The sequence below is a fragment of the Blastococcus sp. SYSU DS0533 genome (genome assembly GCF_054050775.1).
The window spans coordinates 1-56,191 of sequence record NZ_JBJGZZ010000008.1; the positions used below are offsets into that span (position 1 = coordinate 1).

Here is a 56,191-nt window from a genome sequence, read left to right on the forward strand (position 1 = left end):
CCGAGAGCTGACACTCTCGATATCAATCAACCAAAGGAATCCCAGCCAGAACACGAAGCCCTGGCACGGGGTATTACTTGGCACTGACTTTCGGCACGCTGTTGAGTTCTCAAGGAGCGGACGCGCAGGAACTCGACCCTTCCGGGCTTCGTCCCTGGCTGGATGTCCAACTCTACGCCGGTTGCCGGTGCACCCGCTACCCGCAGGCCCCGGTCCGGCGGCCCTCCCGGGCCGCGCGGCGCAAAGAGAAAGTTACGTGGCTGCGCGGGCGGTGTCAAACCCGTGCTCGGTGACGCCCGACACGCTGCCGTAACACCGCCGTCGTCGGGCGTTCACCCGCCCCGTAGGTCTCAGGCGCCCCGCCGGACGCCTGCGATCGAGCGGCGCCCTCGGCGGAGGACGAGCCAGCCGCCGGGCAGCCAGGCGTCCGCCCCCGGCCGGGTCTCGCCGTCGGTGACCCGCTCGTTGTTCAGGTACGCCCCACCCTCCTTGACCGTGCGCCGGGCCTCGGACAGCGAGCTCACGAGGCCGGTCAGGTGCAGCAGCTGTGCCACGGTGGGGAGCTCGCCGTCGACCGTGATGCTGCCGGCCTCCTGGAGGGCCGCCGCGAGCGTCGCCTCGTCGAGGGAGCGCAGGTCCTCACGGCCGAAGAGCGCTCGCCCGGCGGCCTCGGCCTGGCGGAGCTGCTCGGGCCCGTGCACCAGCCGGGTGAGCTCCTCGGCGAGCGCGCGCTGCGCCGTCCGTGCCGCCGGCCGCTCGAGGCTCTCGGCCACCAGCGCCGACACCTCCTCGGCCGGGCGCTCCGAGTAGAGCGGCAACCACGCCCGGGCGTCGGCGTCATCGGCGTTGAGCCAGAACTGGAAGAAGGCGTACGGGGACGTGAGCGCCGGGTCCAACCAGACGGCTCCACCCTCGGACTTCCCGAACTTGGCTCCGTCGGACTTGGTCACCAGCGGCGTCGAGAGCGCGTGCACCCGCGCACCCTCGGTGCGGCGGACCAGGTCGATCCCCGCGGTGAGGTTGCCCCACTGGTCGGAGCCACCGGTCTGCAGCGTGACGCCGTGCCGGCGGTGCAGCTCGCGGTAGTCGTTGGCCTGCAGGATCTGGTAGCTGAACTCCGTGTAGCTGATGCCCGCCTCGGAGTTGAGCCGGGCGGACACCGCCTCCTTGGCCAGCATCTGGCTGACCCGGAAGTGCTTGCCGAGCTCGCGGAGGAAGTCGATCGCCGAGACCGGCGCCGTCCAGTCCAGGTTGTCGACGTAGATCGGCGCGCGCGTCCCGTCCGCCTCCGCCGGCACCTCGAGGAAGGGCGCGACCTGCTCGCGGATCCGCTGCACCCAGGCGGCGACGGTGTCCCGGTCGTTTAGCTGGCGCTCGGCCGAGGGGCGCGGGTCGCCGATCAGCCCGGTGGCACCGCCGACGAGGACGACGGGCTGGTGACCGGCCCGCTGCAGCGCCCGCAGCACCATGAACTGCAGCAGGTGCCCGACGTGGAGGCTCTGCGCCGTCGGGTCGAAGCCGGCGTAGTAGGCGACCGGCCCCTCGGCGAGGTGGGCGCGCAGCGCGGCCTCGTCGGTGCTCTGGGCGATCAGCCCGCGGCGGTGCAGCTCGTCGATCACTCCGTGGGCGGAAGGCGTGGTCACGGGGGTCCATCCTGCCCGGCCCGGCCGCGGCGCGGTCTGCCACCCGGGCGGAAGGTGCTGACCGACGAGGCACCGGTCTCCCAGAACCGCCAGGGGAGCTCGGTGGCCACGCTGATCCCAACGCGGGGCCCGGCAGACACGCCGGCCGGCGGAGCTCCCCGGTGCAGCCGCACCGGGGAGGAGCCGTCGAGGAGGTCGGTGCCGAGGTCGGCGCGCCCGATGGCGAGGGCCTGGGTCAGGCGGGCCGGCCCGCCGGCCAGGTCGCGCGGGGTGCGCGCTGCGGGCCGGCGGGCCCGGGCCAGCTCCTCCCCCAGGACGACCTCGCCGGCCCGCAGCAGGACCGCCGACCCCTCGCCCTCGTGCCCCACGACGACGTTGGCGCACCAGTGCACCCCGTAGGAGAAGTACACGTACAACCGTCCGGGCGGGCCGAACATGATGGCCGCGCGCGGCGTGGGCCCCCGGTGGGAGTGGGCCGCCGGGTCGACGCCCGACCCGGAGTAGGCCTCCACCTCGGTGAGCCGCAACGCGACGGTGCCCTCCGGCCGCTCGGTGACGACCCAGCACCCCAGGAGCGACGGCGCCACCTCGTCCACCGGGCGGAGCAGCTCCTCCGCCCGGATTAGCGGCCCCGTCCCGGGCGGCGGCACGCTCAGAGGGCCGCCGCCACGGGTGAGGAGACGGCCCACTGGGCGTGCTGCCGCGCCGCCTCGGCGAGCTGCGTCAGCTGGCCGGCGACCCGCTCCGGCGCCGTCCCACCGCGGGCCGACCGCGCGGCCAGCGCGCCCGGCACCGACAGCACCGACCGCACGTCGGGGGTGAGCCGCTCGTCGATGCCGGCGAGCTGGTCGTCGTCCAGCTGCTCGAGCTCGAGCCCGGCCTCCTCGCAGAAGGCCACCATCGCGCCGGAGATCTCGTGCGCCGACCGGAACGGGACGCCCTGCCGGACCAGCCACTCGGCCACGTCGGTGGCCAGGGCGAAGCCCTGCGGCGCGGCTGCCTCCAGCACCTCGGGGCGCAGGGTCAGCGTCGCCACCATCCCGGTGACCGCGGGCAGCAGGAGCAGCAGCTGCTCCATGGAGTCGAAGACCGGCTCCTTGTCCTCCTGCAGGTCGCGGTCGTAGGCGAGCGGCAGTCCCTTGAGCATGGTCAGCAGGCCGGTCAGGTTGCCGACGAACCGGCCGGACTTCCCGCGGGCCAGCTCGGCGATGTCGGGGTTCTTCTTCTGCGGCATGATCGACGACCCGGTGGCCCAGGCGTCGTCCAGGCGCGCCCAGCCGAACTCGGTCGACGTCCAGAGCACGACCTCCTCCCCCAGGCGGGAGAGGTGGACGCCGATGAGCGCCGCCGCGAAGCAGAACTCGGCGGCGAAGTCCCGGTCGCTGACCCCGTCGATCGAGTTGTCCGACGCGCGGTCGAAGCCGAGCTCGGCGGCGACGGCGTCCGGGTCCAGCGGCAGCGAGGAGCCGGCCAGCGCGCCCGAGCCGTAGGGGCTGACCGCCGTCCGCCGGTCCCAGTCCTGGAGCCGGTCGACGTCGCGGGCGAAGGCGTGCGCGTGTGCCAGCAGCTGGTGGGCGAACAGGACCGGCTGGGCGTGCTGCAGGTGGGTCATGCCGGGCGCGGCGACGTCCTGGTACCGCTCGGCGAGGCCGACCAGCGCGTACTCCAGCGACGACAGCTCGCCGACCAGCGCGCGCACCGTGTGCCGCAGGTACAGCCGCAGGTCGGTGGCGATCTGGTCGTTGCGGCTGCGGCCGGCACGCAGCTTGCCGCCGAGGGCACCCAACTTCTCGGTCAGCCCCCGCTCGAGCGCCTCGTGCACGTCCTCGTCGGACTCAACCGCGACGAAGGTGCCGGCGGCGACCTCGTCCGACAGCTCGCGCAGCGCGCCGAGCATCTGGTCGAGCTCGTCGTCGGCGAGCAGCCCGGCGCGGTGCAGCACGCGGGCGTGCGCGCGGGAGCCGGCGAGGTCGAAGGGTGCGAGCTTCCAGTCGAAGTGGGTGGACCTGGACAACGCGGTGAGGGCGTCCGATGGGCCACCACCGAAGCGGCCGCCCCAGAGCCGGGTGTGCGGGGCGGGGGCGGTCGGGTCGGTCACGGGGCGGTTCCTCCGGAGGGGTCGTCGGCCAGGTCGCTGTGCAGCTCGGGGTAGACGGCGGGGGTGCGGGCGGCCATGCCCCGCAGCCGCTCCGCGAGCGCGGGGCCGCCGTCGGGTTCGCGGGACACCACCAGGAGAGTGTCGTCGCCCGCGATCGTGCCGAGCACGTCGGGGAGGCCGACCTTGTCCAGGGCCGAGGCCAGGAACTGCGCCGCCCCGGGCGGGGTGCGCAGCACCGCGAGGTTGGCGCTGCCCTCGGCCGCGGTGAGCAGGTCGGCCAGCAGGCGGGTCAGCCTGGCGGGCGCGGCCTGCGCCGGGCGCAGCGGAGCGTTCTCCGGCGGCAGCACGTAGGAGGCCGGCGCGCCGTCGGAGCCCCGCAGCTTCGCCGCGCCGAGCTCCTCCAGGTCCCGGGAGAGGGTGGCCTGGGTGACCTCGATGCCCGACTCGGCCAGCAGCACGGCCAGCTGGGTCTGCGAGGTGATCGCCCGGGCCTCGATCAGCTTTCGGATGCGGGCCTGGCGCGCCGAGCGGTTGAGGGCAGAGGTCATGCGCGCTCCAGCAGCCAGACCAGGAGGGCCTTCTGCGCGTGCAGCCGGTTCTCCGCCTCGTCCCAGACCGCGCTCTGCGGCCCGTCGATCACCTCCGCGGCGATCTCCTTGCCGCGGTAGGCCGGCAGGCAGTGCAGGACGACGGCGTCGTCAGCGGCGCGGGCGAGCGCCGACTCGTCCACCGCGTAGGGCAGGAACGGGGCGGCGCGGGTGTCGTGCTCGTCCTCCTGCCCCATCGACACCCAGGTGTCGGTGACCAGGACGTCGGCCCCGTCGGCGGCGGCCGCGGCGTCGGGCGTCCACGCCACCGAACCGCCGGTCTCCGCGGCGATCCGCGCCGCCCGGTCCAGCACCGCGGGGTCGGGCCGGAAGGAGTCGGGCGAGCCGATCCGCACGTGCATGCCCGCCGACGCACCCCCGAGCAGGTAGGAGTGCGCCATGTTGTTGGCGCCGTCACCGAGGTAGGTCATCGACCGCCCGGCCAACGAGCCCTTGCGCTCGACGACCGTCTGCAGGTCGGCCAGGATCTGGCAGGGGTGGTAGGCGTCGGTCAGCGCGTTGACCACGGGCACCCGGCTGACCGCCGCCATCGCCTCGACGCGGTCCTGGCCGAAGGTGCGCCACACGATGGCGGCGGCCTGCCGGTCCAGCACGCGGGTGGTGTCCTCGATCGGCTCCCCGCGGCCGAGCTGGCTGCTGCCGGCGTCGATGACCAGCGGGTAGCCGCCGAGCTCGGCGACCCCCACGGAGAACGACACCCGGGTGCGGGTGGACGGCTTGTCGAACAACACGGCGACCGCCTGCGGCACCCCGTTGGCGGCGCGCAGCGGGGTGGGCGCCTCGCCGGTGTGCCGGGAAGCCTTGAGGGAGGCGGCGAGGGCGAGCACCTCGGCCTGCTCGGCCGGGGTGAGGTCGTCGTCCTTGAGGAAGTGCCGGATCACTGGAGCGTCTCCAGAGCGGTGTCGAGGGCGGCGGGCAGCGCGGCCACGAAGGCGTCCACCTGCGCGTCGGTGAGGACCAGCGGCGGGGCGAGCCGGAGCACGCCGGGGGCGACCGCGTTGGTCAGGAAGCCGGCCGTCCGCAGGTTCGCCTCCAGGGCGGCGGCGACGTCGGCGGTGAGGACGACGCCGAGCAGCGCCCCCCTCCCCCGCACTCCGTTGATGCCGGTGTGGCCGAGCGCCTCGATGCCGGCGGTGAAGCGGTGCTCGAGCTCCTTGGCGCGCTCCAGCAGCCCCTCGTCGCGGATGGTGTCGAGCACGGCGAGCGCGGCGGCGGCGGCGATCGGGTTGCCGCCGAAGGTGGAGCCGTGCGAACCGGCGGTGAGCAGCTCCGCGGCCTCGCCGAAGGCGAGCATCGCGCCGATCGGCAGCCCCCCGCCGAGCGCCTTGGCGAGGGTGATCACGTCGGGGTGCAGCCCGTCGGCCTGGTGGGCGAACCACGAGCCGGTGCGGCCGATCCCGGTCTGCACCTCGTCGACGGCGAACAGCGCGCCCACGTCGGCCGCGGCGGCGGCCGCCGCCGGGAGGTAGCCGGCCGGCGCGGGCAGCACGCCGCCCTCCCCCAGCATCGGCTCGAGCAGCACCATGGCCGTCTCGTCCGACACCGCCGCGCGCAGGGCGTCGGGATCGCCGTAGGGGACGTAGGAGACCCCACCGGGCAGCGGCGCGAAGGCGGCGGCCTTGGAAGGCTGGCCGGTGAGCGCGAGCGCGCCCATCGTCCGGCCGTGGAAGGCGCCCTCGGCGGTGACCACCCCGGTGCGGCCGGTGAGCCGGCTGACCTTGAACGCCGCCTCGTTCGCCTCGGCGCCCGAGTTGCAGAAGAAGACCCGGCCCGGCCGCCCGGCCAGCTCCAGCAATCGCTCGGCGAGCAGGATGCCCGGCTCGTGCATGGCCAGGTTGGAGACGTGGCCGAGCTTCGCCGCCTGGGTGGTGATCGCCTCGACCACCCTGGGGTGCGCGTGCCCGAGGATCGTCGTCGCGATGCCGCCGAGCAGGTCGGTGTACTCCCGCCCGTCGACGTCGGTGACCGCCGCCCCGGAGCCGGAGTCGAGCGCGACCGGCGGCGCCTTGTAGTTGTTCATCATGACGGCCGACCAGCGGCGGGCCAGCTCCTCCGTGCGCGTGGTCATGCCGTGCCCTCCTTCTGGTCCCTCGCCGGGACGACCATCGTCCCGGTGCCCTCGGTGGTGAACGTCTCCAGGAGCAGGGCGTGCGGGGTGCGGCCGTCGACGACCGTGGCCCGCCTCACCCCACCCTCGACCGCCCGCAGGCACGCGGCCATCTTGGGGATCATCCCGGCGTCGAGCGTCGGCAGGATCTCGGCCAGCTCCCGGGCGTCGATCTGCTGCACCAGCGATCCGCGGTCGGGCCAGTCGGCGTAGAGGCCCTCCACGTCGGTCAGCACGACCAGCTTCACCGCGCCCAGCGCCGCGGCCAGCGCGGCGGCGGCGGTGTCGGCGTTGACGTTGTGCACGACGCCGTCGGCGTCGGGGGCCACGCTCGCCACGACCGGGATGTGCCCGGCCTCCAGCAGCGCGGTGACCGGGGTGGTGTCGACGGCCGCGATGTCGCCGACCAGGCCGATGTCGACCGGCTCGCCGTCGACGACCGCCGTCGTCCGGCGGGCGGTGAACAGCCCGCCGTCCTCGCCCGAGAGGTGCACTGCCATGGGGCCGTGCTGGTTGATCAGCCCGACGATGTCGGGGCCGACCTGGCCGGTGAGCACCATGCGGACGACGTCGATCGTCTCGGGCGTGGTCACGCGCAGCCCCCCGCGGAACTCGCTGCGGATGCCCAGCCGCCCGAGCATCTCGGTGATCTGCGGGCCGCCGCCGTGCACGACGACGGGCAGGATCCCGCAGGTCCGGAGGAACACCATGTCGTCGGCGAACGCGCGCCGGCAGTCGTCGTCGACCATGGCGTGCCCGCCGTACTTGATGACGACGACCTTGCCGTGGAACTCCTTGAGCCACGGCAGCGCGCCGGTGAGGACGGCGACCTTGGCGGCGTCGCCCTCGGGGTCGTGCCTGCGCATGACGCGGCTGGTCCCGACCCGGCGGGGCAGCTTGGGTGGCGGCGCCGGCTCGTCGATGCGGACGTCGGGCGGGGTGGGGTCCTGCTGGCTCATGTGGAGTAGGCCGAGTTCTCGTGGACGTAGGCGATGGACAGGTCGTTGGTCCAGATCGTGGCCTGCTCGCTGCCGGCGCCCAGGTCGACGTCGATGGTGATCTGCCGGCCGGTGAGGTCGACCCCTTCGCGAGGGTCGCCGATCGAGCCGCCCCGGCAGACGGTGACGCCGTTGATCGTGACGTCGACCCGGTCTGCCTCGAACGCGGCGTCGGTGGTGCCGATCGCGGCGAGCACCCGGCCCCAGTTGGGGTCGTTGCCGAAGAGCGCCGTCTTGAGCAGGTTGTTGCGTGCGCAGGCCCGGCCGGCGGTGAGGGCGTCCTCGACGCTGGCGGCGTTCCGGACGGTGATCGCGATGTCCTTGGTCGAGCCCTCGGCGTCGGCCAGCAGTTGCATGGCCAGGTCCGTCGCGGCGGCCGTGAGCGCCGCGGTGAGCTCCTCCTCGGTCGGCGTGGCCCCTGATGCGCCGTTGGCCAGCACGACGACGGTGTCGTTCGTCGACAGGCAGCCGTCGGAGTCGACCCGCTCGAAGCTCACCGCGGTCGCCGCCTTCAGCGCCCGTTGGAGGACGTCGGGGTCGGCGGCGGCGTCGGTGGTGAGGACGACCAGCATCGTGGCGAGGCTCGGCGCGAGCATGCCGGCGCCCTTGGCCATCCCGCCGACGGTGAAGCCCTCGCGCTGCTGCGCGGTCGTCTTGGGCACGCTGTCGGTGGTCATGATCGCCCGCGCGGCGTCGGCGCCGCCGTCGTCGGAGAGCGCCTCGGCCGCGGCGGTGACGCCGGCGGTGAGCTTCTCCATGGGCAGCCGCACGCCGATGAGGCCCGTGCTCGCCACGACGACGTCGATCGCCCCGAGACCCAGCTCGGCGGCGGCGTGCTCGGCGGTGGCGTGGGTGTCCTGGAAGCCCTCGGGCCCGGTGCAGGCGTTGGCGCCGCCGGAGTTGAGGACGACGGCGCGGGCCCGCTGCCCGGCCAGCACCTGGCGGCTCCACTGCACCGGCGCCGCCGGGAAGCGGTTGGTGGTGAAGACGGCGGCCGCGGCGTCGTCGGGTCCGGTGTTGAGGACGACGGCGACGTCGGGGTCGCCGCTGGACTTCAGGCCGGCGGCCACGCCCGCGGCGGCGAAGCCCTTCGGTGCCGTGCAGGTCATGGCGCTACTCCTACGACCGGGAGGCCGGTGGTCTCGGGGAGGCCCAGGGCGAGGTTGGCGCACTGGATCGCCGCTCCCCCGGTGCCCTTGGTGAGGTTGTCGACGGCGGCGACGACGACGAGCCGGCGGGCGTCCGGGTCGACGGCGACCTGCAGCGCGACGGTGTTCGCGCCGAGCACCTGGGCCGTCGTGGGCCACTGGCCCTCGGGGAGCAGGTGCAGGAAGGGCTCGTCGGCATAGGCCCGCTCGTACGCGGCCCGGGCGGCCTCGGCGTCGACCCCGGGCCGCAGCGGCGCCGAGCAGGTGGCGAGGATGCCGCGGCTCATCGGCACCAGGGTCGGGGTGAAGCTGACCCCCACCGGCGCACCGGCCGCCTGCGACAGCCCCTGCACCATCTCCGGCGTGTGCCGGTGCACGCCCCCGACGCCGTAGGCGCTCGCCGCCCCCATGACCTCGCTGCCCAGCAGGTGGGCCTTCGGCGACTTGCCCGCCCCGCTGGTTCCGCTGGCGGCGACCACCACGACGTCGGGCTCGACCAGGCCGGCGGCGAGCGCCGGGGCCATCGCGAGGGTGACCGAGGTCGGGTAGCAGCCGGGGACGGCGACCCGGGTGGCCCCGGCCAGCTCCCCCCGCTGACCGGGCAGCTCGGGCAGGCCGTAGGGCCAGGTGCCCGCGTGCACGCCGCCGTACCAGCGCGCCCACGCGGCCGGGTCGTTCAACCGGTGGTCGGCGCCGCAGTCGATGACCAGGGTCTCGGCCGGCAGCTGGTCGGCGATCGCCGCGGACTCCCCGTGCGGCAGCGCCAGGACGACGACGTCGTAACCGGCCAGGCTGGCCGCGTCGCTGGGCCGGACGGTCATGTCGGCGAACGGGAGCAGGTGGGGCTGGAGCTCACCCAGGCGTCGGCCGGCGCTCGCGTTGGCGTGCACCCCGGCCAGCCGGAGGTTCGGGTGCCCGGCGAGCAGCCGGCACACCTCTCCCCCCGCGTACCCGGTGGCGCCGGTGACCCCGACCGTCCACGTCTGTTCCGCGCTCATGATGCATAACCATACATCACCACGCATGAACGTTCATGCGGGTTCCCCGGCGTCAGACGGTGGCACCGACGTCGTCGAGCGCCCCCAGCACCGCCGGCCAGGCGGCGGTGCGCGGATCGACCACCGCGAAGTGGCCGGCCGGCACCGTGGTGAGCACCGCGGCCGGGTGGCGCCGGGCGTAGGACTCGGCGACCTCCAGCGGGACGATGCGGTCGCCCGTCCCGTGCACGATGCGCACCCGGCCCCGCGGCGCGGGCAGCCGGACGGGGTCCAGCTCGGGCCGCGCCACGGCGTCGTCCCCCAGGAAGGAGACGACCGCATCGCCGTCCAGGCCCAGCCCCTGGGCCCGCTGCAGGTCCGCGACCGGCGCGAGCGCCACGACGCCGACCGGGGTGTCGGGGGGCTCGACCGTGGCGGCAGCCACCAGCGCGAGGTGCCCGCCGGCGGAGTGCCCGGTGAGCACGAGGCGCCGGCCGGGCGGACCGGGGAGCTCCGCGGCCCGGGCCGCCCAGCGCACCGCCGCTTCCACGTCGTCCACGGTGAGCTCGGGGCGGCCGGGCACGCGCCGGTACTCGGGGGTCACCGTCGTCCACCCGGCAGCGGCCAGCGCCTCGGTCATCGGACGCAGGTGCACGCGGTCGTACGCCGGCCGCCAGAACCCGCCGTGGAGCACCACCAGCAGCGGCCGGTCGCCCGCGGCCGACCGGCCGAAGCGGACGTCGGCCACGTGGTCCGGGCCCGGCCCGTAGACCAGAACCGCATCGGGCGCGGAGGCCGGCCGGGTGAGGACCGACCGGTCCTCGCCTCCGGCGCTTCCCCGGCCGCCCGAACTGGTCATGCGGTAGTACTACCGGAACGCGTCACCGGATCCGGGAGGGGCGGCGCCATGGCGATCGAGGACGGGGTCCGGCCGCTCGAGGAGGGCGTGCAGACCGACTTCAGCGAGCGGATGAGCTACGGGGGCTACCTCGGGCTGGACACCCTGCTGTCGGTGCAGCGCCCGATCAGCGATCACCACGACGAGCCGCTGTTCATCATCCAGCACCAGACCACCGAGCTGTGGCTCAAGCTGGCGCTGCACGAGCTGCGGGCGGTCCGCGCGAACTTCGACCGCGACGACGTCCAGCACGCACGCAAGGGGCTGGCCCGGGTCAAGCACATCCTGCGCACCATCACCGAGCAGTGGTCGGTCCTCGCGACCCTGACCCCCAGCGAGTACGCCGAGTTCCGCGGCGTGCTGGGCAACTCCTCGGGCTTCCAGTCCTACCAGTACCGAGCCGTGGAGTTCCTGCTCGGCAACAAGAACGAACGCATGCTGGCGGTCTTCGCCGCCGACCCGACCGCTCAGGAACTGCTCACCGAGCTGCTGGACTCGCCGACGGTCTACGACGCCTTCCTGCGGTTCCTGGCCCGCCGGGGGCACCCCGTGCCGGAGGAGGTGCTGCACCGCGACGTCCGGAAGGCGTGGGTCGAGACCCCGGCGCTGCTGCCGGTGTACCGCACGATCTACGGCGACACCGACGCGCACTGGGCGGAGTACGCCACCTGCGAGGACCTGGTGGACCTGGAGGACGGCGTCCAGCTCTGGCGGTTCCGGCACCTGCGCACGGTCCAGCGCACCATCGGGTTCGCCACCGGCACCGGGGGCAGCTCGGGCGTGGACTTCCTCCGGCGCGCCCTGGACCTGACCTTCTTCCCCGAGCTGTACACGGTCCGGTCCGGGATCGGTGCCTGACCCCGTGACCGCTGCCCCGATGAATCGCGAGCCATCGCCGGAGGTGCTCGACCTGCTCCCGCCGGGGGTCGCCGAGCGGGCGGCCGAGCTCGACCGGCTCGACCCGCTGGCCGATCTCCGGGATGAATACGTCCTGCCCGAGGGCGTCGTCGCCTACCTGGACGGGAACTCGCTCGGGCGTCCGCTGAAGGTGACCCGGGACCGGCTCACCCGCTTCGTCGACGGCGAGTGGGGTGAACGGCTCATCCGCGCCTGGGACGAGCACTGGATGGACCGCCCCACGGCCCTGGGAGATGCCATCGGCCGGGTCGTGCTCGGCGCGGCGCCGGGGCAGACGGTCGTCGGCGACTCGACCACCGTCATGCTCTACAAGCTGCTCCGGGCGGCGCTGGACGCCCGGCCCGACCGGGCGGAGATCGTCGCCGACACCGAGAACTTCCCGACCGACCGGTTCGTCCTCGACCGGGTCGCCGCGGAGACCGGCCGCACCGTCCGCTGGATCGAGCCCGACCCGGCGACGGGCGTGCAGCCGGCGGAGGTGACCGGGCTGCTGAGCGACCGGACAGCGCTGGTGCTGCTCAGCCACGTCGCCTACAAGTCCGCCTACATCGCCGACCTGCCGGCGATCACGGCGGCCGCCCAGGGGGCCGGGGCGCTGGTGCTGTGGGACCTCTGCCACTCCGCGGGCGCGGTCGACGTGCGGCTGGACGCCGACGAGGTCGACCTGGCCGTGGGCTGCAGCTACAAGTTCCTGAACGGCGGCCCGGGCGCGCCGGCCTTCGGCTACGTCGCCCGGCGGTTGCAGGGTGAGCTGGTGCAGCCGATCACCGGGTGGATGGGCGCCGCCGACCCGTTCGCGATGGGGCCGGACTACGTGCCGGCGACCGGCATCCGCCGGTTCCTCAGCGGCACGCCGCCGATCCTCGGCATGATCCCGGTCGAGGACATGCTGGCGCTGATCAAGCGGGCGGGGATGCCGGCCGTCCGGGCCAAGTCGGTCCAGCTGACGGGGTTCGCGATCGCCGTCGCCGACGAGGTCCTGTCCCCCCTGGGGGTGAGCGTCGCCTCGCCGCGGGACGCCGATCGCCGGGGTGCGCACGTGACGCTGGAGCACGACGCTATGCAGACGGTCGTGGCAGAGCTGTGGCGGCGGGGCATCATCCCGGACTTCCGGCACCCGCGGGGACTGCGGGTGGGCCTGTCACCGCTGAGCACGAGCTTCACCGAGCTCGCGACCGCCCTGGCGCACGTGCGGCGGCTCCTCGGCGCCCCGGCCGGCTGAGGCGGGTCAGGCCACCGGGTCGCCGTCGCCGTAGGGGCGCAGGCGGAGCTGGCGCGCGGCGTCCTCCGGGGTCAGCGAGCCGACGACGTCGAGGTCGTCGGCGCCCACGCGCAGGAACCGGCCCGACCACTGGTCCAGCTCGCCGGCCGCGATCGCCGCGACCAGCTCGACCACCTGCTCGGGCGGTGTCCAGTCGGTGTAGCCCTGCCACATGCGCATCGACCGGGTCATCGGGGTGTCCACGACGCCCGGTGACAGGTCGAAGGCACGCACGTCGGTGCCCTCCAGGGCGCCGGCGAGTGCCTCGGTCATCCGCATGAGGCCGGTCTTGGCCACCGAGTAGGCGGAGTACTCCGGCCGCGCCCGCACGCTCATCCCGCTGGCGATGTTCACGACCCGCCCGCGGTTGCGCAGCACCATCCACGGCACGACGGTCCGCGCCAGCAGGAAGCCACCCTTGATGTGGCTGGCGACGACGTCCCACCACTGGTCGGGGTCTGCCTCCCAGAGCGGCACCTCGAGCTCGTCGATCAGCCCGGCGTTGCTGACCAGCAGGTCGACCGGGCCCAGCTCCTCGCGGACCCGGCCCACGGCCTCCTCCACCGACGCCCGATCCGTGACGTCGGCGGCCACGGCGAGGGTCCGGGCACCGGTGGCCTCGGCGACCTCGGCCATCGCCGCGCGCAGCCGCTCCTCACCGCGGGCCAGCCCGGCCACGGCCATGCCCCGCGCGGCCAGGCCCTCGACCAGGTGCCGCCCGATGCCCGTCGACGCGCCGGTGACCAGCGCCACCGCACCCGACAGGGCGGCCTCGTCCCGGGGAGGACGGGTTCCTTCGTCAGCCACGGAGCTGCGCACCGTTGGCGAGGGCCGCGGCGGCCACCGCGTCGTCGAAGGCCGCCCGGGCCTCCTCGCTGGTGAGCGTCCGGTCCGGCGCGCGGAAGGTGAGCGAGTACGCCAGCGACTTCTGCCCGTCCGGCACCGAGCTCCCGGTGTAGACGTCGAACAGCCGCAGGTCCTCCAGCAGCTCACCCGCCCCGCCGCGCAGCGCCCGGCGCACGCGGTCCTCGGGCTCGTCCTCGGGCACCAGCAGCGCCAGGTCCATGCGCACCGGCGGGAAGGTGGAGATCGACCGGGCCTGCGGAACCTCCGGCTCGGGGAGCGCGTCGCCGTCCAGCTCCATCACGGCCGTGCGGGCGGGGAGCCCCAGCACCTCGCACACCTTGGGGTGCAGCTCGCCCGCGTACCCGATCACCCGGTCGCCGACGAGCAGCGCGGCGCAGCGGCCGGGGTGCCACGGTGCCCGCTCGGCCTGCTCGACGGTGAGCTCGGCCCCGGCGGCCGCGGCCACCACGCGCGCGGCCTGCACGGCGTCGGCCCACGCGGCCGGCCGGCCAGGCCCCCACCAGCCGCGGGGCTCCCGCTGCCCGGTCAGCGCCACCGCGACGTGCCACGGCTGCGCCGGCACCGCGCCCAGCAGCGCCGCGAGCGTGTCGTCGTCCGGGCGCCGATCGGCCCCGGGCAGGGGCGCGGGCGCGCCGTCCCCACCCGGGAACACCGAGCCGTGCTCGAAGAGGGCCACGTCGCGGAGCCCGCGGGACAGGTTGCGGCCGAGGGCGGCGAGGAGACCGGGCAGCAGCGTGGTACGCAGCGCCGGGGCCTCCTCCGACAGCGGGTTGCGCACGGTGATCACCCGGCGCCGGTCGTCGTCCTCGGGCAGCCCCAGCGCGTCGAGCTGCGCCGTCCCGGTGAACGGGAACGCGGGGGCCTCCACGTACCCGGCCTCGGCCAGCGCCCGGCCGATGCTGCGGCGGCGGCGCTGGCGCTCGGTGAGCCCGCCGCCGGGCGGGGCCGTGGGCAGGATCGAGGGGATCTCGTCGAACCCGCGGAAGCGGACGACCTCCTCGACCAGGTCGGCCGGTTCCTGCAGGTCGGCGCGCCAGGACGGCGGGGTCACGCGCAGCGCGTCGCCGTCACCGGCGACCTCGGCGCCGACCGCGGTCAGCACCTCGAGCACCTGGTCGCGGGTGTAGGGCACGCCCGCGATCCGGCCGGGGAGCCCGGCGTCGAGCGCGATCGCCGGCCGCGGCGTGCGGGTGTCGGCGTCGACCGGTGCGCCGACGACCCGGGCGCCACCGTGCTCGGCGAGCAGGGCCGCGGCACGGGCGAGGGCGACGACGGTGACCTCGGGGTCGGTACCGCGCTCGAAGCGCTTGCCGGCCTCGCTGGGCAGCCGGTGCCGGCGCACGCCGCGGGAGATCCCGTTGGGCTCCCAGTGCGCGGCCTCCAGCAGCACCGCGGTCGTCGCGTCGCCGATCTCCGTGGAGGCGCCCCCCATGACGCCGGCCAGCCCGATGGGACCCGACTCGTCGGTGATGAGCAGGTCGTCGCCGGTGAGCGCGCGGTCGGCGCCGTCGAGGGTGGTGAGCCGCTCCCCCGCCGTTGCCCGGCGGACGGTGATCGGACCGGTGACGGTGGCCCGGTCGAACGCGTGCATCGGCTGTCCGAGCTCGAGCATCACGTAGTTGGTGACGTCGACGGCCAGCGAGATGCTGCGGATGCCGCACTGCGCCAGCCGTCGCCGCAGCGGCCAGGGACTGGGCGCGGCCGGGTCGAGGTCCTCGACGGCGAGCATGGAGAACCGGTCGCAGCGGTCGGGGTCGGCGACGGTGACCTCCCACGCCGGCGCACCCGCCCAGTCGGGCAGCGGGAGGTCGGCCGGGTCGCGCCAGGTCACGCCCAGCACGCCTGCCAGGTCGCGGGCGATCCCGCGCATCGACATGGCGTAGCCGCGGTCCGGGGTCACCTCCAGGTCGAAGACGACGTCGTCCAGACCGAGGACGTCGCCCGCCGGGGTACCGGGCACGTAGCCGCCCTGCCCCAGGACCAGGATGCCGGCGTGGTCCTCGCCGATCCCGAGCTCCCGGACCGAGCAGATCATCCCGTCGGAGACGTGGTCGTACGTCCTCCGCGCGGCGATGGCGAAGTCCCCGGGCAGCACCGCGCCGGGTAGCGCGGCCACCACGAGGTCGCCGACGGCGAAGTTCCGGGCGCCGCAGACGATGCCCCGCGGCTCGGCCTCCCCGACCTCCACCTGGGTGTACCGGATCGGCTTCTTGAAGCCGGTGAGCTCCTCGATCTCCAGCACCCGGCCGATGACGAGCGGGCCGGTGGTCACCGGCGGGCGGACGACGTCCTCCACCTCGAACCCGAGCCGGACGAAGGCGGCGTCGAGCTCCTCGACGGTGATGCCGGCCGGGAGGTCGACGAGCTCGGACAGCCAGCTGACGGGGACCTTCACTGCTCAACTCCGAAGACGCTGGTGAAGCGGACGTCCGCCTCCGCGATGTCGTGCATGTCCGAGACGGCCGACCGGAACTGCAGCGCCCGCTCGATGCCCATGCCGAAGGCGAAGCCGGTGTAGGTGTCGGGGTCGACGCCGCAGGCGCGCAGCACCCGCGGGTTCACCATCCCGCAGCCGCCCCACTCCACCCACTGAGGGCCGTCGCGGTGCTCGGGGAACCAGACGTCGAACTCCGCCGAGGGCTCGGTGAAGGGGAAGAAGTGCGGCCGCCACCGGGTGCGGGCGTCCGGGCCGAAGAGCTGGCGGGCCAGGTGGTCCAGGGTGCCGCGCAGGTGGGCCATCGTCAGCCCGCGGTCGACGGCCAGGCCCTCGACCTGGTGGAACACCGGCAGGTGCGTCGCGTCGAGCTCGTCGGTGCGGTAGACGCGCCCCGGGGCGACGACGTAGATGGGCGGCTGCCGCTCGAGCATCGTGCGCGCCTGCACCGGGCTGGTGTGGGTCCGCAGCACCAGGCCCGAGTCCTCCGGTGCGACGAAGAACGTGTCCGACAGCCAGCGGGCCGGGTGGTCGGGGCCGAAGTTGAGCGCGTCGAAGTTCAGCCACTCCGCCTCGAGCTCCGGGCCGTCGGCGACCTCGTACCCCATGCCGACGAAGATGTCGGCGATCCGGTCGATGAGCGTGGTCAGCGGGTGCCGGGCGCCGCGTGGTGCGCGGTCCCACGGCAGGGTCACGTCGACGCGCTCCTCGGCGAGCACCCGGGCGTCGCGCTCGGCCTCCAGCTCCGCCCGGCGCGCCTCGTAGGCCTCCGTGACCGCGACCCGGGCGGCGTTCACCCGCTTGCCGGCGTCGCTCCGGGCGGCCGGGGGCAGCGCACCCAGCTCCCGCCGGGCCAGCAGCACCGGGGCGCGGTCGCCCAGGTGCGCCGGGCGGACGCCGGCCAGCGCCTCCAGGTCCGCGGCCGCCGCGAAGGCCCCGAGCGCTGCGCGCACCGCCTCGTCGAGGGCCTCGGGCGAGAGGGCGGCGACCTGCTTGGGGTCGTAGGGATCGTTGGCGCCAGACACGGGACGCCATTGTGCCCGGCGCCGAGCCCCGCGCGCGCCTGGGTTCCGGTGCGAGGACGACCCGGCGTCCCGGTGCGGCGTCCGCTCCCCACCGCGGGGCGTCGCGAGCGCGGCTTGCCCCCACCGCGGGCGTGGCCGGCACGGCGTCCTCCCTCACCGCGCGGTGTCCCCCCCTCACCGCAGACGCCGAGGGAGGACACGTCATGATCAGGCCCCTGGTCATGGCCGAACGGGCGGAGGTGGGCGGTGGCGGTCGTGCTCGCCCTGGCCTCCGCCGTCGTCTACGGGGCCGCCGACTTCCTCGGTGGGCTGGCCAGCCGCCGGGCGTCGGTCTTCGGGGTCGTCGCGGTGTCCCAGGCCGCCGGGCTGCTCGCCCTGGTGGCGCTGCTGCCCTGGCTCGGCGGACCGGTGACCGCGGCCGACCTGGCGTGGGGCGCCGCCTCGGGCCTGGCCGGTTCCGCCGGGTTGCTGGTCTTCTTCCGCGCGCTCGCCGGAGGGGTCATGAGCGTGATCGCCCCGGTCACCGCGGTCACCGCGGCCACCGTCCCGGTCCTGGTCGGCGTCCTCGGGGGTGAGCGCATCGGTCCCTGGGCGACGGCGGGCATCCTGCTGGCCCTGGCGGCGGTGGTGCTCGTCTCGGCCGAGGGCGGGCTGCGCGCCCTCCGCGGCGCACGCCCGTCCAGCCTGCGCCCGGCGCTGGTCGCCGGGACGGCGTTCGGCCTGTTCTTCGTGCTGCTGGACCGGACCTCAGCCGACGCGGGGCTCACGCCGCTGGTGGCCGCCCGGGTCGCCTCGGTGGCGCTGGTTCTCGGCGTCGCCCTCGTCACCCGCCAGGTGCTGCGACCGGGTCGCGCCGCCCTGCCGCTCGTGCTGGTCTCCGGCGTCGGCGACATGACGGCCAACGCGCTGTTCCTGCTCGCCACCCAGCAGGACGGGCAGCTGGCCATCACGGGGGTGCTGGCCTCGCTGTACCCGGTGAGCACCGTCGTGCTCGCCCAGCTCGTGCTGCGGGAGCGCCTGGTGCCCGCCCAGCTGACCGGCCTCGGCACCGCGGCGGCCGCGGTCGTCCTCATCACGCTGCCCGGCTGACCACCCGTTCGGGCGAGGGTGCCCGGGTCCGGCTCCTGCCCGGACTCCCCGAGGCCGAACACCCGTCCGTGAGCCCTGTGCGCCCTGACACCGACGCAGCCCTCGCCGCCGCCCTCCGCCCCGGCGGCGTGCGCAGCGTCTTCCAGCCCATCGTGGAGCTCGACACCGGTGCGGTCGTCGCCTACGAGGCCCTCGCACGGGGTCCCGAGGGTCCGTTGCAGCGCCCCGACCTGCTCTTCGCCGCCGCCCGCGAGGCCGGTGCGCTCGCCGAGCTGGACGCCGCCTGCCGGGTCGCCGCCTTCTCCGGCGCGGCGCGGCGCGGGCTGCCTGCGCCGCTGGCCCTCTTCGTGAACGTGGAGCCGGAGGTCCTCGACACCGCGCCCCTGGACGAGCTGCTGGCGATCGCCGCCGAGGCGCCCGGCGGGCTGCGGGTGGTCCTGGAGATCACCGAGCGGGCGCTGGCCACCCGGCCGGCCGAGCTCCTCCGCACCGTCGCCCGCGTCCGCGAGCTCGGCTGGGGCGTCGCCCTGGACGACGTCGGCGCCGACGCGATGTCGCTGGCGTTCATGCCGATCCTGCGCCCCGACGTGGTCAAGCTCGACCTGCGGCTCGTGCAGGAGCGCCCCGGGCCGGCGATCGCGGAGATCATGAACGCCGTCAACGCCTACGCCCAGGCGACCGGCGCCGCAGTGCTCGCCGAGGGGATCGAGAACGACGGCCACCTGGCCATGGCCCGAGCGCTCGGGGCCACCCTGGGCCAGGGGTGGCTGTTCGGCCGCCCCGCTCCGGAGCCCTCCTGCGACCGGCCGCTGGGCTCGCTGCCGCCACCGGTCGAGGGCGTCGCCACCGACTGCGAGCCGGTCTCCCCCTTCGCCTGCCTGCCCGCCGGCACGGTGCTGCGGCGCTCCCCGAAGGCGCTGCTCATCGAGCTCAGCAAGCAGCTGGAGCGGGAGGCGCTGCGCCTCGGTGAGACGTGCGTGGTCACCGCGACGTTCCAGGACGCCCGCCACTTCACGCCGTCGACGACGCAGCGCTACCGCGACCTGGTGGAGCGCACCGGCTTCGTCTGCGCCCTCGGGGAGGGGCTCCCCGCCGAGCCGCTGCCCGGCCTGCGCGGCACCGACCTGGCCGCCGACGACCCGGTGCGCGGGGAGTGGGACGTCGTCGTGCTGGCCCCGCACTTCAGCGTCGCCCTGCTGGCCCGGGACCTCGGCACCACCGGTCCGGACCCGGAGCGGGAGTTCGAGTACGCGCTGACCTACGACCGCGACGTCGCCGTCCGCGCGGCGCGCAGCCTGCTCGGGCGGGTGGCGCCCCGCACCCGCCCGGCGGCTCCGGCCGCGGCGCGGAGCGCGATACCGGCCGCCGACCCGGCCGCTGTCCCGGCGGTCATCGGCGAGCAGCTGCTCGGCGATCCCGCCCTGGTGCGCCGGGCCCTGGCGGCGACGCCCAGCGGCGTGTGCCTCGTGGACGTCCGGCTCCCCGACCAGCCGCTGGTGTACGTCAACCCGGCCTTCGCCCGGCTCGCCGGCGCGCCGACCGAGGAGCTGCTGGGCCGCAACTGCCGGTTCCTGCAGGGGACGGACACCGACCCGGCTGCCCTCGCGCGGATCCGGGCGGCCATCGCCGCCGGCGAGGAATGCCGCGAGGTGCTGGTGAACCACCGCGGCCCCGACCGCGCGCCCTGGTACAACGAGCTGCACCTGGCGCCCGTCACCGACGCGACCGGAACCGTCGTCCAGTACATCGGCATCCAGGTCGACGTCACCGAGCGGGTGCTCGCGCAGCGGGCGCTGGAGCAGGAGCGCCACCGGACCCGCGGGTACCTGGCCCGGATCGAGGAGCTGTCGGTCACCGACCCGCTCACCGGGCTCTCCACCCGCCGGCACGTGGAGGAGCAGACCGAGACCGCGCTGTGGAACGCACGGAGCGCCGGCGACGCCGTGGCGCTGGTCGTGGTCGCCGTCGACGGCTTCGCGTCGCTCGAGGAGCGCCACGGGTCCACCGCCGCCGAGCAGCTGCTCGCCGCCACGGGACGACGTCTCCGCGCACGGCTGCGGCGGGGCGACCTGGTGGCGCGCTGGGGCCGCGACTCGTTCGTCGTCGTGCTGCCCGGGCTCGCGGTCGGCAGCGCCGGCCGGGAGGCGGCCCGCGTCCGGGCCGAGCTGGCGGAGGCCGCGCGCGGACCCGTCCTCCTCGCCGGCGCCCCCGTGGTGAGCGAGGTCAGCACGGGTGCCGCCTGCTTCCCCGCCGACGGCGACGACGTCACCGGGCTGCTGGCGGTCGCCGAGCGCGCGGCCGGCCGGCTGCCCGTCTCGCCGAGCTGATCCCGGCCGGCCTCAGGCGCGCGGCGGCAGGAGCGTGGCCAGGCCGCCGTCGGCCAGGTCGGTGAGCTGGTCGACCAGGTCGGCGGCCGACACCGTCCGGTCACCGGACCACCAGTGCGTGGCCAGCTGCACCATGCCCACCACGCCGTAGGCCCAGGTCATCGCCCCGTCGGCCGGCCGGCCGGCCTCGGTCAGCCGGGCGGCCAGCAGGCGGCCCAGGGAGGTCGCGACGGCGTGCTCGGTGGCCGCGACCAGGTCGGCCCGGCCCGCACGTCCGGCCTGGGCGTACGCGAAGCGGTAGAGCGCCGGCTCGTCCTCGATCAGCGAGACGAAGGCGGCGATCACCCCGCGCAGCTGGGCGCGGTCGTCGGGGCGGCCGGCGGTCAGCTCGCCCAGCAGCCGGGGCAGCAGGATGGCACCGGAGATCCGCTCCAGGACGGCGTCGATCAGCTCGTCCTTGTCGCTGAAGTACCGGTAGATGACCGTCTTGGAGACCCCGGCGCTGCGTGCGACGTCGTCGACGGAGAAGTCGGGGCCGGCCAGGCGGACCGCCTCGACGGCCGCCCCCACGAGATCCTCCCGGCGCGCGCGCCGGTGCTCGGTCCAGCGGGACCGGCGCCCGTCCGTCCGTGCGGTCACCGATGCGTCGGGGACCATCCTCACGTCTTCCACGGCACCAGCCACCTTCTTCCGCGGCCCCGGTCGTCGTCCCGGGGGCCCGCCCGTGCCCACCATCCTCCCGTCCAGCGGCCCGCGGGACACCCTCGAGGGCGTCCGGGTCTGCTCCGGGCGGCCGAACGGGGATGACGACGCCCCCTCTCACGCCGCTTCCCGCCGGGGCGTCAGCCTTGCGCGAGCTGCGTGGTGTAGAGGCAGATCGCGGCGGCCGCGGCCAGGTTGAGGCTCTCCGCGCGGCCGCGCATGGGGATGCGGACTCGCGCGTCGGCCAGCTCTGCGAGCTCGGGCGGCACGCCGCGGGCCTCGTTGCCGAACAACCAGAGCACCGGGCCGGCCAGCCGGCCATCGGTGACGAGAGCGGGGAGCTCCGCCTCCCCCCCGCCGTCGGCCGCCAGGACGGTCACCCCGGCGGCGCGCAGCTCCGGCAGCAGCGCGCCCAGCGCCGCTCCGCGGACGACGTCGACGTGGAACAGGCTCCCGGCGCTGGACCGCACCGCCTTCCCGCCGTAGGGGTCGGCCGAGCCCGCGCCGAAGACGACCGCACCGGCCCCGCAGGCGTCCGCCGTCCGCAGCACGGTGCCCGCGTTCCCGGGATCGGCCAGCTCGGCGAGCGCCACGGCGAGCCGCGGCGGCGCCGTGGTCAGCGTGCCGGTGGGGACGTCGCGCAGGGCGCAGACGGCCACCAGCCCCTGCGGGGTCACCGTCTCCGACAGCGCGGCGGCCGCCTTGTCGGTGACCAGCCGCACGGGCACCTGCGCGCCGGCCAGCAGGTCGGCGTGCGCCGCGGCGGCGGTGCCGGTGGCGAAGACCTCCCGCACGGCGTCGGCGTCGGCGAGCGCCTCGGCGACGGCCTGCCGCCCCTCGGCGAGGAACAGCCCGGCGGCGTCCCGGCCGGCGCGGCGGGTGAGCTTGCGGGCCGCGGCGATCCTCGCGGAGCGCTCGGTGAGCAGCTCGGTCACACGGTTTCCTCCTGGTCGGGCAGACGCCGACGCCGCCGGCGACCGGCCCGAGGGGCAGGTCACCGACGGCGTCAGGTGAGGTGCTGGAGCGGCGCTCGCTCAGGCGGCCTGCTTGCCGGTCGCCTCGGGGTTCGCGGCGAGCGCGGCCCTGGCGGTCTCCACCAGGGCGGCGAAGGCAGCGGGCTCGTTGACGGCGAGCTCGGCGAGGACGCGGCGGTCCAGCTCGATCTCGGCCAGCTTCAGCCCCTGCATGAACCGGTTGTAGGTCATGTCGTTGAGGCGGGCAGCGGCGTTGATCCGGGTGATCCACAGCTTGCGGAAGTCGCCCTTGCGCGCCTTGCGGTCGCGGTAGCTGTAGGTCGCCGAGTGGAGGATCTGCTCCTTGGCCTTGCGGTACAGCCGCGACCGCTGACCGCGGTAGCCGCTGGCGGCCTCGAGGGTCGTCCGGCGCTTCTTCTGGGCGTTGACCGCCCGCTTCACGCGTGCCACGTGAGTGCTCCTGTCTTTCTAGAGGTCGTTGGGAGGGGCGCTCAGAGGCCCAGGAGCTTCTTCAGGTTCTTGGCGTCGGCCGGGGAGACGACCTGGTCCTGGTCCAGCCGGCGCTTGCGGGTCCCGGACTTGTGCTCGAACTTGTGCTGGTTGTTCGCCTGCTCGCGCATGAGCTTCCCGGTGCCCGTGATGCGCACCCGCTTGGCGGTGCCCTTGTGGGTCTTCTGCTTCGGCATGTCCTCGGTCCCTGTCATCTGGTGTCGGGGCGCGCGGCAGCACCCAGCTGCCGCACGCACCGGCCGTCTTCGGTGGTGCTGGTCTCCGCCCCCCTGCGCGGTCCGGCCGCGAGCCTGCTCGCGGCGGGAGGCAGGAGGGTCCTGCTTCAGGCGCTCGGCGCCTGCTCCTCGGCCTGCTCGCCCTTGGGCCGGCGCTTCTCCTGCGCGGTCTGCGCGCCCTTGTGCGGGGCGATCACCATGACCATGTTCCGACCGTCCTGCTTCGGGTTGGACTCGACGACGCCCAGCTCGCTGACGTCGGCGGCCAGCCGCTGGAGGAGGCGGTAGCCCATCTCCGGGCGCGACTGCTCGCGGCCTCGGAACATCACGGTGATCTTGACCTTGTCGCCGCCCTTGAGGAAGCGCTCGACGTGGCCCTTCTTGGTCTCGTAGTCGTGCGGGTCGATCTTCAGGCGCAGCCGCATCTCCTTGATGACGGTGAGCGCCTGGTTCCGCCGGGCCTCGCGGGCCTTCTGGGCGGACTCGTACTTGAACTTCCCGTAGTCCATGAGCTTGGCGACGGGCGGCCGGGCCATGGGAGCGACCTCGACGAGGTCGAGCTCGGAGTCCTGTGCCAGGCGCAGCGCCTCGCCGATCGACACGATGCCGACCTGCTCGCCCTCCGGTCCGACCAGGCGGACCTCGGGGACTCGGATGCGGTCGTTGATGCGGGGCTCGGTGATGGCCTCTCCTTACGCTGCTGCATGGGAGGAGTCGCTGGCCCACCCGGGCGCCGACGGAAAAGGCCCCGCGAGCGTCTGCTCACGGGGCCCACTCGCCGGTGGCCCACGACCCGTGGGGTCGTGCGCCCGCGATCACCGACCGGTGGCCGGTTCTCGCGATCCGGGACCTGGGCGCCTCGACGGCGTCAGGTGGGAGCGGGCTCCTCTTGGATAGCGGCCCGGGGCAGGGCCGCTGGTGGTTCGCGCGCCTCGTGTAGCGGGGAGGCACGCCCATGCTACAGCGTCGGGGCGCCCGCGGTCATTCCCCCCGTGCCGATGTGCCGGACGAGCCCCCGTGGCACGCCGGAACGGCCCGTCCGGAGGCTCGCGCCGAGCGGAGCGAGGGATGAGGAGGACGCGGTCCTTCGTCAGTCGTCGTAGAGCAGCGGCGGCCGGACCGGGTCCTTCGCCCGGGCGGCGGCGTGCAGGGCGCGCAGCTCCTCGACGGCGCGGACGGCGCGCTCGCCGTCGACGGCCTGCAACGCGTGGATCGAGATCTCGTCGCCGTTCTCCAGGGCCAGCGAACCCCAGGCCGACTTCCGCTCGAACCGCACCGCGCGCACCGCCGTCCACGGCAGCTGGTGGTGGACGGCGAGGTTACGGACCCGGATGCCGTGCTCGTCGGCCTCGACCCGAGACCGCCCCAGCAGGAGCACCCCCGCGGCCAGCGCCAGACCCAGGCCGGCGATCGCCACCTGGTCGAGCGGCCCGTACGCGACCACGGTGTTCTCGGTCGAGGGCAGGCTCAGCGCGACCAGGGTCCCCACGACCGCGACCACGCCGGCGACGACGGCCAGCGCGAGCCGCATCCGGTGCGGGACGGCCGAGACGGCGGGCAGGGGCGCGTGTGGACCGCTCACGCCCCCATGGTGACAGCCGGCGCGCCGGACGCGGCTGGCAGAGTGCGGTGTCGTGGAGACCACCGGCACCGCCCAGCGCGCGGCGTGGGAGCAGCGCAGCCTCCCCCCGGTCGAGCAGCTGCGCAGCGACCTGTGGTCGCTGCCGGTCCCGATCCCGCACAACCCCCTGCGCTACGTCAACGTCTACGTCTTCGCCCTGGCCGGCGGCGGGCTCGGCCTGCTCGACACCGGGTGGGAGAGCGAGGCGGGCTGGTCGGCGCTGAACGAGGGGCTGGCATCCCTGGGCGGCTCGATCGCCGACGTCCGGGGGGTGCTCGTCACCCACCTGCACTTCGACCACCTCGGCCTGGCCACCCGCGTGCGCCAGGCCAGCGGCGCGTGGGTGGCCATGCACCCCGCCGACGCCGACGCCGTCCGCCGGCTGACCGCCACGGAGGCGCAGGCCGCCGTCGACACCGAGGTGGCCTTCCTCGTCCGGCTCGGCGCTCCGCGCGAGGAGGCGCTGGCCGACGTCGGCGGCGCGGAGAACCTGTCGGGGTTCCACCGCATGGCCGTGCCCGACCGCCTGCTCGAGGACGGCGACCACGCCCCCTTTCCCGGGTGGGCGCTGCGCGCGGTCCACACGCCCGGGCACACGCCCGGGCACCTCTGCTTCGCCGAGGAGCGCACCGGGTTGCTCTTCTCCGGGGACCACGTGCTGCCGCGGATCAGCCCGAACGTCTCCTCCACCAGCGGCGGCTCGCCCGACCCCCTGCGCGACTACCTCGACTCCCTCGCCGCCGTGCGCGACCTCGACCCGAGCGAGGTGCTGCCCGGGCACGAGTGGCGCTTCCGCGGCCTGGCCGAGCGCACCGACGCGCTGATCGCGCACCACGAACGTCGGCTGACCGAACTGCTCGACGCGATCCGCGAGCACCCCGGCTCGACACCGTGGGACCTCGCGGCGCACCTGACGTGGTCACGACCGTGGGACCAGTACGCGCGCCGGATGCGGATCTTCGCCGTGACCGAGACCGACGCGCACCTGCGGCTGCTCGCCAGCCGGGGGCTGGTGGCCGGCGACGGCGGCGAGGTACCCACGTGGACCCTGGCCGTCCGCTGACCCGGGTCACCTACGCGGCGCTGGCCGACCGCACGCTCTGCCTCGCCCCGCGGCTCGGGGGCACCCGCCTGGTCGTCGTGGACGGCCCGGCCGGCTCCGGCAAGACCACCTTCGCGGCCCGGCTCGCCGCTGCGCTGGGGCCCGGGACGCCGGTCGTGCACATGGACGACCTCTACGCCGGCTGGACGCTGACCGGCGCGGTGTCCCGGCTGGCCGCAGGCGTGCTCCGCCCGCTGGCGGAGGGCCGGGCGGGCGCCTACCACCGCTACGACTGGGCGGCCGGCCGGTTCTCCACCGACCCCGTGCCCGTCCCGCCGGCACCGGTCCTGCTGGTGGAGGGGTGCGGCAGCGCCTCGCGGCGCCTGGACCGGTGGACGGCGACGCGCGTCTGGGTCGAGGCCCCGGATCCGGTTCGGCTGGCCCGCGGGCTGGCCCGCGACGGCGAGGGCATGGCCGAGGAGTGGCGCCGGTGGCTGGTCACCGAGGCGGCGGCGTTCGCCGCCGAGGACACCCGCCGTCGGGCCGACCTCCGCGTGGACGGCGCCGCGGGCGGTCCGGCCGACCGGTTCGCGCTGCGGTCCTGACGCCGGGGCCGCGGTCGGCCCGCGACGTTTGCGCCGCAGCCGCGCTGCGTACCCCCGCCACCAGGGGACGACGCCGGTCGAGAACGCGGCCGGGCGGCGTCCGTGGAAGGCACCTGGTGAACGGGAAGCGAACCGCAAGCCCCACCGTGCCGCTCACCGATGAGCTGGCCGGGGTCTTCGCGCGCATGTCGGGCCTCCTCCTGTCGGAGGAGACGGTCGGGACGTCGCTGAGCCTGCTCAGCTCCCTCGCCCAGGAGAGCGTGACGGGCTCCTGCGGGGCCGGCATCTCGGTGATCGAGGGCCGTCGCCGCGTCTCGTCGGGGTCGACCGACGACCGGGTGCGGGACGCCGACGCGCTGCAGTACGAGCTCGACGAGGGTCCCTGCCTGGCCGCAGCGGCCGCGCGCGAGGTGGTCCGCGTCGACGACCTCCGCCAGGAGCGCCGCTGGCCGCGCTGGGCGGGTGCGGCGGGGGCCCTCGGGCTGCGGGCCGCGCTGAGCGCTCCGCTCGTCGCCGGGGACGCCGCGCTGGGCGCCATCAAGGTCTACGCCGACCGTCCCGGCGCGTTCGACCGGCGCAGCGAGCAGTTGCTCACCCTGTTCTCCGCCCAGGCCGCGTTCCTCGTCGCCAACGTCCAGGCCCACGACCGGGCGCGGCGGCTCAGCGAGGGCATGCGGCAGGCGGTGCGCGACCGGGACCTCGTGGGTATGGCCAAGGGCGTGCTCATGGGCCGCCACGCGGTGGACGAGGACACCGCCATGCGGATGCTCGTCTCCCGGAGCCGCGACCAAGGCGGGCACCTCGCCGACACCGCCCGCGCGGTGGTCGACTCCGCCGCCCGCCGCCGGCCGTGACGCAGGACGCCCAGCAGCCGGCCCTGGCGGCCGGCTACGCCCACGCCGACCTCACCCTCGAGCAGCTGTGGGTGCGGTACTTCGCCCTCGGCGGCACCGCCGATCTCATGGAGGTCGACGCCTACCTCAACGGCCTCGCCCCCGTCCCGGGCGCCCAGCACGACCTCCTGGCGCACGCCGTCAACGAGCGGCTCGACGAGCTCCTCACCCGCCACCGGGTGCCGTACACGCGGACCGTCCGGGCCGGGCGGCCGGCCAGCGGCCCGCTGGCCGCGGTCGTCACCCTCCTGGAGGCGGCGGGCGCCGCGCCGCCGGAGCGGCTCCCCGCGCTCGCCGCGGCCGCCGGCCGGATGCTCGGCGTCGACGTCACCGTCCACCGCATCGACCACGAGCAGAGCTGCCTGGTGCGGCTCGACGCCTCCGGCTCCGGCTCCGGCGACCGGCACCGGCTGGGGCTGGACAGCACGATGGCCGGGCGGGCGTTCCGCACCGTGCAGGTCGTCTCCTCGGACCGCGACGGCCGGCCGCGCCTGTGGGTGCCGCTGCTCGACGGGGCCGACCGGCTGGGGGTGCTGGAGGTCCGCGTCGACGACGAGGCGGCCCTGTACGACCCGGCGCTGCGCGACCAGTGCTGGTGGCTGGCCTCGCTGCTCGGCCACCTCCTCGTCTCCCTCGAGACCTACGGGGACGACCTGGAGCGCCGGCGGCGGATCCGGCCCATGAAGCCCTCGGCCGAGCTCGTCTGGCAGCAGCTGCCCCCGCTGACCGCCGCCACCGAGTCCTTCGTGCTCGCCGGCAGGCTGGAACCGAGCTACGACGTCGGCGGGGACGCCTTCGACTACGCGCTGTCCGAGCGCACGGTCTCCCTGGGCATCTTCGACGCGGTGGGTCACGGCGTGCACGCCGCGCTCATGGCCGCAGCCACGCTGGCCGGGTACCGCAGCGCCCGCCGGGACGACCGCAGCGTGTTCGACCAGGCCGGCGCGATCGACGACGTGGTCTCGCAGAACTTCCCCGGCGGCGAGTTCGTCACCGGGGTCATCGGCGAGGTCGACGTGGACTCCGGTCGGCTGCGCTACGTCAACGCGGGTCACCCGGCCCCCCTGCTGCTGCGTGGCGGCCGGGTGGTCAAGGAGCTCGAGGGAGGCAGGCGGCTGCCCTTCGGGCTGGCTACCGGGGTCTGACGGTAGGTGAGGAGATGCTGCAGCCCGGCGACTGGCTGGCGCTCCACACCGATGGCATCACCGAGGCCCGCGACGCCGGTGGGACGTGGTTCGGGGAACGGCGCCTCGCGGAGTTCCTGACCCGCGCCATCGGCGCCGGCCTGCCGCCCGCCGAGACGGTCCGCCGGCTCACCGCGGCCGTGCTCGAGCACCAGGGGGGCCTCCTGCAGGACGACGCGTCCGTGCTGCTGGCCCGGTGGAAGCAGCCGTGACGACCGCTGCCCCCCGCCTCGCACGGGAGCCGGACACATCCCCGTAACCCCGAGGTCGCACCATGGTGGGGCACCGGCGCGAGGGAGAGATGTGACCGAGCAGGACGAGCACGCGGCCGGACCGGACCTCCCGCTGGCCGGCTACACCGTCGCGGTGACCGCGGCCCGCCGCAAGGAGGAGCTGGGCGCGCTGCTGGACCGCCGCGGCGCCCGCGTCGTCCACGCCCCGGCGATCCGGATCGTCCCGCTGGCCGACGACGCCGAGCTGGTGGCCGCCACGCGCCGGGTGCTGGCAGCGCCGGTGGACCTGGTGATCGCCACGACCGGGGTCGGCTTCCGCGGCTGGCTGGAGGCCGCCGACGCCTGGGACCTGCCGCTGGTCGCCCACCTCTCCGGCGCACGGGTGCTGGCGCGTGGCCCCAAGGCGCGCGGCGCCATCCGCGGCGCCGGGCTGGTCGACGCCTGGTCCCCGGAGTCGGAGTCCTCCGCCGAGGTGCTCGAGCACCTGCTGACGGGCGCCGAGGGCCCGCTGGCCGGCCGCCGGATCGCTGTCCAGCTGCACGGCGACCCGCTGCCGGACCTGGTCGCCGGTCTGCGCGGCACCGGCGCCGAGGTGCTCACCGTCCCCGTGTACCGCTGGGTGCTGCCCGAGGACGTCACCCCGGTGCGCCGCCTGGTCGCCGGCATCGTCGCCGGCTCGATCGACGCGGTCACCTTCACCAGCGCACCCGCCGCGGCGAGCCTGCTGCGGGTGGCCGAGGAGGTCGGGCAGCGGGAGGCGGTGGTGGCCGCCTTCGGCGACCGCGTGCGGGCCGTCGCGGTCGGCCCGGTGACGGCGGGGCCGCTGGACGCCGCCGGCATCAGCTCCTTCCAGCCCGCCCGGGCCCGCCTGGGTGCCCTCGCCCGCGAGGTGGTGGCGCGGCTGCCCGAGCGCGACCCGGTGCTCGCGGTGGGGCCGCACACGCTGCAGGTCCGGGGGTACGCCGCCGTCGTCGACGGTCGGCTCGTCGAGCTCCCGCCCGGCCCGCTCGCCGTGCTGCGGGAGCTGGCCCGCCGCCCCGGCCACGTCATCCCCCGCACCGATCTGGTGACCGCGCTGCCGGGTGGCGGTGACGGGCACGCGGTGGAGATGGCGGTCACCCGGCTGCGCGCGGCGCTCGGTGCGCCGCTGGTGGAGACGGTCGTCAAGCGCGGCTACCGGCTGCGGACCTGAGGTCCGGTCAGGCCCGCAGCTCCCGCCGCACCAGCACCCGCGGGAAGCCGTTCAGGACCGAGTCGGTGTCGGCCACCTTCTGGAAGCCGGCCCGCTCGAAGAGCGCCCGCGTGCCGACGTAGGCCATCGTCAGGTCGACCTTCCGCCCGTCGTTGTCCACGGGGTACGCCTCGACCGCCGGCGCCCCGTGCGCCCGGGCGAACTCCACGGCGCCCGCGACCAGGTGGTGGGAGATGCCCTTCCCCCGGTGCCCGGGGCGCACGCGGACGCACCACAGCGACCAGACGTCGCGGTCGTCGACGCGCGGGATCCTCCGGTTGCAAGCGAAGCTGGTGTCGGCCCGCGGGTGCACCGCCGCCCAGCCGACGACCTCCTCGCCGTCGTAGGCGAGCACGCCGGGGGGTGGCTCCTCCCCCACCAGCTGCCGCACCCGCTCGCCGCGCGCCGGCCCGACCAGCTCCCGGTTCTCCTTCGACGTCGTCAACCGGTAGCTGAGGCACCAGCAGGCGTTCGCGTCCGGCCGCTTCGGGCCGAGCACCGCCGCCACGTCGGGGAAGCTCCTCGCCGGCCGCACCTCGATGGCCATGGACCGATCGTGGCACCCGGTACCCACGGAACGGCAGGCACGCAGCCCGGTGAGCTCACCGTCGCCCCGCGCCGCGGGTGAGGTGGTCGTTCCCGAGAGGTCACACGGGCGCGGCGGCCCGGAAACGGCCCGTTCCTAGCGTCGGGCGGCACAGGAGCCACCCGCCCGGGCGGCCCCGGAGCCGAGGGATGCGCCCATGACCACCACCCCCACCGCCCGCTCGTCCGGCGAGGTGGCCGCGCCGGCCCCTGCCCCCGCGCCCGCGACCCGGCGCGGCTCCCGGTGGATCGACGACTACGACCCCGAGGACCCCCGCTTCTGGGCCTCGCCGCAGGGCCGCCCGGTGGCGCGGCGGAACCTGGCGTGGTCGGTGCTGGCGGAGAACATCGGGTTCAGCGTGTGGCAGATGTTCAGCGTCGCCACCGCGGTGCTCGCCTCGATCGGCTACGGCTTCACCAGCGACCAGCTGTTCTGGCTGGTCGCCACCGCCGGCCTGGTGGGCGCGATCATGCGCGTGCCGTACACGTTCATGCCCGCGCTGGTCGGCGGCCGCAACTGGACGGTGGTCAGCGCCGCCCTGCTGCTCGTGCCGGTCACCCTGCTCACCGTGGCGGCGACCACCGGGCAGCCGTACTGGTTCTGGGTGCTCACGGCCGTCACCTGCGGCTTCGGCGGCGGGAACTTCGCCTCCTCCATGGCCAACATCTCCTTCTTCTACCCGGACAAGGAGAAGGGCTTCGCCCTCGGGCTGAACGCGGCCGGCGGCAACATCGGCGTCGCGATCATCCAGCTGGTCGGCCCGCTGGCGGTCACCGCCGCCGCGGTCGCCGTCGTCGGCGGCAGCACGGGGACGACGGAGGCCGGCGACGCCCGCTACGTGCAGAACGTCGCCCTCATCTGGGTGCCGTTCATCGTGCTGGCGGTCGCGGGTGCCTGGTACGGGATGGACAACCTCTCCGGCGCCCGGGCGGACATCGCCGGCCAGGCCGCCGTCGCCCGCCGCAAGCAGACGTGGGTCATGTCCTTCCTCTACATCGGCGCGTTCGGGTCCTTCATCGGGTTCTCCGGCGCCTTCCCGCTGGTGCTGGCCAACGAGTTCGCGGCCGACACCTACCGCTACGCCTTCCTCGGCCCGCTGGTCGGCTCGCTCGCCCGACCGTTCGGCGGCTGGCTGGCCGACCGGATCGGCGGCGCGAGGATCACCGTCGTCACCTTCGTCGGGCAGGCCGTGGCGATCGGCTCGGCGATCGCGTTCCTCCGCGCGGGCAGCTTCGGCGGGTTCCTCGCCAGCTTCCTGGTGCTCTTCGCGGTCGTCGGCATGACCAACGGCTCCACCTACCGGATGATCCCCATCATCTACCGGGCCGAGGCGGCCGCCGCGCACCCCGGGGAGAGCACCGCCGAGGTGCTCTACCGGGCCCGGCGGGACACGGCGGCGGCCGTGGGCATCATCTCCGCGGTGGGCGCCCTGGGTGCGGTCTTCATCCCGCGGGTGGTGTCGGAGTCCTACGGTGCGACCGGCGGGGTGGAGACGGCGCTGCTGGCCTTCTGCGGCTTCTACGTCCTCTGCGTGGCGGTCACCTGGGTCGTCTACCTCCGGCGCGGCACGCTGATGCAGCGCGCCGGCGTGTGAACGGCCGGTGTGCCCGGTCCCCCGCCCGGGACCGGGCCGAGCGGCGCCGCCGTGGCCCCAGCGGGTGAGGCGAACCGGTCCCGGTGTGCAGCGAGGCCTCGGCAGCGACGAAGATCGCCGGGTGACCGCAGCCGAGGAGACCAGCACCGGGCGCGCCCTCGTCGAGGCAGGGGCCCCGGTGGCCGGGTCGATGAGCGCCGCCGCCGCGACGGTGGTGTTCGAGCCCGCCGCCGCCCGGGTGCAGGTGCACGACGGGTACGCCGCCGTGCTGCGGCGGGCCGCGGCGGACGCGGCCGACCTGCCCACGGGCCGCGAGCGCGTGCGGGCCGGGGCCGCGCTCGCCTTCGCGGTGGAGCACGCGGTGACGCTGCACCGCGCCGGGCGCGCGGTGCGCGGCGACGACTTCCTCACCGACCGCCCCGGCAACCGGCCGGTCGCCGACGAGCTGACCGAGGCGGTGGTCCGCGCCGCCCGCACCTCCACCGACGAGCGCCGGGTGCGCCACCTGGGCTACCTGCTGGCCGAGGTGGCCGTCTCCCCCGACCTGGATCCGGGGGTCGTGGGCGGCGCGCTGCGGCTGGCGGGGGCGCTCAGCTGGCGGCAGCTCGCGCTGCTGGCCGCCGTCGGCCGCCGGGACCGCGTGCCGCTGCCGATGACCCCCCTCGACGACGACCCGCGCGGCTGGACGGCGTGGGGCGCGCGGGAGGACGTCGCCGACCTGCAGCGCACCGGCCTGCTCGACCCGCCGCCGGCCCAGCCGCGCGCGGGCGGTGCGGCGCTCCCCCGACTCCGGATGGCCGACCTGCGGCTCACCCGCCGCGGAGTGCTGGTGCACCGGCTGCTCGTGCTGGAGGTGCTCCGCGAGGACGCGGTGGCCGCCGCCCTCGCCGACCTCGGCCTGCCGCGCAGCTGACCCGGCCGATCGTGATGCATCCGTGACCTGGGCGCCGGCGCCGACCACCCTCCCCGGCACGTCTTCCCCGGTAGTGGAGACCGGAGGGAGCCCGCCATGCCCGTCAGCCAGCACGAGCGGCCGGACAGCGCAGCCGTCGTCGCCGCGCGCCAGCTGGCCGAGGAGGCGCACCGCCGCCGGGCCCTCGGCGAGCTCCGCTCCGTGCGCTACCGCGCCCCCGACGCCCGTCGCGCGACGAGCACGGTGTCGGGCACCGGGTTGCCGGTCCGCTCCGCCGCCCCCGCGTCCCGCTCACGGACCTCGGTGACGACGCGCGACCAGTCCTCGGGGTCGAGCACCGCCGCGACGTCCTCGGCCCGGTAGAACACCGAGGGGTCCAGGGCCGCGTCCCCGTGGTGGTGGGCGGCGGCCGCGTCGAGCAGGTGCCCGACGACGAGCAGCGTCCCGCCGGGCGCCACCGCCGCGGCCAGCCGGCCGAAGAGCTCAGCCCGCCCGCCGGCGCTCCGCGCGTGCAGGTAGTGCGCCGTCACCAGCTCGAAGCCGCCCGCCGGCGGCGTCCACCCCTCCAGGTCGGCCTGCACCCACTCGATCCGGTCCGCCAGCCCCTGCGCCCGTGCCGCCGCGGCGCCCCGCTGCAGGGCGACGGGCGAGAAGTCGACCCCGGTCACCCGCCAGCCGCGCTCGGCCAGCCACAGGACGTCGCCGCCCTCGCCGCACCCGGCATCCAGCACGCTCCCGGCCGGCAGCGCACTGGCCTCGGCGACGAGCTGCCGGTTGGGCCGCCCGCTCCACACGGCCGGGGCCGACCGGTAGAGCTCGTCGTAGGTGTCGCGGTCGACGGCGCTCACGCCGCCACCTCCCGCCGCCGGGCCACCGCGTCCCGGGCGTCCTCCTGGACCAGGTCGGCGTTGATCATCGCCCCGGCGCGGAGCCCCTGGGCCGCGGCGACGATCACCTGGGCGCTCACGTCACCGGTGTTGCCGGCGACCCAGACGCCGGGGACGTCCGTGCGCCCGGTCGGGTCGGCGGGCAGGTGCGTCCCCAGCACGGCGCCCTGCATCTCCACCGGCACGGGCACGGCCCCGAGATCGGCGAGGAGCTCGGCGTTGGCGACCATCCGGGTGGCGACGACGACGGCATCGCGCTCGACCAGCTCGCCGGAGGCCAGCCGGACCGCGGCCCCGCCCTCCAGCCCGGCCACCTCGCCGTGGACGATGCGCACCCCGCGCGCCTCGAGCTGCTCCCGCTCCTCCCCGGTCGGCTCGGCGCCGGTGTGCACGAAGAGGACCACGTCGTCGGTCCACTGCCGCCAGAGCCCCGCGGCGTGGACGCCCATCGGGCCGGTGCTGACGATGCCGACGGCCCGGTCGCGGACCTCCCAGCCGTGGCAGTACGGGCAGTGCAGCACCGTGCTCCCCCACCGCTCGTCGAGGCCCGGGATCGCGGGCAGCTCGTCGGTGAGGCCGGTGGCCAGCAGCAGCCGGCGGGCGCACACCGACCCGCCGCTCCCCAGGGCGACCCGGAACCCGTCGTCCTCGCGCCGCACCGCCACGACCCGGCCGGGGACCACCGTCCCGCCGTAGCCCTCGACCTCGGCCCGGCCGGCCGCGTACAGCTCGGCCGGGGGCGTGCCCTCCCGCCCGAGGTAGTTGTGCACCTGCCCGGCGGGGGCGTTGCGGGGCTCGCCCGCGTCCACCACCAGCACGCTGCGCCGGGCGCGGGCCAGGGTGAGCGCTCCGCTCAGGCCCGCCGCGCCGCCTCCGATGACCACCACGTCGTACCGCTCGTCCATGGCGACCACTGTCGACCCGGACCGACCGGTCCGGCAAGAGACCTTGCCGAAGTGGCAAACTGGTCGTCGTGACCGATGACGACGTGCTGCAGAACGTGGGGCCGCGGCTGCGGGCGCTGCGCGGGGAGAGCGGGCGGACGCTGGCCGAGGTCGCCGCAGACACCGGCATCTCGGTGAGCACGCTGTCCCGGCTGGAGTCCGGTGGCCGCCGGCCGACGCTCGAGCTCCTCCTGCCCCTCGCGCGCACCTACGGCGTCGCCCTCGACGACCTGGTCGACGCGCAGGCGCCGGCCGACCCGCGGGTGCACGGACGCCCCATCGAGCACGCGGGCGCGACGATGGTGCCGTTGACCCGGCAGACCGGCGGGCTGCAGGCCTACAAGCTGGTCATGCCGCCGCGCTGGCAGGTCGACGAGACCGAGCAGAAGGTGCACGACGGCTACGAGTGGCTCTACGTGCTCTCCGGCCGCATCCGGCTGCGGCTCGGCCCGCGCGACTTCGTGCTGGAGCCCGGGGAGGTCGTCGAGTTCGACACCCGCGTACCGCACGCCTTCTCCAACCCGTTCCCCGAGCCGGCCGAGGCGCTCACCCTCTTCGGCCCGCAGGGGGAGCGCATGCACGTCCGCGCCCGCCCTGCGGCGTCGTCCGAGCTCACACGGTGACCACGAGGTCCCCGTCCTCCTCACGCACGGGGTAGACGCGGATCGGTGCGGCTCCGGACGTCGAGGCGCCGTCGGACCAGCGGTAGGCGAACAGGTGCAGCGGGCAGACGAGGACGTCGACGTCGGTCTGCCCGTCGGCGAGGGGACCGCCGGCATGCGGGCAGGCCGCCTGGGTGGCGTGCAGCGAGCCGTCACGCAGCCGGAAGACCGCCACCTGCACACCGCCGGCGACGAACGCCCGCCCCTCCCCCAGCGGTACGTCCTCCACCCGGCCGACGACATGGGTCTCGCCGCGGGAAGCGGCGGCGGTGCCGGGCACCGCCACCGCGGTGGCCGGCGTGCCGGTCTCCGTGCCGGGGGTGGTCGGACGGGCCGGCGAGCGCGTGTGGTCGAGCCGGGCGGCGGCGGGACTGCTCAGGCTCATCGGACCGGCACCTTCGGCAGCGGGATCAGCGGGAGCGACGGGCGGAACTGCCCGGGTGTGGCCGGTTCCCTGCCGTCCTGCCCCCAGGGATCGGTGTAGGCGTCGACCGACTTCTGCATGTTCGCGTCGAGGTCGGCGACGATGCCCTCGCTGTCCTCGAGCAGCACGGCCCTGATCTTCTCCAGCCCGATCCTCGGCACGAAGTCGTAGGTCCGCTCCAGCCAGTTGGCGTTCTCCCGGTAGTACTGCATGAACCGCCCGGCCAGGGTGATGACCTCCTCCGGCGAGCCGACCGTGGCCAGCAGGTCGCCCTTGCGGATGGTGGCCCCGGCGGCGCCGCCGACGTAGACCTCCCACTTGCCGTTGCCGATGGCCACGACGCCGACGTCCTTCACGTAGGCCTCGGCGCAGTTCCGCGGGCACCCGACGACGGCGAGCTTCATCTTCGCCGGGCTCTCGATGCCCTGGAAGCGTGTCTCGAGGTCGATCCCCAGCTGCGTCGAGTCGCCGAGCCCGAACCGGCAGAAGTCGCTGCCCACGCACGTCTTCACCGTGCGGAAGCTCTTGCCGTAGGCGTAGCCGCTGGGCATGCCCAGGTCGGCCCACATCGCCGGCAGGTCCTCCTTGCGGACACCGAGCAGGTCGATCCGCTGGCCGCCGGTCACCTTGACCATGGGCACCTCGTACTTCTCGGCGACGTCGGCGATCTTCCGCAGCTGCGCGGGTGTGGTGACGCCGCCCTTCATCTGCGGGACGACGGAGAAGGTGCCGTCGCGCTGGATGTTGGCGTGCACCCGGTCGTTGATGAACTCGCCGTCCTTCTCGGGGACGAAGTCGTGCCCCCAGATCATCTTCAGCAGCGAGGTGAGGCCCATCTTCGACTTCGCGTCCTCCTTGCCGCCGGGCGCGAGCGTCGCGAAGACCGCGGACACGCTCCGCAGGTCGTGCTCCCGGATGGCGCGCATCAGCTCGGGCTTGGGCATGGGGATGCCCGGTACGTACCAGGACGCCGCGGGGTCCTCGGCGAGGTCGCCGTCGGCGGCCCACTCGACGATCTGCTTCACCAGCGACTTGCACGAGCCGCAGCCCTTGCCGGCGCGGGTGCGGTCCATGACCTCGCCGACGCTGCCGCAGCCACCGCTGACCGCGCCGCAGATGTCGCCCTTGGAGACGCCGTTGCAGTTGCAGACCTGGCTGTCCGCGGGCATCTCCGCGACACCCACCTCCTCGGCGCCGTCGGAGAGGTCGACCAGCAGCCGGATCCGCTCCTCCGGCAGCGGGGCCCCCCGGTCGAAGGCCTGGGTGAGGAAGGCGACCTTGCGGGTGTCACCGAGCAGCGTGGCGCCGACGAGCCTGTCGTCGCGGATCACCACCGAGAGGTGGACGCCGCGCTTGGGCTCGGAGATGACCAGGAACTCGTCGTCGTCCCGCTCGGGGGTGCTGGTGCCCATCACGGCGACGTCGACGCCGGCGACCTTGAGCTTCGTCGCCGTGCGGCTGCCGTGGTACTCGGCGTCCGGATCCGTGCCGGTGAGCACGTCGGCGAGGACCTTCGCGTGCTCCCAGGCCGGCGCGACCAGCCCGTAGACCTCGCCGCGGTGCTGGGCGCACTCGCCGATGGCGTAGACGTCGGGGTCGTCGGTGCGCAGCTGGTCGTCGACCACGACCGCCCGCTCGACCTCCAGCCCGGAGCGGACGGCGAGGTCGGTGTGCGGGCGCACCCCGGCGGCGACGACGAGCAGGTCGCAGTCCAGCCGCCGGCCGTCCTTGAGGAGGACGCCCTCCACGGATTCCGTGCCGAGCACCTCCGTCGCCAGCACGTCGAGGTGCACGGTGATGCCCAGCTGCTCGACGCTGCGCTTGAGGATGGCGCCGGCCTCGGCGTCGAGCTGGGCGTTCATCAGCCACGGCATGGCGTGCACGAGGTCGACCTGCAGCCCGTGCCCCTGCAGCGCCCGGGCCGCCTCGAGGCCGAGCAACCCGCCGCCCATCACCACCGCGCGCCGGCAGCGACCGGTGGCCGCGAGCATCGCGCGGGTCTCGTCGATGGTGCGGAAGCCGTGCACACCGGGCAGCAGCGAACCGTCGTCCCTCCGGACCCCGGCCATGGGCGGGATGAAGGAGTAGCTGCCGGTGGCGAGCACCAGGTGGTCGTAGCCGGTGACGCTGCCGTCGGCGGCGTGCACCTGCTTGGCCGCGGTGTCGATCCGCTCCACCCGGACGCCGGCACGCAGGTCGACGCCGTTGTCGCGGTACCAGTCGTGGGAGTTGAGGACGATCTCGTCCTCGTGCTGCTCCCCGGCCAGCACCGGGCTGAGCATGATCCGGTTGTAGTTGCCGTGCGGCTCGTCGCCGAAGACGGTGATGCGGAACTGGTCGCCACCGCCGCGCTCGAGCACCTCCTCCACGAAGCGGGCGCCGGCCATGCCGTTGCCGACCACGACGAGCCGGGTGCGGGGATCGAGGTCGCCGTCCAGGTGCAGGGAGGTGGCGCCGGCCAGGCGGGCCCCGAGGATCGCCGTCATCTCAGACCTCCACCAGGCCCAGGTCGACGACGATCTCGCCGGTGACGCCCTCGGGCGCGGCCGCGTGGAGCTCCACCACCGAGCCGCCCACCACGTCCTCGACCACGCGCAGCGGCACGTGCGTGTCGGCCTTGGCCCCGATGGGGAACCACCGCACCGGCTCGCCGTCGCGGACGAGGAGCACGTAGACCAGCTCGGCGGTCGCGTTGCCGCCGCGGAAGTACAGCGCCTGGGCGCTGCACCCGGCCGGCACGGTGTAGCGGAGCGCGGGGTCGATGGGGCCGGGCTTGGCCAGCCCTTCGCCGGTGATCGGGAAGACGCCTTGCAGGAAGCGCGGGGTGCTCTTCACGGGAGTTCTCCTGGTCGTCGAGGAGCGGGTCGTGCGGGACGGCGGGCGCGGGACGGGTGCGGTGGCGGGCCGGTGCGCCCGGGGCACGGGCTGGGTGGCGGCCGGCGGCGGCGCGATGTGCTCCTCCGGCCCGGCGACGCGGGCGACGGCGACGGCGCAGGCCTTGAAGGGCGGCATCCTCGACGTCGGGTCGAGCGCGCCGGCGTCGGTGAGGTCGTTGGCCCCGGCCCAGTGGAAGGGCACGAAGACGACGTCGGGCCGGATGGTGTCGGTGACCTGGGCGTGGAAGCGGGCGCGGCCGCGCCGGGTGGCGAGCTCGACGACGTCGTCCTGCGCGATGCCGAGGCGGGAGGCGAGGTCGGGGTGCAGCTCGGCGCGCGGGGTGGGCGCGACCAGCTGCAGGCTGCGCGTCCGGCGGGTCTGGGTGCCCGACTGGTACTGGGCGAGCACCCGGCCGGTGGTGAGCACGAACGGGTAGTCGGCGTCGGGCGGCTCGTGCGCCTCGACGTGCTCGACCCGGAGGAAGCGGGCCCGGCCGTCGGGGGTGGCGAACCGCTCCGTGAACAGCCGCGGGGTGCCGGGGTGCTCGGACGAGGGGCACGGCCAGAAGACGCCGCGCTCCTCGTCGATGCGCCGGTAGCTGATGCCCGCGTAGTCGGCCGTCCCGCCGGCGCTGGCGCGGCGCAGCTCCTCGAAGACCGTCTCCGGGTCGCCGCTGAAGCCCTGTGCGCCGAGTCGGCCGGCCAGCGTCGCCAGCAGCTGGAGGTCGTCGGGCACGCCGTCGGGCGGGTCGAGTGCCCGCCGCCGCCGGATGACCCGGCCCTCGAGGTTGGTCGTCGTGCCGGCCTCCTCCGCCCACATGGCGCTGGGCAGGACGACGTCGGCGAGCTCGGCGGTCTCGGAGAGGAAGAAATCGCTGACGGCGAGGAAGTCCAGGTCGCGGAGCCGGCTGACCACCCGTCTCGCGTCGGGCGCGGAGACGGCGACGTTCGACGCCAGGACCAGCAGCGTGCGCACCCCGCCGTCGGTGCCGAGCGCGTCGAGGAGCTCGTACGCCGACCTTCCAGGTACCGGCAGGTCGTCCGGATCGACGCCCCAGACCGCAGCGACGTGCGCACGGGCGGCGGGGTCGGCGAGCGACCGGTAGCCGGGCAGCTGGTCGGCCTTCTGCCCGTGCTCGCGGCCGCCCTGCCCGTTGCCCTGGCCGGTGACCGTGCCCCAGCCGCTGCCGCGCCGGCCCGGCAGGCCGAGGGCGAGCGCCAGGTTGATCCACGCCTGCGCGGTGTCCGTGCCGCTGCGGTGCTGCTCGGCGCCCCGCGCGGTGAGGATCATGGCGTTCGCCGCCCGGGCCAGCGCGAACACGGTGCGCCGCTGGTCCGCGACGGGTACGCCGGTGAGCCGCTCGACCCGGTCCGGCCAGTAGGCGGCGACGCCGGCCCGCACCTCGTCGAAACCGGTGGTGCGCTCGGCGACGTACCGCTCGTCGACCAGACCCTCGGCCACCGCGATGTGCAGCAGCCCGTTGGCGAGCGCCAGGTCCGCGCCCGGCAGCGGCTGCAGGTGGAGGTCGGCGTTCCGCGCCGTGGCGGTGCGGCGGGGGTCGACCACGACGTGCTGGGCGCCGCGCTCGCGGCCGGCGTCGAACCACTGCATCGCCGGCGGCATGGTGTCGGCCGGGTTGCTGCCGACCAGGACGACGACGTCGGCCTCGGCGATGTCGCTCAGCGGGAACGGCAGGCCGCGGTCCAGGCCGAAGGCTCGGTTGGCCGCGCCGGCGGCCGAGGACATGCAGAACCGGCCGTTGTAGTCGATCGCGCTGGTGCGCAGCGCGACCCGCGCGAACTTGCCGAACTGGTAGGCCTGCTCGTTGGTGAGCGAACCCCCGCCGAAGCAGCCCACGGCGTCGCGGCCGTGGGTGGCCTGGGTCCGGCGGATCGCTGCGACCAGCCGGTCCAGCGCCTCGTCCCAGGTGGTCTCCACCAGCGGGCTGGTGCGGTCCCCGGCGACGGCGCGCACCAGCGGCCGGGTGAGCCGTTCGGGGTGGTCGAGCAGCTCGGCCGACGACCAGCCCTTGGAGCACAGCCCGCCGCGGTTGGTCGGGAAGTCGAGCGGGACCAGCGTGGCGGGGCGGTCCCCGGCGGTGACGGCCATCCCGCACTGCAGGGAGCAGTAGGGGCAGTGCGTGCTCGTCGTCCTCGACGCGCGGGCCCCGGGGATGGCGGCGGTGGGCGTGGCAGGAGCGGGCACGGGACGAGAGTGGGTCGTCGTCGTTTCCCCGCGTCGACCCCGGCGTCAAGCTTGCGTTCCGTTCACCTCACCGCCGCTGCCTGCCCGGTGTGCGGCCGGACCGGTCAGGTGCCGGTGGCCATACCGGGCATCCGCGCCGGGTCGTCCACGGGGTGCGCGCCCACCTGAAGCACGTAGCCGTAGGAGCACATGCCCTTGGTGGCGGCCCGCCGCAACCGGTGCACCGAGGCACCCACGCCGTCGTGGCCGCGGAGCACCTCGCGGGCGGAGAGGACCACGACCTCGGGTGTCGTCCCCGGCGAGGTCGGCTTCCAGGTCTCCGGTGCGGCGGTGCTCCTGGGTGGGTCGCGCGCGGGTGGGGGCACGCCCCGATCGCGGGCCCTCCGGCGGCCGGCGTCGACGGTGACCGTGGTGGTCGCGCGTGGTGGGATCAGGGGGTGACCCCTCCAGGCCCGATCGTCCGGCGGATCGACGACCCCGACGAGCCCGGGCCCGACGTCCGGCTCGCCGAGCAGCGCGACGTCCCCGCCATCGCAGCGACCCTCACCGTCGCGCTGGCCGACTCCCGCTGGACCCGGTGGGCGCTGCCCGACGACGGCCGCATGCAGCGGCTCACCCGGCTCAACGAGCTGGACGCCGCGCACCGCGGGGTGGCCACCGGCACAGCGTGGGTGACCGAGGACCGCGACGCCGTCGCCGTCTGGGAGCCCCCGCCCGGGACGTCCGGCACCCGCCCCCTGCCGGAGGACGTGCGGGCGGCCCTGGCCCGCGAGCTCCCCTACCTGTCGGGCGACCGCGCCCGGGTGGTCGCCGAGACCGAGGCGCTGGTGACCGCGGCGCTGCCCGACCGGCCGCACTGGCGCCTGCGGCACCTGGGGGTCCGCCCGTCCTCCCGCCGGAGGGGGCTGGCCGCCGCGGTGCTCGCCCCGGTCCTGGTGCGCTGCGACGCGGAGAGGACCCCCGCCGCCGCGGCGGTGTTCGGCTGGGCCAACGTGCGGTTCTTCCGCGGGTTCGGCTTCCAGGTCACCGAGACCACGCGCACCAGTGACGACGAGCTGCCGCTGTGGGTGCTCGTCCGCGAACCGCTCTCGCTCAGCTGACCGCCGATCGCCAGACCGCTCCACCGACCCGGAGGTCCCGTGCCCAGCCCCGCCGGCCGCCTGCTGCCCCCGTTGCTCCGCCTGCTCCGCTTCCGGCGGGGGTTCGAGCACCCGGAGCTGATGCTGCGGGGCGTGCAGGAGCGCCTGCTGCGGCCGGTGCCGTACGGGCCGCCCCGCGGCCTCGGCCCGGTCGAGGTCGAGGTCCACCACGACTCCGGCTGGCCGGTCTACCGGGTGCTCCCCCGCGACCGGAAGCCGGACCGTGCCGCCGTCTACGTGCACGGCGGTGCCTGGGTGAACCAGATCCACCCGCTGCACTGGCGGCTCGTCGCCCGGCTCGCCACGCGCAGCGGCACCGCGATCACGGTGCCCGTCTACCCTCTGGCGCCCCTGGGGACGGCGGCGACGGTGGTGCCGCAGGTGGCCGGGCTCGTCGGCGCGCTGGCCGACCGGTACGGCGTCGGGCGGGTCACGGTGATGGGCGACTCGGCCGGCGGTCAGATCGCCCTGTCCGCCGCGCTGCTCCTCCGCGACCGCGGCGTGCCCCCGTTGCACCGGACGGTGCTGGTCTCCCCCGCGCTCGACCTGACCCTCGCCAACCCGGAGATCGACGTCGTCGAGCCGCAGGACCCCTGGCTGGCCCGCCCCGGCACCCGGGCGGCGATCGAGCTCTGGCGGGGCGACCTGCCGCTGACCGATCCGCTCGTCAGCCCGCTGTTCGGCGAGCTGGCCGGGCTCGGCCCGCTGACCGTCTTCAGCGGCACCCGCGACATCACCAGCCCGGACACCCGGCTGCTGGTCGACCGCGCCCGCGCGGCCGGCGTCCCGGTCGACCACCACGAGGAGGAGGGTCTGGTGCACGTGCACCCGCTGCTGCCGGTGCCGGAGGGGCGGCGGGCCCGGCGGGTGATGGCCGCCGTCCTCGCCGGCTGAGCACCCCCCGCAACGACGAGGCCGGCGCCCGACCCCAGGAGGCAACCATGGCCCGGTACCTGTAGACCCTCGTCCGGCCGGTCGGCGAGGTCCCCCCGCCGGAGGACCTGGAGCCGGTGATGGAGGAGCTGGCCGCGCTCGCCGAGGAGACGCAGGCCGCAGGGGTGTGGGTGTTCGCCACCGCCCGCCCTCCACCAGCCGGAGGCGTCGACCGTCGTCCGCGCCCAGGGCGACGACCTGCTCGTCACCGACGGCCCCTACGCCGAGGCCGAGGAGTTCATCGGCGGTTTCGACCTGATCGATGCCGAGGACCTGGACCTGGACCTGGACCAGGCCCTGGTCCGGGCCGGCAAGCTGGCCCGCGTGCTCGGCGGCCTGCCGGTCGAGGTGCGGCCCGTCGCCCGGACCTTCTGACGCCCGTGGACGACGCCGTCGGCGAGGTCGAGCGGGTGTTCCGCGAGCACCACGGCCGGGCGGTCGCCGCCGTGGTCCGCCTCCCCGGGAACATCGGGGTCGCCGAGGAGACGGTGCAGGACGCCTTGCTCACCGCCCTCCGCCGCTGGCCGGTCGACGGCGTCCACCCAGCCCGGCCGGCTCGACCGTCACCACCGCCCGCAACCGGGCGATCGACGGGCGGCGCCGGGATCCCGTGCGCATCGACCGGCACGTGGTGGCCGCCCTGCTCGGTGGCGGCGGCCCGGACCCCGTGGAGGACGGACCCGTGCACCTGCAGCGATGGCTGAGCCAGCCGTCGCACCCGTGGCGCCCAGCTCCCGCTCAGTCCCAGTCCCGACGCTGCTTCTTGAGCTGACCACGCTGCTTCTTGGCCTGGATGCGGCGCTCCTGGGAGCCCCGCGTCGGCTTGGTGCGGCGCCGGGCCGGCGCCGGCGGCGCGAGGGCGGCGCGCAGCACCGCGGCGAGTCGTTCACGGGCGGCCTGGCGGTTGCGCAGCTGCTGGCGGTGCTCGCTGGCAGCGACGGTCAGGACGCCGTCGACCAGCCGACCGGCCAGCCGTGACGCGAGCCGTGCCCGCTGCGGGTCGCTCAGCCCCGGCAGGTCCAGCGGGCGCACCGAGAGCTCGACCCGGGAGTCGGCGGTGTTGACGCCCTGCCCACCCGGCCCGGAGCTGCGGGAGAACCGCCAGGACTGCGCGGCCGCGGGCACGACGAGGGAGCCGGTGACCGGGAGGTCACCGGAGGCGTCGTCGGTCCCCGGCACGGGGACAGTCTGGCCGACGAGGCTCAGCAGCCGGGCGCCAGCGGGCCGGCTGCCAGGTGCTCCGCGGTCCAGCCGGGCACCGCTGCGGCCCACTCCGCGCGCTCCGCCTCGTGCACGCCGCGCAGGATCCGTCGCCAGGTGAGAGCCCGCTGCAACGGCGCGACGTGGAGCGCGAGGTCGCACAGCTCGCGCAGCTCCGCCGCGGTGCCGTGATCCAGCCACTGGGCGAGGTAGGCGTCGCGCAGCCGGAGCAGCGCCCGGTCACCCGGCGGCAGGCCCAGCACCTGCCCGGCGGAGCGCAGGGCGACCAGCAGGACGAGGAACGGGTGCGAGATCGACGCGTCGCCCCAGTCGAAGAACCGGTACCGCCCGCCGGAGGCGAAGACGTTCCCGTCGTGCAGGTCGTCGTGCTGCACGGTGGCCGGGACGCCGCCGGCGGCGAGCTCGCCACAGGCGGCCGTGTAGCGGCCCAGACCCGCGAGCACGCGGGAGCGCACCTCCGGGGGGAGGGCGTCCGGGCGGCCGGCCTGCTGCGCCTCGTCGTCGGCCAGGAGGTCCTCCGCCAGGGCGGGCAGCCGCTCCGGGCGGTGGTCGGGGACGCCGAGGCCGAGCAGGTCCCCCGCCTGGACCGCGACCTCGACCTGCAGGCGAGCGTGGGCGGCGAGCACCGCCGTCCACGCGCTGAGGTCCGCGCCGGTCTCGCGCAGCGTCGGGCCGCCGTCGGGCAGGAGGAGCAGGCGGCGCTCCCGGTCGACCGCCAGCGGCACGAGCACCTGCTCCGGCACCCGGCCCGCCAGCGCCTCGGCCAGCACGGGCTCCTGCGCCGATCCCGGGCCGACCGCCTTCAGCCAGACGGCGTCCCCTCCGCGCAGCGGGATCCGGAAGGCTGTGGACCAGGCGCGCACGTGCGGCTGCTCCGGCTCGCCTGCGCGCACCAGGCCGGCGATCTCGAGCTGCCGGGCGGCCCACCCCAGCGCGCCGGCCCGCCATCCCGGGTCGGACCACGTCCGCGCGCCGGTCGTCGTCACCCGGCGACCGTGGGCGAGGCGCGGCGCTCCGGGGTCAGGCCGGTACCGGGTCCGCGCCCCCGGCCGCGCCGGGGCGGCAGCGCACGAGCCGGCGGAGCGTCAGCCAGGAGCCGCGCAGGGCGCCGTGGGTCTCCAGCGCCTGCACCGCGTACGCCGAGCAGGTCGGGGTGTACCGGCAGCACGGCCGGCGCCGCGGGCTGATCTCCCGCTGGTAGTAGCGGACGGCCGCGACCAGCCGGGCCGCGGCACCGCTGCCCTGCTGCCCCGCGCGGATCGCCGGCAGCGAGCGGGGCGCGACCAGCAGCAGGTCCATCCCGCAGCCGATGGCGTTGGCCAGGCAGCAGCCGGTGTTGAGGAAGAGGAGGTCGCGCAGGCAGGAGTCGTCGCGCCGGCGGCGGCCGTAGCCGGGGCCGTATCCGTAGCCGGGGCCGTACCCCCGCCCGTAGTGCCCGGTGTAGTGCCCGCGGTAGCCACCGCCGCGGGGCCTGCGACGGCGGGGGCCCCAGCCACTGCTCCAGATGAAGACCATGGTTGCGCAGGTACCGCGGGAGGATGGTGTCCATGCCCGATCTCGCCGACGCGCTCGCCGCCGGAACGGTCCTGCTGGACGGCGGCCTGTCCACCGAGCTCGAGGCGCGGGGGCACGACGTCTCCTCCGCGCTGTGGTCGGCCCGCCTCCTCCGGGACGCCCCGGGAGCGGTGGTGGCCGCCCATGCCGCCTTCGCCGGGGCCGGTGCCCGGGTCGCGACGACGGCGAGCTACCAGGCGACGGTCGAGGGGTTCGCCGCCGCGGGGGTGGGCGCGGCCGAGGCCCGGCGGCTGATCGCGTCGTCGGTCGCGCTGGCCCGCGAGGGGCAGGGCGAGGGCTGGGTCGCGGGCTCGGTCGGCCCCTACGGCGCGATGCTGGCCGACGGCTCCGAGTACACCGGGTCCTACGCCGGCCGGGTCGGCGTCACCGCGCTGCGCGCCTTCCACCGGCCGCGCATGGAGCTGCTCGCGGAGGCCGGGGCAGACGTGCTCGCCTGCGAGACGGTGCCCGCCGCGGCCGAGGCCGAGGCGCTGCTGCTGGAGGCGCAGGCGCTGGGCGTGCCGGTCTGGCTCTCGCTCACCACGGTGGTGGACGGGCAGGGCGTCGTCCGGACCCGGCGTGGTGAGCGCGCCGCCGACGTCTTCGCCATGGCCGAGGGCGTCGACGAGGTCGTGGCGGTCGGCGTGAACTGCACAGCGCCCGACGCCGTCCTCCCGGCCGTCCGGGCGGCCGCCGCCGCCGGCCGGCCCGTCGTCGCCTACCCGAACAGCGGGGAGACGTGGGACGCCGTCGCACGTGGGTGGACGGGCAGCCCGGGGATCGCCCCGGGCGCCGTCCCTGGTTGGGTGGCGTCCGGCGCACGGCTGGTCGGTGGCTGCTGCCGGGTGCGGCCGGAGCACCTCGCCGACCTCGCCCGCGCGCTGGCCTGATCGACGCGTCCGCCGCCGCGGGCGCGGAACCGGGTCCGCGGCGTGGGGCGGGTGGTAGAGGTTGGCACCGTGATCCTGCCCGAGGTCCGGGACCCGCGATTGGTGACCATCCGCCGCGGCGGGACCCTCGCCGATTCCGATCACCACCTCCTCGCGCTGTGGGCGGCCGCGTGCGCGGAACACGTCCTCCCGCTCTTCGCGTCCGTGCGTCCCGAGGACGACCGGCCCCGGGCGGCGATCGAGGCCGCCCGCGCCTGGACCCGCGGGGAGCTGACGATGATGCGGGCCCGTGCCGCCGGCGGCCACGCGATGGCCGCGGCACGGGCCCTGTGCGGGGCAGCGCGGCACGCCGCCTACGCCGCCGGGCAGGCCGGCGCGGTGGCGCACGTCGCGGCGCACGAGCTGGGCGCCGCCGCCTACGCGATCAAGGCGGTGCGTGCGGCGGCGCCCGACAGCGTCAGCGAGGCCGCGGGGCTGGCCGAGTGCCGGTGGCAGCGGGACCAGCTCCCCGAGGCGATCCGCGCCCTCGTCCTCGACGACCAGCGCCTGCGCAACCGGATCTGCTGGTCGGTCTTCGACTGCTGAGCGGGCGCTCCACGACCAGCGGACCTCTTCGTGCAGCGTTCTCCCTCACGGTGGGCGGTGAGGGAGGACGCTCCATGATCAGGAAAGCTGATCCTTGGTCGGCGGTCAGAGGATGGGCTTGCCGCCGGTGACGGCGATGCGGGCCCCGGAGACGTAGGACGCCTCGTCGCTGGCCAGGAGCACGTAGACCGGCGCGAGCTCGGCCGGTTGGCCCGGGCGGCCCATCGGCACCTGCTGGCCGAAGCTCTCCACCTTCTCCTCCGGCATGGTCGCCGGGATGAGCGGCGTCCACACCGGCCCGGGGGCGACGCTGTTGGCCCGGATGCCCTTCTCCGCCAGCATCTGGGCCAGCGACGCGGTGAAGTTGGCGATGCCGGCCTTGGTCATCGCGTAGGCGATCAGGTTCGGGCTGGGGTTGTCGCTGTTCACCGACGACGAGTTGATGATCGACGCCCCCGACCGCATGTGCGGCAGCGCGTCCTTGGTCAAGGTGAACATGGCCGAGAGGTTCGTCGCGACGGTGTGGTCCCACTCCTCGTCGGAGATCTCCTCCAGCGAGTCGTGGCTCATCTGGAACGCGGCGTTGTTGACCAGCACGTCGACCCGGCCGAACTCGTCCACCGCCTTGGGGATGATCGTCTTGCAGTGCGCCCGGTCGGAGATGTCCCCCGGCACGAGCACGCACTTCCGGCCGGCCTGCTCGACGTACCTGGCGGTGTCCTGGGCGTCCTCGTGCTCGTCCAGATAGCTGATGAGGACGTCGGCACCCTCGCGGGCGAAGGCGATGGCGACGGCGCGGCCGATGCCGCTGTCCCCGCCGGTGATCACGGCGACCTTGCCGGTCAGCCTCCCGGAGCCCTGGTAGCTCTCCTCGCCGTGGTCGGGCTTCGGCGTCATCTCGCCGAGCGTGCCCGGCGTGCTCTGCTGCTGGGCGGGCTGGGAGTCGGGGCGGGGTTCGGACACGGGCGTCCACCTTCCTGGTCGGGAGCGCTCGGCACCGGGCGCTGGGCTCACGCCTCCGCGGTGCTGCGGCGCGGGCGACCTACCCGCCGTCCGGCGCCCGGAACCCCGGTCACGCGCCCACCGGCCCACAGCAGCGCACGACCCGGGCGGGAGGAGAGGCGCACGCCGGCGTGCACCCCTCCTCCCGCCCGGGTCGGGAGGGTCCTGCTCTGCTAGGCGGCGCGCGCCACCGGGCTGTGGGAGGCCGCGGCGCCGAGCGGCACCCACCGCATCTCGAGCCGCCGCCGGCCCGCCTGGTCGGTCACAACGGTCCACCGGCATTCCGGGCAGAAACGTTCACGCATGGTCTCAGCCACCTTCCGTTCACCTGTTGTTCACCTTGCTCTCCGGTTGGGGCGCATGTCACACCCCTCAGGAGGTCTCGTTACCGGATCGTTATCGTCTGCCGGACTCGGCGACCGGGAGGGGCCTGGGTCCGGGGAAGCAGGAGCCGGTCGGGCACGCTGTTCCTCCTGATGACGACGACCGCCGCCCCTCCCCTGCTCGAGGACCCCGCCGACCTCACCGCCCTGCGCGCGACCGGTGGCGATCCCGACGCGCTGTTCGCCGCCTTCTCCGCCTGGGCCGAGGCCGGCGGCACCGCGCTCTACCCGGCGCAGGAGGAGGCGCTGATCGAGCTGGTCAGCGGCGCCAACGTCGTCCTCGCCACCCCGACCGGCTCGGGGAAGTCGCTGGTCGCAACCGGAGCGCAGTACGCGGCCCTCGCCGCCGGCCGGCGCAGCTACTACACCGCCCCCATCAAGGCGCTGGTCAGCGAGAAGTTCTTCGCCCTCTGCGGTGTCTTCGGCGCGCAGAACGTCGGCATGCTCACCGGTGACGCCGCGGTCAACCGGGACGCCCCGATCATCGCCTGCACCGCCGAGGTGCTGGCCAACATCGCGCTGCGCGAGGGTCCGGAGGCCGACATCGGGCTCGTCGTCATGGACGAGTTCCACTTCTACGGCGACCCCGACCGCGGCTGGGCCTGGCAGGTGCCGCTGCTCGAGCTGCCGCGGGCCCAGTTCCTCCTGATGAGCGCCACGCTCGGCGACGTCACCTCCCTGCGCGAGGACCTGACCCGCCGCACCGGGCGGCCCACCGCGCTGGTCGCCAACGCCGTCCGGCCCGTCCCCCTGCACCACTACTACGCGACGACGCCGATGCACGAGACGATCCAGGAGCTCCTGGACACCCGGCAGGCGCCGGTCTACGTCGTCCACTTCACCCAGGCGTCGGCGCTGGAACGCGCCCAGGCGCTGATGAGCGTCAACGTGTGCAGCAAGGAGGAGAAGGCCGCGATCGCCGACATGATCGGCGGGTTCCGGTTCTCCTCCTCGTTCGGGACGACGCTGTCGCGGCTGGTCCGCCACGGCATCGGCGTGCACCACGCCGGCATGCTGCCCAAGTACCGGCGGTTGGTGGAGCAGCTGGCCCAGGCGGGGCTGCTCAAGGTCATCTGCGGCACCGACACCCTCGGCGTGGGCATCAACGTGCCCATCCGCACCGTCGTCTTCTCCGCGCTCTCCAAGTACGACGGCACCCGGACCCGGCTGCTGCAGGTCCGCGAGTTCCACCAGATCGCCGGCCGGGCGGGCCGCGCCGGGTACGACACCGCCGGCACCGTCGTCGTCCAGGCCCCCGAGCACGAGGTGGAGAACCTCAAGCAGTTCGCCAAGGTCGCCGACGACCCGAAGAAGCGGCGCAAGCTGGTGCGCAAGAAGGTGCCCGAGGGCATGGTGCCGTGGAGCGAGGCGACCATGACCCGGCTGGTCGAGGGCGAGCCGGAGAAGCTGACCAGCCACATGCGGGTGACGACGGCGATGGTGCTCGACGTCGTCGACCGGCCGGGCGACCCGTTCGCGGCGATGCGCCGGCTGCTCACCGACAACCACGAGCCGCGCAAGAGGCAGCTCAAGCTGATCCGTGAGGCGATCGGCATCGCCCGGTCGCTGCTGCAGGCCGGCGTGCTGGAGCGGCTGCCGGAGCCCGAGCCCGACGGCCGCCGCTACGACCTGACGCTGGACCTCCCGCCGGACTTCGCGCTCAACCAGCCGCTGTCCACCTTCGCGCTGGCCGCCATCGACCTGCTGGACCCGGGGTCGGAGACCTACGCGCTCGACGTCGTCAGCGTCATCGAGGCCACCCTCGACGACCCCCGGCAGATCCTCGCCGCCCAGCTGAACAAGGCCAAGGGCGAGGCGGTCGCGCAGATGAAGGCCGAGGGCATCGAGTACGACGAGCGGATGGAGCTGCTCGAGGAGATCAGCTACCCCAAGCCGCTGGAGGAGCTGCTCGGGCACGCCTACGAGGTCTACCGGCAGAGCAACCCGTGGGCCGCGGACGCGCAGCTGTCGCCGAAGTCGGTCGTCCGCGAGATGTGGGAGCGGGCGTTCACGTTCCGCGAGCTGGTCAACACCTACGGGCTCACCCGGGCCGAGGGCGCGGTGCTGCGCTACCTCTCCGACGCGTTCAAGGCCCTGCGCTCCGGCGTGCCCGCGGCGGCGCGCACCGAGGAGGTCACCGACCTGGTCGAGTGGCTCGGCGAACTGGTGCGCCAGGTCGACTCCAGCCTGCTCGACGAGTGGGAGCAGCTCACCAACCCCGAGGAGGGCGCGGTGGCCGAGGTCGCCGTCCCGGCCCGGCCCCGGCCGCTCACCGGCAACGAGCGGGCGTTCACCGCGATGGTGCGCAACGCGCTGTTCCGCCGCGTCGAGCTGTGGGCCCGCCGCCGCTGGTACGACCTGGGCGAGCTCGACCAGGGTTCCGGCTGGGACGCCGACCGGTGGGGCGAGGTGGTGCAGGCCTACTTCGCCGAGCACGACGAGGTGCGCACCGGCGGCGACGCCCGCGGCCCGGCGCTGCTGATCTGGGACAAGTCGGAGCCGGGGATCTGGCGGGTGCGGCAGATCGTCGACGACCCCGCGGGCGACCACGACTGGGGCTTCGACGTCGAGGTGGACCTCGAGGCCTCCGACGAGGAAGGCGCCGCGGTGATCCGCCTCGTCGAGGCCGGCCGCAGGGACTGAGCAGCGCCGGCCGCAGCCCCGCCCCGCGGAGCTGACCCGCCCGCGCCGGTTTTCGCGGAGCTGATCGCGGGGACACTGCTCGAGGTGTCCCGACCGTCCCGCCAAGGAGCCCGTATGACCGTCCTCGTCGGATTCGTCCCCACCCCGGAGGCCCGCGCGGCCCTCGACGCAGGCATCGCCGAGGCCGCCCGCCGCGGCGAGGGGCTGCTGGTGCTGAACTCCTCGCGCGGGGGCGCCCCGGTCAGCGTGGAGGTCGCCGACGAGGACACCCTCCGTGACATCAGCGCCCGGGCCGAGCGCGCGGGCGTCGCCGTGGAGGTGCGGCAGGTCACGCGCGAGGGCGAGGTGGCCGACGAGGTGCTGCGCGTGGCGCGGGAGGTCGATGCCTCGGTGATCGTGATCGGGCTGCGCAAGCGGTCCCCCGTCGGCAAGCTGCTCATGGGCAGCAGCGCCCAGCGGATCCTGCTGGACGCCGACCGACCGGTCCTGGCCGTCAAGCCCTGAGGTCCACCCCGGTGTGACCGGATCGACGGCCCCCGCGCGAGCGGGGGCCGTCCCGGACGTGCCAGTCTCGTCGGGATGGACGCATGACGGGCGCGGAGATGGTGGCGGTGGCCGCCGCCGGTTTCGCCGCCGGCGGGATCAACGCCGTCGTCGGCTCGGGGACGCTGGTCTCGTTCCCCGTGCTGCTCGGCGTCGGCCTGCCGCCGGTGCCGGCGACGATCAGCAACTCTCTGGGGCTGGTCGGCGGCAACCTGACCGGCGCGATCGGCTACCGGCGCGAGCTGCGCGGCCAGGGACGGCTGCTGCTCGGGCTGATCCCGGCGTCCGTCCTGGGGGGCCTGACCGGCGCCTTCCTGCTGCTGCACCTGCCCGCGGCGGCCTTCGAGGCGGTGGTGCCGGTGCTGATCGCCGTCGCCGTCGTCCTCGTCGCGGTGCACCCGCTGGTCAAGCGCCGGATCGCCCGGCAGTACCCCGAGGGCGCGCCGGAGCTGCGCATCGGCCCGGGGCGACGGGCCGCTCTCTTCGGCACCGCCTACCTGACCGGGACCTACGGCGGCTACTTCGCGGCCAGCCAGGGCGTCATCCAGATCGGGCTGTTCGGGCTCCTGCTGCGCGAGCCGCTGCAACGGCTGAACGCCCTGAAGAACGTGCTGACCCTGACGGTGAACGGCGTGGCGGCCGGCGCCTACGTCGTCGTCGCGACCGACCGGGTTGTCTGGTCGGCGGCGGCCCTGCTGGCCGCCGGTTCGCTCGTCGGCGGGTACGTCAGCTCCCGCTACGGCCGGCGGCTGCCCGAGCCGCTGCTCCGGACGGCGATCGTCGTGCTGGGCCTGGTCGCGATCGGGGTGCTGCTCAGCGGATGACCGTGCCCGAGTTCCTCTTCCTCCTCGCCGCCGGCGTGGGAGCCGGGCTGACCGGCAGCATCGCCGGGCTCGCCTCGCTGGTGAGCTACCCCGCGCTGCTGGCCACCGGGCTGCCGCCGGTCACCGCCAACGTCACCAACACCGTGGCCCTGGTGCTCAACGCGGTCGGCTCGGTGAGCGCCTCGCGGCCGGAGCTCCGCGGCCAGGGTCGCCGGCTGCGACCGCTGCTGCTCGCGGCGGTGGCCGGCGGGCTCACCGGGGCGGTGCTGCTGCTCCTCACGCCCCCGGATGCCTTCGAGCGGATCGTGCCGTGGCTGATCGCCGGTGCGTCGCTGGCCATCCTCGTGCAGCGGCCACCCCGTGAGCTGGCGGCCGAAGGCGCGCAGCACGCGCCGGTCCGGGACCCGCGCTGGCTGGCGCTGGGCACGTTCGCGGTGACCGTCTACGGGGGCTACTTCGGCGCGGCCGCGGGCGTCCTCCTGCTGGCCCTGTACCTGCTCACCACCGGGGAGGGCCTGCCGCGGGGCAATGCCCTGAAGAACGTCGTCCTCGGCGTGGCCAACGGTGTGGCCGCCCTGGGCTTCGCCCTCTTGGCCGACGTCGCGTGGGCGGCCGCGCTGCCGCTGGCGATGGGCTTCTTCCTCGGCGGACGGCTCGGCCCCCGCGTCGTGCGCCGGGCACCGCAGACCGCCCTGCGCACCGTCATCGGCCTCGCCGGGCTGGGGCTCGCCGTGCACCTGGGCGTCCAGGCCTACCTCTGAGCGCCGCGCCGGCCGTGGTCGGGGAACGCCGACCACGGCCGGGCACGCGACCGCTCAGCGGGCGACGTAGGCGGACAGGAACAGCACGAACGCGCTGACCAGCAGCAGCAGCCGCGCGGGCGTCAGCCCGTTCACCAGCCCCGCTGTCGCCTCCACCCACTGCGGGCGCACCCCCGCGTCCCGGGACCGCTGGCGCACGATCCGCACCTCGTCGGCGAGCAGGACGCCGGCGGCGCCGAGCAGCCCGAGGCCGAGGACGGCGAACACCAGCGCCAGGCGGTCGGCGAAGGTGTCCGCCGACCCCGCCAGCAGCAGGACGGCGACCAGCCCGAGGAACAGGCCGAGCAGGCCGCCGGCCACCGGCGCCCAGGGACCCATCACCGTCATCGGGCCGCGCCGCGGCTTGCGGGGCGCCGGGCGCACGCCCACCGGGGCGGTGGCGTGCCCGGCGGGGGGCGCGTCGCCTCCCGGCACCGGGGTCGGCTCGGGCAGGGGCGGCACCGGTGCGGCCCCCGGAGCCCCGCCGGGGGTCACCCCGCTCGGCGTGGCCCCGCTGGGGGTCGCCCCGCCGGACGGGGCTCCGGCGCCGTCGGGACCGGGCGCGGGCAGGGACATGGTCTGGTCGCGTTCGCTCATCGCACTCACCTCACCGGCCACGCTAGGCACAGCCACCCCCCGCACGCCGCAGGACACCCCGCGCGGCCGGCGTGGCTCATCCCTCACGGCCCCGGGTGGCCGAGTCGCAGGTCAGCGGGTGACCGGCCGCGCGCAGGCAGCCACCGCCGCGCCTAGAGCAGGCGGCGGCTGCCCGGGCGCACCACCCGGAGCCAGCGGTGGCCGTAGCCCTCGAGCGCCAGCTCCACCGCGCCGTCCTCGCCGACCGTCGCCGCCCCCGCCTCGAGCAGGTCGTGCAGGCCCGCGCCGGCGCAGTCGGGCAGCCGCAGCGGCACCGTGCAGGGTTCGGCCCCGAGGTTGTGGACGGCGACCAGCGCCGCGTCGTCCCAGGTGCAGCGGTGCGCGAGCACCGCTGCGTGCGGCTGCTCGAGCACCTCGAAGCCGCCCCAACCGAGCTCCGGGGACTCCCGGTACCGGCGGACCAGCAGCTTGATGAAGGACAGCAGCGAGTCCGGGTCGCGCCGCTGGTCGGCGACGTTGACGAACTCGGGTGAGAAGCCCCCGGTGACCACCGGCCCCGGCAGCTGGTCGGCGTCAGCGGTGGAGAAGCCACCGTTGACCGAGCCGTCCCACTGCATCGGCGTCCGCACCGCCAGCCGGCCGTCGGCGGAGAGCTCCTCCCCCATGCCGATCTCCTCCCCGTAGAAGAGCACCGGGGTGCCGGGCAGGGAGAACATCAGGCTGTAGACCAAGCGGACGCGGCGCGGGTCGCCGGCGAGCATCGGCGGCAGGCGGCGGCGGAGCCCCCGGCCGTACACCTGCATCCGCTCCTCCGGCCCGAAGGCGGCGAAGACCTCCTGCCGCTCGTCGTCCGAGAGCTTGTCGAGCGTGAGCTCGTCGTGGTTGCGCACGAAGGTGGCCCACTGCGAGTCGGGGTTGATCCCCGGCCGGCTCTGCAGCGCGGAGGTCAGCGCCCCGGCGTCGCAACGGGCCAGCGACAGGTACATCGCCTGCATGCCGACGAAGTCGAACTGCATGGTCAGCTCGTCACCGTCGGGGCCGCCGAAGAACTGGACCTGCTGCTCGTACGGCAGGTTGACCTCGCCGAGCAGCACGGCCGTGCCGCTCCGCCGGCTGAGGAACTGGCGCAGCGAGCGCATGTACTGGTGCGGCTCGGGCAGCCGCTCGTCGTCGCTGCGCTGGGTCTCGAGGAAGAACGGCACCGCGTCCACCCGGAAGCCCGACAGCCCGAGCTGCAGCCAGAAGCCCATGATCTTGGCGACCTCGTCGCGGACCGCGGGGTTGGTGACGTCGAGGTCGGGCTGCTCCTTGTAGAAGCGGTGCAGGTACCACTCCCCCGTCTCGTCGGTGCGCGTCCAGATGCTGTCCTCCTGGTCGGGGAAGACCACCTGGTCGCTGGTGTCCGGCGGCTCGTCCGCGCGCCACACGTAGAAGTCGCGGTACGGGGCGTCGGTGGCGGCGCGCGCGGACTCGAACCAGGGGTGGTGGACCGAGGTGTGGTTCACCACCAGGTCGGCGATCACGCGGATGCCCCGGTCGTTCGCCGTCCGGATCACCTCCACGAGGTCACCGAGGCTGCCCAGCCGCGGGTCGACGGAGTAGAAGTCGGTGATGTCGTAGCCGTCGTCGCGCTCGCAGGTCGGGTAGAAGGGCATCAGCCACAGGCACGTGACGCCGAGGTCGGCCAGGTGGTCCAGGCGCTGGGCCAGGCCCGCGAAGTCGCCGACGCCGTCGCCGTTCCAGTCCAGGTAGGTCTCGACGTCGAGGCAGTAGACGACGGCGGTCTTCCACCACAGGTCGCTGGTGTCGGTGATCCTCACCGGGCCGGCACCGGTTCGACGTGCGGACGGCGGTTCACCGCCGGCCCGGGCGGGTCGATGGCGGCCACCGGTCCCGGGCGCTCCAGGTCGAACTGGGTGAGCACCCGCTCGCCGAACGCGTCCAGGAACGGCCGCTGCTCCTTGCCCACGTGGTGGAGGTACACCTGGTCGAAGCCGAGCTCCAGGTACTCGGCGATCCAGGCCGCGTGCTGCCCCAGGTCGGCGGAGATCCGGACGGGGCCGTGCATGTCCTCCGGCGCCACGTGTGCACTGGCCTGCTCGAACGCCTCCGGGCTGTCGAGGTCCCAGCACAGCGGCGGTGGGAAGACGTTGCTGCGCCACTGGTCGTGGGCGATCGCCAGCGCCCGGTCGGGGTCGGGATCCCAGGACACGTGCACCTGGATGACGAGGTCGCCCTGGCCGCCGGCGTCCCGGTAGGCGGCGACCATCTCGCGCAGCTTCTCGTGCGGCTGGTTGATGGTGACCAGCCCGTCGGCCCAGTCGGCGTGCCGGCGGGCGGTGTCCACGCTCACCGCCGGGCCGATGAGCGCCGGCTG

The 56,191-nt window shown here is 75.2% G+C and carries 54 protein-coding genes (1 of these 54 cut by a window edge); 21 read left to right on the plus strand and 33 right to left on the minus strand.

What is annotated here, in order from left to right; translation table 11 throughout:
- Positions 1-350: 350 nt before the first annotated feature.
- The 10 genes from tyrS to ACI79W_RS11400 are packed head-to-tail and all read right to left on the minus strand — an operon-like array spanning position 351 to position 10,438.
- Entirely contained in the window at positions 351-1,643 is a 1,293-nt protein-coding gene (gene tyrS, locus ACI79W_RS11355) for a tyrosine--tRNA ligase (RefSeq protein WP_456562188.1), read from the minus strand.
- Positions 1,640-2,332, minus strand: a complete 693-nt coding sequence (locus tag ACI79W_RS11360; protein ID WP_456562189.1) for a DNA-3-methyladenine glycosylase — start codon at positions 2,330-2,332, stop codon at positions 1,640-1,642. The genes tyrS and ACI79W_RS11360 overlap by 4 nt, the downstream gene beginning before the upstream one ends.
- Positions 2,296-3,741: an argininosuccinate lyase gene (gene argH / locus ACI79W_RS11365; RefSeq protein WP_456562190.1), complete on the minus strand. Its 1,446-nt coding sequence runs from the start codon at positions 3,739-3,741 to the stop codon at positions 2,296-2,298. Before argH ends, ACI79W_RS11360 begins: the two co-directional genes overlap by 37 nt.
- Positions 3,738-4,289 (minus strand): arginine repressor, encoded by a 552-nt coding sequence (locus ACI79W_RS11370; RefSeq protein WP_456562191.1) that lies wholly within the window; start codon positions 4,287-4,289, stop codon positions 3,738-3,740. Before ACI79W_RS11370 ends, argH begins: the two co-directional genes overlap by 4 nt.
- Entirely contained in the window at positions 4,286-5,230 is a 945-nt protein-coding gene (gene argF, locus ACI79W_RS11375; RefSeq protein WP_456562192.1) for an ornithine carbamoyltransferase, read from the minus strand. The genes ACI79W_RS11370 and argF overlap by 4 nt, the downstream gene beginning before the upstream one ends.
- Positions 5,227-6,417 (minus strand): acetylornithine transaminase, encoded by a 1,191-nt coding sequence (locus tag ACI79W_RS11380; protein WP_456562193.1) that lies wholly within the window; start codon positions 6,415-6,417, stop codon positions 5,227-5,229. The genes argF and ACI79W_RS11380 overlap by 4 nt, the downstream gene beginning before the upstream one ends.
- Positions 6,414-7,415, minus strand: a complete 1,002-nt coding sequence (gene argB / locus ACI79W_RS11385; protein WP_456562194.1) for an acetylglutamate kinase — start codon at positions 7,413-7,415, stop codon at positions 6,414-6,416. The genes ACI79W_RS11380 and argB overlap by 4 nt, the downstream gene beginning before the upstream one ends.
- Positions 7,412-8,563, minus strand: coding sequence for a bifunctional glutamate N-acetyltransferase/amino-acid acetyltransferase ArgJ (argJ, locus tag ACI79W_RS11390; RefSeq protein WP_456562195.1), 1,152 nt, complete (start codon positions 8,561-8,563; stop codon positions 7,412-7,414). The genes argB and argJ overlap by 4 nt, the downstream gene beginning before the upstream one ends.
- Complete coding sequence (gene argC / locus ACI79W_RS11395; protein ID WP_456562196.1) at positions 8,560-9,600, minus strand: N-acetyl-gamma-glutamyl-phosphate reductase; 1,041 nt, start codon at positions 9,598-9,600, stop codon at positions 8,560-8,562. The genes argJ and argC overlap by 4 nt, the downstream gene beginning before the upstream one ends.
- A gap of 52 nt (positions 9,601-9,652) precedes the next feature.
- A complete protein-coding gene (locus ACI79W_RS11400) occupies positions 9,653-10,438 on the minus strand; it encodes an alpha/beta hydrolase family protein (protein ID WP_456562197.1) in 786 nt (261 codons plus the stop codon).
- Positions 10,439-10,486: 48 nt separating this feature from the next.
- Here ACI79W_RS11400 and ACI79W_RS11405 point away from each other — a divergent pair, with 48 nt between their 5' ends.
- Together ACI79W_RS11405 and ACI79W_RS11410 are read left to right on the plus strand one after the other, a co-directional pair.
- Complete coding sequence (locus tag ACI79W_RS11405; protein WP_456562198.1) at positions 10,487-11,335, plus strand: tryptophan 2,3-dioxygenase; 849 nt, start codon at positions 10,487-10,489, stop codon at positions 11,333-11,335.
- 19 nt (positions 11,336-11,354) lie between these two features.
- Positions 11,355-12,617, plus strand: a complete 1,263-nt coding sequence (locus ACI79W_RS11410; RefSeq protein ID WP_456562199.1) for a kynureninase — start codon at positions 11,355-11,357, stop codon at positions 12,615-12,617.
- Between the two features lie 6 nt (positions 12,618-12,623).
- On the opposite strand, the gene ACI79W_RS11415 is transcribed toward ACI79W_RS11410, so the two are convergent.
- From ACI79W_RS11415 to pheS, 3 genes are read right to left on the minus strand one after another with little or no spacing between them, the layout of a single operon-like run.
- Positions 12,624-13,463: an SDR family NAD(P)-dependent oxidoreductase gene (locus tag ACI79W_RS11415; protein ID WP_456562200.1), complete on the minus strand. Its 840-nt coding sequence runs from the start codon at positions 13,461-13,463 to the stop codon at positions 12,624-12,626.
- On the minus strand, positions 13,456-15,918 hold the full coding sequence (gene pheT, locus ACI79W_RS11420; protein WP_456562201.1) for a phenylalanine--tRNA ligase subunit beta: 2,463 nt from the start codon (positions 15,916-15,918) through the stop codon (positions 13,456-13,458). Before pheT ends, ACI79W_RS11415 begins: the two co-directional genes overlap by 8 nt.
- Positions 15,915-16,982, minus strand: coding sequence for a phenylalanine--tRNA ligase subunit alpha (gene pheS, locus ACI79W_RS11425; RefSeq protein WP_456562202.1), 1,068 nt, complete (start codon positions 16,980-16,982; stop codon positions 15,915-15,917). Before pheS ends, pheT begins: the two co-directional genes overlap by 4 nt.
- Positions 16,983-17,228: 246 nt before the next feature.
- Here pheS and ACI79W_RS11430 point away from each other — a divergent pair, with 246 nt between their 5' ends.
- Together ACI79W_RS11430 and ACI79W_RS11435 are read left to right on the plus strand one after the other, a co-directional pair.
- Positions 17,229-18,071: an EamA family transporter gene (locus ACI79W_RS11430; protein ID WP_456562203.1), complete on the plus strand. Its 843-nt coding sequence runs from the start codon at positions 17,229-17,231 to the stop codon at positions 18,069-18,071.
- Between the two features lie 77 nt (positions 18,072-18,148).
- A complete protein-coding gene (locus tag ACI79W_RS11435) occupies positions 18,149-20,398 on the plus strand; it encodes an EAL domain-containing protein (RefSeq protein ID WP_456562204.1) in 2,250 nt (749 codons plus the stop codon).
- A gap of 12 nt (positions 20,399-20,410) precedes the next feature.
- Here the strand turns inward: ACI79W_RS11435 and ACI79W_RS11440 are convergent, their stop codons facing one another.
- The 6 genes from ACI79W_RS11440 to ACI79W_RS11465 all read right to left on the minus strand — a co-directional run bounded on the left by ACI79W_RS11440 (position 20,411) and on the right by ACI79W_RS11465 (position 24,381).
- The gene (locus tag ACI79W_RS11440; RefSeq protein ID WP_456562205.1) at positions 20,411-21,070 is read right to left on the minus strand and encodes a TetR/AcrR family transcriptional regulator; all 660 of its coding nucleotides are present in this window, start codon (positions 21,068-21,070) and stop codon (positions 20,411-20,413) included.
- A 170-nt stretch (positions 21,071-21,240) separates the two neighbouring features.
- Positions 21,241-22,035 (minus strand): TrmH family RNA methyltransferase, encoded by a 795-nt coding sequence (locus tag ACI79W_RS11445; RefSeq protein WP_456562206.1) that lies wholly within the window; start codon positions 22,033-22,035, stop codon positions 21,241-21,243.
- Positions 22,036-22,134: 99 nt separating this feature from the next.
- Positions 22,135-22,524, minus strand: a complete 390-nt coding sequence (gene rplT, locus ACI79W_RS11450) for a 50S ribosomal protein L20 (RefSeq protein WP_091934216.1) — start codon at positions 22,522-22,524, stop codon at positions 22,135-22,137.
- Between the two features lie 41 nt (positions 22,525-22,565).
- Positions 22,566-22,760 carry a 50S ribosomal protein L35 gene (rpmI, locus tag ACI79W_RS11455; protein WP_236827604.1) on the minus strand — a complete coding sequence of 65 codons (195 nt, stop codon included), beginning with the start codon at positions 22,758-22,760 and terminating at the stop codon, positions 22,566-22,568.
- Between the two features lie 146 nt (positions 22,761-22,906).
- The gene (infC, locus tag ACI79W_RS11460) at positions 22,907-23,482 is read right to left on the minus strand and encodes a translation initiation factor IF-3 (protein ID WP_456562349.1); all 576 of its coding nucleotides are present in this window, start codon (positions 23,480-23,482) and stop codon (positions 22,907-22,909) included.
- Between the two features lie 407 nt (positions 23,483-23,889).
- The gene (locus ACI79W_RS11465; protein WP_456562207.1) at positions 23,890-24,381 is read right to left on the minus strand and encodes a PH domain-containing protein; all 492 of its coding nucleotides are present in this window, start codon (positions 24,379-24,381) and stop codon (positions 23,890-23,892) included.
- Between the two features lie 52 nt (positions 24,382-24,433).
- Here ACI79W_RS11465 and ACI79W_RS11470 point away from each other — a divergent pair, with 52 nt between their 5' ends.
- The 6 genes from ACI79W_RS11470 (at position 24,434) to ACI79W_RS11495 (ending at position 29,569) form a co-directional block, all read left to right on the plus strand.
- The gene (locus ACI79W_RS11470) at positions 24,434-25,483 is read left to right on the plus strand and encodes an MBL fold metallo-hydrolase (RefSeq protein ID WP_456562208.1); all 1,050 of its coding nucleotides are present in this window, start codon (positions 24,434-24,436) and stop codon (positions 25,481-25,483) included.
- Complete coding sequence (locus ACI79W_RS11475) at positions 25,462-26,067, plus strand: uridine kinase family protein (protein WP_456562209.1); 606 nt, start codon at positions 25,462-25,464, stop codon at positions 26,065-26,067. The genes ACI79W_RS11470 and ACI79W_RS11475 overlap by 22 nt, the downstream gene beginning before the upstream one ends.
- Positions 26,068-26,183: 116 nt before the next feature.
- Positions 26,184-26,921 carry a GAF domain-containing protein gene (locus ACI79W_RS11480; protein WP_456562210.1) on the plus strand — a complete coding sequence of 246 codons (738 nt, stop codon included), beginning with the start codon at positions 26,184-26,186 and terminating at the stop codon, positions 26,919-26,921.
- Positions 26,918-28,105 (plus strand): PP2C family protein-serine/threonine phosphatase, encoded by a 1,188-nt coding sequence (locus ACI79W_RS11485; protein ID WP_456562211.1) that lies wholly within the window; start codon positions 26,918-26,920, stop codon positions 28,103-28,105. Before ACI79W_RS11480 ends, ACI79W_RS11485 begins: the two co-directional genes overlap by 4 nt.
- Positions 28,106-28,119: 14 nt before the next feature.
- Complete coding sequence (locus ACI79W_RS11490; protein ID WP_456562212.1) at positions 28,120-28,356, plus strand: PP2C family protein-serine/threonine phosphatase; 237 nt, start codon at positions 28,120-28,122, stop codon at positions 28,354-28,356.
- Between the two features lie 91 nt (positions 28,357-28,447).
- A complete protein-coding gene (locus tag ACI79W_RS11495; protein WP_456562213.1) occupies positions 28,448-29,569 on the plus strand; it encodes a uroporphyrinogen-III synthase in 1,122 nt (373 codons plus the stop codon).
- Between the two features lie 7 nt (positions 29,570-29,576).
- On the opposite strand, the gene ACI79W_RS11500 is transcribed toward ACI79W_RS11495, so the two are convergent.
- Positions 29,577-30,155: a GNAT family N-acetyltransferase gene (locus ACI79W_RS11500; RefSeq protein ID WP_456562214.1), complete on the minus strand. Its 579-nt coding sequence runs from the start codon at positions 30,153-30,155 to the stop codon at positions 29,577-29,579.
- A 196-nt stretch (positions 30,156-30,351) separates the two neighbouring features.
- On the opposite strand from ACI79W_RS11500, the gene ACI79W_RS11505 reads away from it, so the two are divergent.
- Complete coding sequence (locus tag ACI79W_RS11505; protein WP_456562215.1) at positions 30,352-31,788, plus strand: MFS transporter; 1,437 nt, start codon at positions 30,352-30,354, stop codon at positions 31,786-31,788.
- A 121-nt stretch (positions 31,789-31,909) separates the two neighbouring features.
- A complete protein-coding gene (locus ACI79W_RS11510; RefSeq protein ID WP_456562216.1) occupies positions 31,910-32,701 on the plus strand; it encodes a hypothetical protein in 792 nt (263 codons plus the stop codon).
- Between the two features lie 206 nt (positions 32,702-32,907).
- On the opposite strand, the gene ACI79W_RS11515 is transcribed toward ACI79W_RS11510, so the two are convergent.
- Positions 32,908-33,549 (minus strand): class I SAM-dependent methyltransferase, encoded by a 642-nt coding sequence (locus tag ACI79W_RS11515; RefSeq protein ID WP_456562217.1) that lies wholly within the window; start codon positions 33,547-33,549, stop codon positions 32,908-32,910.
- Positions 33,546-34,493, minus strand: a complete 948-nt coding sequence (locus tag ACI79W_RS11520; RefSeq protein ID WP_456562218.1) for an NAD(P)/FAD-dependent oxidoreductase — start codon at positions 34,491-34,493, stop codon at positions 33,546-33,548. The genes ACI79W_RS11515 and ACI79W_RS11520 overlap by 4 nt, the downstream gene beginning before the upstream one ends.
- Before the next feature lie 68 nt (positions 34,494-34,561).
- On the opposite strand from ACI79W_RS11520, the gene ACI79W_RS11525 reads away from it, so the two are divergent.
- Positions 34,562-35,155 (plus strand): helix-turn-helix domain-containing protein, encoded by a 594-nt coding sequence (locus ACI79W_RS11525; protein ID WP_456562219.1) that lies wholly within the window; start codon positions 34,562-34,564, stop codon positions 35,153-35,155.
- On the opposite strand, the gene ACI79W_RS11530 is transcribed toward ACI79W_RS11525, so the two are convergent.
- The 4 genes from ACI79W_RS11530 to ACI79W_RS11545 all read right to left on the minus strand — a co-directional run bounded on the left by ACI79W_RS11530 (position 35,145) and on the right by ACI79W_RS11545 (position 41,065).
- Positions 35,145-35,579: a Rieske (2Fe-2S) protein gene (locus ACI79W_RS11530; RefSeq protein WP_456562220.1), complete on the minus strand. Its 435-nt coding sequence runs from the start codon at positions 35,577-35,579 to the stop codon at positions 35,145-35,147. The genes ACI79W_RS11525 and ACI79W_RS11530 overlap by 11 nt on opposite strands.
- Complete coding sequence (nirB, locus tag ACI79W_RS11535; RefSeq protein WP_456562221.1) at positions 35,576-38,104, minus strand: nitrite reductase large subunit NirB; 2,529 nt, start codon at positions 38,102-38,104, stop codon at positions 35,576-35,578. Before nirB ends, ACI79W_RS11530 begins: the two co-directional genes overlap by 4 nt.
- A gap of 1 nt (position 38,105) precedes the next feature.
- Entirely contained in the window at positions 38,106-40,700 is a 2,595-nt protein-coding gene (locus ACI79W_RS11540) for a molybdopterin oxidoreductase family protein (RefSeq protein WP_456562222.1), read from the minus strand.
- 104 nt (positions 40,701-40,804) lie between these two features.
- Positions 40,805-41,065 carry a hypothetical protein gene (locus ACI79W_RS11545; protein ID WP_456562223.1) on the minus strand — a complete coding sequence of 87 codons (261 nt, stop codon included), beginning with the start codon at positions 41,063-41,065 and terminating at the stop codon, positions 40,805-40,807.
- 72 nt (positions 41,066-41,137) lie between these two features.
- Here ACI79W_RS11545 and ACI79W_RS11550 point away from each other — a divergent pair, with 72 nt between their 5' ends.
- The gene (locus tag ACI79W_RS11550) at positions 41,138-41,800 is read left to right on the plus strand and encodes an N-acetyltransferase (RefSeq protein WP_456562224.1); all 663 of its coding nucleotides are present in this window, start codon (positions 41,138-41,140) and stop codon (positions 41,798-41,800) included.
- A gap of 39 nt (positions 41,801-41,839) precedes the next feature.
- A complete protein-coding gene (locus ACI79W_RS11555; protein ID WP_456562225.1) occupies positions 41,840-42,733 on the plus strand; it encodes an alpha/beta hydrolase fold domain-containing protein in 894 nt (297 codons plus the stop codon).
- Between the two features lie 777 nt (positions 42,734-43,510).
- Here the strand turns inward: ACI79W_RS11555 and arfB are convergent.
- Genes arfB through yidD form a run of 3 tightly spaced genes read right to left on the minus strand, consistent with a single transcriptional unit; the run spans position 43,511 to position 45,508 of the window.
- Positions 43,511-43,951 carry an alternative ribosome rescue aminoacyl-tRNA hydrolase ArfB gene (gene arfB, locus ACI79W_RS11560; protein WP_456562226.1) on the minus strand — a complete coding sequence of 147 codons (441 nt, stop codon included), beginning with the start codon at positions 43,949-43,951 and terminating at the stop codon, positions 43,511-43,513.
- Between the two features lie 23 nt (positions 43,952-43,974).
- A complete protein-coding gene (locus ACI79W_RS11565; RefSeq protein ID WP_456562227.1) occupies positions 43,975-44,979 on the minus strand; it encodes a phosphotransferase in 1,005 nt (334 codons plus the stop codon).
- A 34-nt stretch (positions 44,980-45,013) separates the two neighbouring features.
- Positions 45,014-45,508, minus strand: a complete 495-nt coding sequence (gene yidD, locus ACI79W_RS11570; protein ID WP_456562228.1) for a membrane protein insertion efficiency factor YidD — start codon at positions 45,506-45,508, stop codon at positions 45,014-45,016.
- 32 nt (positions 45,509-45,540) lie between these two features.
- Between yidD and mmuM the strand changes: the two genes are divergently transcribed.
- Both mmuM and ACI79W_RS11580 read left to right on the plus strand, forming a co-directional pair.
- Complete coding sequence (gene mmuM, locus ACI79W_RS11575) at positions 45,541-46,437, plus strand: homocysteine S-methyltransferase (RefSeq protein WP_456562229.1); 897 nt, start codon at positions 45,541-45,543, stop codon at positions 46,435-46,437.
- 69 nt (positions 46,438-46,506) lie between these two features.
- Positions 46,507-47,022, plus strand: coding sequence for a putative immunity protein (locus ACI79W_RS11580; protein WP_456562230.1), 516 nt, complete (start codon positions 46,507-46,509; stop codon positions 47,020-47,022).
- A gap of 105 nt (positions 47,023-47,127) precedes the next feature.
- On the opposite strand, the gene ACI79W_RS11585 is transcribed toward ACI79W_RS11580, so the two are convergent.
- The gene (locus tag ACI79W_RS11585) at positions 47,128-47,985 is read right to left on the minus strand and encodes a glucose 1-dehydrogenase (RefSeq protein WP_456562231.1); all 858 of its coding nucleotides are present in this window, start codon (positions 47,983-47,985) and stop codon (positions 47,128-47,130) included.
- 515 nt (positions 47,986-48,500) lie between these two features.
- On the opposite strand from ACI79W_RS11585, the gene ACI79W_RS11590 reads away from it, so the two are divergent.
- The 4 genes from ACI79W_RS11590 to ACI79W_RS11605 all read left to right on the plus strand — a co-directional run bounded on the left by ACI79W_RS11590 (position 48,501) and on the right by ACI79W_RS11605 (position 53,178).
- Positions 48,501-51,050: a DEAD/DEAH box helicase gene (locus tag ACI79W_RS11590; protein ID WP_456562232.1), complete on the plus strand. Its 2,550-nt coding sequence runs from the start codon at positions 48,501-48,503 to the stop codon at positions 51,048-51,050.
- Positions 51,051-51,164: 114 nt separating this feature from the next.
- Positions 51,165-51,554: a universal stress protein gene (locus tag ACI79W_RS11595; RefSeq protein ID WP_456562233.1), complete on the plus strand. Its 390-nt coding sequence runs from the start codon at positions 51,165-51,167 to the stop codon at positions 51,552-51,554.
- Positions 51,555-51,637: 83 nt separating this feature from the next.
- Positions 51,638-52,417 (plus strand): sulfite exporter TauE/SafE family protein, encoded by a 780-nt coding sequence (locus ACI79W_RS11600; RefSeq protein ID WP_456562234.1) that lies wholly within the window; start codon positions 51,638-51,640, stop codon positions 52,415-52,417.
- The gene (locus ACI79W_RS11605; RefSeq protein ID WP_456562235.1) at positions 52,414-53,178 is read left to right on the plus strand and encodes a sulfite exporter TauE/SafE family protein; all 765 of its coding nucleotides are present in this window, start codon (positions 52,414-52,416) and stop codon (positions 53,176-53,178) included. Before ACI79W_RS11600 ends, ACI79W_RS11605 begins: the two co-directional genes overlap by 4 nt.
- A gap of 54 nt (positions 53,179-53,232) precedes the next feature.
- Here ACI79W_RS11605 and ACI79W_RS11610 read toward each other — a convergent pair whose 3' ends face one another.
- The 3 genes from ACI79W_RS11610 to ACI79W_RS11620 form a co-directional block, all read right to left on the minus strand.
- Positions 53,233-53,814 carry a hypothetical protein gene (locus ACI79W_RS11610; protein WP_456562236.1) on the minus strand — a complete coding sequence of 194 codons (582 nt, stop codon included), beginning with the start codon at positions 53,812-53,814 and terminating at the stop codon, positions 53,233-53,235.
- Positions 53,815-53,966: 152 nt separating this feature from the next.
- Positions 53,967-55,634 (minus strand): alpha-amylase family protein, encoded by a 1,668-nt coding sequence (locus ACI79W_RS11615; RefSeq protein ID WP_456562237.1) that lies wholly within the window; start codon positions 55,632-55,634, stop codon positions 53,967-53,969.
- Positions 55,631-56,191 carry the 3' portion of a TIGR03885 family FMN-dependent LLM class oxidoreductase gene (locus tag ACI79W_RS11620; protein ID WP_456562238.1) on the minus strand. The gene runs 483 nt beyond the window's last position, so only the last 561 of its 1,044 coding nucleotides appear in the window; its start codon lies off the right edge, out of view; its stop codon occupies positions 55,631-55,633. Before ACI79W_RS11620 ends, ACI79W_RS11615 begins: the two co-directional genes overlap by 4 nt.

Excerpts from the sequence above, each read along its gene's own strand:
- ACI79W_RS11530 (WP_456562220.1), bottom strand. The coding sequence starts at position 35,579 with ATGAGCCTGAGCAGTCCCGCCGCCGCCCGGCTCGACCACACGCGCTCG.
- nirB (WP_456562221.1), bottom strand. The coding sequence starts at position 38,104 with ATGACGGCGATCCTCGGGGCCCGCCTGGCCGGCGCCACCTCCCTGCAC.
- ACI79W_RS11370 (WP_456562191.1), bottom strand. The coding sequence starts at position 4,289 with ATGACCTCTGCCCTCAACCGCTCGGCGCGCCAGGCCCGCATCCGAAAG.
- argC (WP_456562196.1), bottom strand. The coding sequence starts at position 9,600 with ATGAGCGCGGAACAGACGTGGACGGTCGGGGTCACCGGCGCCACCGGG.
- yidD (WP_456562228.1), bottom strand. The coding sequence starts at position 45,508 with ATGGTCTTCATCTGGAGCAGTGGCTGGGGCCCCCGCCGTCGCAGGCCC.
- ACI79W_RS11610 (WP_456562236.1), bottom strand. The coding sequence starts at position 53,814 with ATGAGCGAACGCGACCAGACCATGTCCCTGCCCGCGCCCGGTCCCGAC.
- ACI79W_RS11595 (WP_456562233.1), top strand. The coding sequence starts at position 51,165 with ATGACCGTCCTCGTCGGATTCGTCCCCACCCCGGAGGCCCGCGCGGCC.
- ACI79W_RS11600 (WP_456562234.1), top strand. The coding sequence starts at position 51,638 with ATGACGGGCGCGGAGATGGTGGCGGTGGCCGCCGCCGGTTTCGCCGCC.
- argB (WP_456562194.1), bottom strand. The coding sequence starts at position 7,415 with ATGAGCCAGCAGGACCCCACCCCGCCCGACGTCCGCATCGACGAGCCG.
- ACI79W_RS11405 (WP_456562198.1), top strand. The coding sequence starts at position 10,487 with ATGGCGATCGAGGACGGGGTCCGGCCGCTCGAGGAGGGCGTGCAGACC.
- ACI79W_RS11380 (WP_456562193.1), bottom strand. The coding sequence starts at position 6,417 with ATGACCACGCGCACGGAGGAGCTGGCCCGCCGCTGGTCGGCCGTCATG.
- mmuM (WP_456562229.1), top strand. The coding sequence starts at position 45,541 with ATGCCCGATCTCGCCGACGCGCTCGCCGCCGGAACGGTCCTGCTGGAC.
- ACI79W_RS11605 (WP_456562235.1), top strand. The coding sequence starts at position 52,414 with ATGACCGTGCCCGAGTTCCTCTTCCTCCTCGCCGCCGGCGTGGGAGCC.
- ACI79W_RS11500 (WP_456562214.1), bottom strand. The coding sequence starts at position 30,155 with ATGGCCATCGAGGTGCGGCCGGCGAGGAGCTTCCCCGACGTGGCGGCG.
- ACI79W_RS11410 (WP_456562199.1), top strand. The coding sequence starts at position 11,355 with ATGAATCGCGAGCCATCGCCGGAGGTGCTCGACCTGCTCCCGCCGGGG.
- ACI79W_RS11590 (WP_456562232.1), top strand. The coding sequence starts at position 48,501 with ATGACGACGACCGCCGCCCCTCCCCTGCTCGAGGACCCCGCCGACCTC.
- ACI79W_RS11490 (WP_456562212.1), top strand. The coding sequence starts at position 28,120 with ATGCTGCAGCCCGGCGACTGGCTGGCGCTCCACACCGATGGCATCACC.
- ACI79W_RS11520 (WP_456562218.1), bottom strand. The coding sequence starts at position 34,493 with ATGGACGAGCGGTACGACGTGGTGGTCATCGGAGGCGGCGCGGCGGGC.
- ACI79W_RS11505 (WP_456562215.1), top strand. The coding sequence starts at position 30,352 with ATGACCACCACCCCCACCGCCCGCTCGTCCGGCGAGGTGGCCGCGCCG.
- argJ (WP_456562195.1), bottom strand. The coding sequence starts at position 8,563 with ATGACCTGCACGGCACCGAAGGGCTTCGCCGCCGCGGGCGTGGCCGCC.
- ACI79W_RS11400 (WP_456562197.1), bottom strand. The coding sequence starts at position 10,438 with ATGACCAGTTCGGGCGGCCGGGGAAGCGCCGGAGGCGAGGACCGGTCG.
- rpmI (WP_236827604.1), bottom strand. The coding sequence starts at position 22,760 with ATGCCGAAGCAGAAGACCCACAAGGGCACCGCCAAGCGGGTGCGCATC.